This is a genomic window from Microbacterium azadirachtae, from assembly GCF_000956545.1.
Classification (GTDB): domain Bacteria; phylum Actinomycetota; class Actinomycetes; order Actinomycetales; family Microbacteriaceae; genus Microbacterium; species Microbacterium azadirachtae.
In genome coordinates, this window is the sequence record NZ_JYIT01000084.1 from 113,812 (window position 1) to 167,675 (window position 53,864).

Annotated in this window: 60 protein-coding genes, 1 tRNA gene and 1 other RNA gene (2 of these 62 only partly in view); 38 read left to right on the forward strand and 24 right to left on the reverse strand. The window is 70.9% G+C overall.

All coding sequences use genetic code 11. From position 1 onward, the window contains the following. The 3 genes from RL72_RS15545 to RL72_RS15555 form a co-directional block, all read left to right on the forward strand. On the forward strand, positions 1-286 hold the 3' end of the coding sequence (locus RL72_RS15545) for a polyribonucleotide nucleotidyltransferase (protein WP_045251780.1). It extends 1,991 nt beyond the left edge of the window; 286 of the gene's 2,277 nt are visible here — the last part of the coding sequence; its start codon lies off the left edge, out of view; its stop codon occupies positions 284-286. 203 nt (positions 287-489) lie between these two features. Beyond that, complete coding sequence (locus RL72_RS15550) at positions 490-1,536, forward strand: aldo/keto reductase (protein ID WP_045251781.1); 1,047 nt, start codon at positions 490-492, stop codon at positions 1,534-1,536. Between the two features lie 73 nt (positions 1,537-1,609). Beyond that, positions 1,610-2,212: a histidine phosphatase family protein gene (locus RL72_RS15555; protein WP_045251782.1), complete on the forward strand. Its 603-nt coding sequence runs from the start codon at positions 1,610-1,612 to the stop codon at positions 2,210-2,212. Positions 2,213-2,359: 147 nt separating this feature from the next. Here RL72_RS15555 and RL72_RS15560 read toward each other — a convergent pair whose 3' ends face one another. Then, on the reverse strand, positions 2,360-2,794 hold the full coding sequence (locus RL72_RS15560) for a pyrimidine dimer DNA glycosylase/endonuclease V (RefSeq protein ID WP_045251783.1): 435 nt from the start codon (positions 2,792-2,794) through the stop codon (positions 2,360-2,362). After that, positions 2,791-3,273, reverse strand: coding sequence for a GNAT family N-acetyltransferase (locus tag RL72_RS15565; RefSeq protein ID WP_045251784.1), 483 nt, complete (start codon positions 3,271-3,273; stop codon positions 2,791-2,793). The genes RL72_RS15560 and RL72_RS15565 overlap by 4 nt, the downstream gene beginning before the upstream one ends. An 83-nt stretch (positions 3,274-3,356) precedes the next feature. Between RL72_RS15565 and dapB the strand changes: the two genes are divergently transcribed. Then, the gene (gene dapB / locus RL72_RS15570) at positions 3,357-4,103 is read left to right on the forward strand and encodes a 4-hydroxy-tetrahydrodipicolinate reductase (protein WP_045251785.1); all 747 of its coding nucleotides are present in this window, start codon (positions 3,357-3,359) and stop codon (positions 4,101-4,103) included. Then, a complete protein-coding gene (locus RL72_RS15575) occupies positions 4,100-7,267 on the forward strand; it encodes an ATP-binding protein (RefSeq protein WP_045251786.1) in 3,168 nt (1,055 codons plus the stop codon). The genes dapB and RL72_RS15575 overlap by 4 nt, the downstream gene beginning before the upstream one ends. A gap of 42 nt (positions 7,268-7,309) precedes the next feature. On the opposite strand, the gene RL72_RS15580 is transcribed toward RL72_RS15575, so the two are convergent. Together RL72_RS15580 and RL72_RS15585 are read right to left on the reverse strand one after the other, a co-directional pair. Beyond that, complete coding sequence (locus RL72_RS15580; protein ID WP_045251787.1) at positions 7,310-8,140, reverse strand: ABC transporter permease; 831 nt, start codon at positions 8,138-8,140, stop codon at positions 7,310-7,312. Next, complete coding sequence (locus tag RL72_RS15585; protein ID WP_045251788.1) at positions 8,137-9,141, reverse strand: daunorubicin resistance protein DrrA family ABC transporter ATP-binding protein; 1,005 nt, start codon at positions 9,139-9,141, stop codon at positions 8,137-8,139. The genes RL72_RS15580 and RL72_RS15585 overlap by 4 nt, the downstream gene beginning before the upstream one ends. A gap of 138 nt (positions 9,142-9,279) precedes the next feature. Here RL72_RS15585 and RL72_RS15590 point away from each other — a divergent pair, with 138 nt between their 5' ends. Beyond that, the gene (locus RL72_RS15590) at positions 9,280-9,714 is read left to right on the forward strand and encodes a hypothetical protein (RefSeq protein ID WP_045251789.1); all 435 of its coding nucleotides are present in this window, start codon (positions 9,280-9,282) and stop codon (positions 9,712-9,714) included. 73 nt (positions 9,715-9,787) lie between these two features. On the opposite strand, the gene RL72_RS15595 is transcribed toward RL72_RS15590, so the two are convergent. From RL72_RS15595 to RL72_RS15605, 3 genes are all read right to left on the reverse strand, one after another. Further along, positions 9,788-10,213, reverse strand: coding sequence for an OsmC family peroxiredoxin (locus RL72_RS15595; RefSeq protein WP_045251790.1), 426 nt, complete (start codon positions 10,211-10,213; stop codon positions 9,788-9,790). Between the two features lie 65 nt (positions 10,214-10,278). Next, the gene (locus tag RL72_RS15600; protein WP_045251791.1) at positions 10,279-10,839 is read right to left on the reverse strand and encodes a DUF4395 domain-containing protein; all 561 of its coding nucleotides are present in this window, start codon (positions 10,837-10,839) and stop codon (positions 10,279-10,281) included. Further along, positions 10,836-11,270: a thioredoxin family protein gene (locus RL72_RS15605; RefSeq protein WP_045251792.1), complete on the reverse strand. Its 435-nt coding sequence runs from the start codon at positions 11,268-11,270 to the stop codon at positions 10,836-10,838. Before RL72_RS15605 ends, RL72_RS15600 begins: the two co-directional genes overlap by 4 nt. A 102-nt stretch (positions 11,271-11,372) precedes the next feature. Here RL72_RS15605 and RL72_RS15610 point away from each other — a divergent pair, with 102 nt between their 5' ends. From RL72_RS15610 to RL72_RS15625, 4 genes are all read left to right on the forward strand, one after another. Beyond that, entirely contained in the window at positions 11,373-12,182 is an 810-nt protein-coding gene (locus tag RL72_RS15610; RefSeq protein WP_045251793.1) for a thymidylate synthase, read from the forward strand. Beyond that, the gene (locus RL72_RS15615) at positions 12,179-12,655 is read left to right on the forward strand and encodes a dihydrofolate reductase (RefSeq protein WP_045251794.1); all 477 of its coding nucleotides are present in this window, start codon (positions 12,179-12,181) and stop codon (positions 12,653-12,655) included. The genes RL72_RS15610 and RL72_RS15615 overlap by 4 nt, the downstream gene beginning before the upstream one ends. A gap of 13 nt (positions 12,656-12,668) precedes the next feature. Continuing rightward, positions 12,669-13,430, forward strand: a complete 762-nt coding sequence (locus tag RL72_RS15620) for an SDR family NAD(P)-dependent oxidoreductase (protein WP_045251795.1) — start codon at positions 12,669-12,671, stop codon at positions 13,428-13,430. Between the two features lie 337 nt (positions 13,431-13,767). Beyond that, positions 13,768-14,679, forward strand: coding sequence for an endonuclease domain-containing protein (locus tag RL72_RS15625; RefSeq protein WP_082072459.1), 912 nt, complete (start codon positions 13,768-13,770; stop codon positions 14,677-14,679). A gap of 116 nt (positions 14,680-14,795) precedes the next feature. On the opposite strand, the gene RL72_RS15630 is transcribed toward RL72_RS15625, so the two are convergent. Next, the gene (locus tag RL72_RS15630) at positions 14,796-15,335 is read right to left on the reverse strand and encodes an NUDIX domain-containing protein (RefSeq protein WP_045251796.1); all 540 of its coding nucleotides are present in this window, start codon (positions 15,333-15,335) and stop codon (positions 14,796-14,798) included. A 38-nt stretch (positions 15,336-15,373) separates the two neighbouring features. Here RL72_RS15630 and RL72_RS15635 point away from each other — a divergent pair, with 38 nt between their 5' ends. The 13 genes from RL72_RS15635 to RL72_RS15695 all read left to right on the forward strand — a co-directional run bounded on the left by RL72_RS15635 (position 15,374) and on the right by RL72_RS15695 (position 28,476). Further along, the gene (locus RL72_RS15635) at positions 15,374-15,793 is read left to right on the forward strand and encodes an EF-Tu/IF-2/RF-3 family GTPase (protein ID WP_045251797.1); all 420 of its coding nucleotides are present in this window, start codon (positions 15,374-15,376) and stop codon (positions 15,791-15,793) included. A 28-nt stretch (positions 15,794-15,821) separates the two neighbouring features. Next, positions 15,822-16,799, forward strand: coding sequence for a 4-hydroxy-tetrahydrodipicolinate synthase (dapA, locus tag RL72_RS15640; protein ID WP_045251798.1), 978 nt, complete (start codon positions 15,822-15,824; stop codon positions 16,797-16,799). Between the two features lie 76 nt (positions 16,800-16,875). Beyond that, a complete protein-coding gene (locus RL72_RS15645) occupies positions 16,876-18,552 on the forward strand; it encodes a ribonuclease J (protein WP_045251799.1) in 1,677 nt (558 codons plus the stop codon). 94 nt (positions 18,553-18,646) lie between these two features. Next, complete coding sequence (locus RL72_RS15650) at positions 18,647-21,424, forward strand: DNA translocase FtsK (RefSeq protein WP_045251800.1); 2,778 nt, start codon at positions 18,647-18,649, stop codon at positions 21,422-21,424. Then, positions 21,424-22,011 (forward strand): CDP-diacylglycerol--glycerol-3-phosphate 3-phosphatidyltransferase, encoded by a 588-nt coding sequence (pgsA, locus tag RL72_RS15655; protein WP_045251801.1) that lies wholly within the window; start codon positions 21,424-21,426, stop codon positions 22,009-22,011. The genes RL72_RS15650 and pgsA overlap by 1 nt, the downstream gene beginning before the upstream one ends. After that, on the forward strand, positions 22,011-22,547 hold the full coding sequence (locus RL72_RS15660) for a CinA family protein (protein ID WP_045251802.1): 537 nt from the start codon (positions 22,011-22,013) through the stop codon (positions 22,545-22,547). Before pgsA ends, RL72_RS15660 begins: the two co-directional genes overlap by 1 nt. Before the next feature lie 141 nt (positions 22,548-22,688). Then, positions 22,689-22,997: a helix-turn-helix domain-containing protein gene (locus tag RL72_RS15665; RefSeq protein ID WP_045251803.1), complete on the forward strand. Its 309-nt coding sequence runs from the start codon at positions 22,689-22,691 to the stop codon at positions 22,995-22,997. A 73-nt stretch (positions 22,998-23,070) separates the two neighbouring features. After that, complete coding sequence (locus RL72_RS15670; RefSeq protein WP_045251804.1) at positions 23,071-23,295, forward strand: DUF3046 domain-containing protein; 225 nt, start codon at positions 23,071-23,073, stop codon at positions 23,293-23,295. A 270-nt stretch (positions 23,296-23,565) separates the two neighbouring features. Next, the gene (recA, locus tag RL72_RS15675) at positions 23,566-24,615 is read left to right on the forward strand and encodes a recombinase RecA (protein ID WP_045251805.1); all 1,050 of its coding nucleotides are present in this window, start codon (positions 23,566-23,568) and stop codon (positions 24,613-24,615) included. Between the two features lie 2 nt (positions 24,616-24,617). Beyond that, entirely contained in the window at positions 24,618-25,430 is an 813-nt protein-coding gene (locus RL72_RS15680; protein ID WP_045251806.1) for a regulatory protein RecX, read from the forward strand. A gap of 85 nt (positions 25,431-25,515) precedes the next feature. Further along, on the forward strand, positions 25,516-27,063 hold the full coding sequence (gene miaB, locus RL72_RS15685; RefSeq protein WP_045251807.1) for a tRNA (N6-isopentenyl adenosine(37)-C2)-methylthiotransferase MiaB: 1,548 nt from the start codon (positions 25,516-25,518) through the stop codon (positions 27,061-27,063). 47 nt (positions 27,064-27,110) lie between these two features. After that, a complete protein-coding gene (gene miaA / locus RL72_RS15690) occupies positions 27,111-28,040 on the forward strand; it encodes a tRNA (adenosine(37)-N6)-dimethylallyltransferase MiaA (protein ID WP_045251808.1) in 930 nt (309 codons plus the stop codon). Continuing rightward, positions 28,033-28,476, forward strand: a complete 444-nt coding sequence (locus tag RL72_RS15695; protein ID WP_045251809.1) for a GNAT family acetyltransferase — start codon at positions 28,033-28,035, stop codon at positions 28,474-28,476. Before miaA ends, RL72_RS15695 begins: the two co-directional genes overlap by 8 nt. Before the next feature lie 27 nt (positions 28,477-28,503). Here the strand turns inward: RL72_RS15695 and RL72_RS15700 are convergent, their stop codons facing one another. Together RL72_RS15700 and RL72_RS15705 are read right to left on the reverse strand one after the other, a co-directional pair. Then, complete coding sequence (locus RL72_RS15700; protein ID WP_045251810.1) at positions 28,504-31,071, reverse strand: ATP-binding protein; 2,568 nt, start codon at positions 31,069-31,071, stop codon at positions 28,504-28,506. Between the two features lie 16 nt (positions 31,072-31,087). Further along, positions 31,088-31,339, reverse strand: coding sequence for a DUF4242 domain-containing protein (locus RL72_RS15705; RefSeq protein WP_045251811.1), 252 nt, complete (start codon positions 31,337-31,339; stop codon positions 31,088-31,090). A 166-nt stretch (positions 31,340-31,505) separates the two neighbouring features. Between RL72_RS15705 and RL72_RS15710 the strand changes: the two genes are divergently transcribed. Continuing rightward, positions 31,506-31,877 carry a helix-turn-helix domain-containing protein gene (locus RL72_RS15710; RefSeq protein ID WP_082072447.1) on the forward strand — a complete coding sequence of 124 codons (372 nt, stop codon included), beginning with the start codon at positions 31,506-31,508 and terminating at the stop codon, positions 31,875-31,877. Here the strand turns inward: RL72_RS15710 and RL72_RS15715 are convergent. Next, positions 31,859-32,503: a ClpP family protease gene (locus RL72_RS15715; protein ID WP_045251812.1), complete on the reverse strand. Its 645-nt coding sequence runs from the start codon at positions 32,501-32,503 to the stop codon at positions 31,859-31,861. The two genes, RL72_RS15710 and RL72_RS15715, sit on opposite strands and share 19 nt — an antisense overlap. 1 nt (position 32,504) lies before the next feature. Continuing rightward, positions 32,505-33,125, reverse strand: a complete 621-nt coding sequence (locus tag RL72_RS15720) for a ClpP family protease (protein ID WP_045251813.1) — start codon at positions 33,123-33,125, stop codon at positions 32,505-32,507. Positions 33,126-33,256: 131 nt separating this feature from the next. On the opposite strand from RL72_RS15720, the gene dapF reads away from it, so the two are divergent. Then, positions 33,257-34,129 (forward strand): diaminopimelate epimerase, encoded by an 873-nt coding sequence (dapF, locus tag RL72_RS15725; RefSeq protein ID WP_045251814.1) that lies wholly within the window; start codon positions 33,257-33,259, stop codon positions 34,127-34,129. Between the two features lie 27 nt (positions 34,130-34,156). Here the strand turns inward: dapF and RL72_RS15730 are convergent, their stop codons facing one another. Next, positions 34,157-34,798, reverse strand: a complete 642-nt coding sequence (locus RL72_RS15730) for a class I SAM-dependent methyltransferase (protein ID WP_045251815.1) — start codon at positions 34,796-34,798, stop codon at positions 34,157-34,159. Positions 34,799-34,872: 74 nt separating this feature from the next. Here RL72_RS15730 and hflX point away from each other — a divergent pair, with 74 nt between their 5' ends. After that, on the forward strand, positions 34,873-36,378 hold the full coding sequence (hflX, locus tag RL72_RS15735) for a GTPase HflX (RefSeq protein ID WP_045251816.1): 1,506 nt from the start codon (positions 34,873-34,875) through the stop codon (positions 36,376-36,378). 55 nt (positions 36,379-36,433) lie between these two features. After that, positions 36,434-38,380, forward strand: coding sequence for an MSCRAMM family protein (locus RL72_RS15740; RefSeq protein ID WP_045251817.1), 1,947 nt, complete (start codon positions 36,434-36,436; stop codon positions 38,378-38,380). 28 nt (positions 38,381-38,408) lie between these two features. Here RL72_RS15740 and RL72_RS15745 read toward each other — a convergent pair whose 3' ends face one another. Further along, positions 38,409-39,065 carry an SIMPL domain-containing protein gene (locus tag RL72_RS15745; protein WP_045251818.1) on the reverse strand — a complete coding sequence of 219 codons (657 nt, stop codon included), beginning with the start codon at positions 39,063-39,065 and terminating at the stop codon, positions 38,409-38,411. Positions 39,066-39,170: 105 nt separating this feature from the next. Here RL72_RS15745 and RL72_RS15750 point away from each other — a divergent pair, with 105 nt between their 5' ends. Together RL72_RS15750 and ssrA are read left to right on the forward strand one after the other, a co-directional pair. Continuing rightward, positions 39,171-39,524, forward strand: coding sequence for a hypothetical protein (locus RL72_RS15750; RefSeq protein ID WP_248700495.1), 354 nt, complete (start codon positions 39,171-39,173; stop codon positions 39,522-39,524). 179 nt (positions 39,525-39,703) lie between these two features. After that, positions 39,704-40,073, forward strand: a transfer-messenger RNA (tmRNA) gene (gene ssrA / locus RL72_RS19605). Between the two features lie 128 nt (positions 40,074-40,201). Here the strand turns inward: ssrA and RL72_RS15755 are convergent. Further along, positions 40,202-40,660, reverse strand: a complete 459-nt coding sequence (locus tag RL72_RS15755) for a GNAT family N-acetyltransferase (protein ID WP_045251820.1) — start codon at positions 40,658-40,660, stop codon at positions 40,202-40,204. A 36-nt stretch (positions 40,661-40,696) separates the two neighbouring features. Next, the gene (locus RL72_RS15760) at positions 40,697-41,029 is read right to left on the reverse strand and encodes a DUF7882 family protein (protein WP_045251821.1); all 333 of its coding nucleotides are present in this window, start codon (positions 41,027-41,029) and stop codon (positions 40,697-40,699) included. Between the two features lie 281 nt (positions 41,030-41,310). On the opposite strand from RL72_RS15760, the gene RL72_RS15765 reads away from it, so the two are divergent. After that, on the forward strand, positions 41,311-42,684 hold the full coding sequence (locus tag RL72_RS15765; RefSeq protein ID WP_052674464.1) for an Nramp family divalent metal transporter: 1,374 nt from the start codon (positions 41,311-41,313) through the stop codon (positions 42,682-42,684). A gap of 92 nt (positions 42,685-42,776) precedes the next feature. Here the strand turns inward: RL72_RS15765 and RL72_RS15770 are convergent, their stop codons facing one another. Together RL72_RS15770 and RL72_RS15775 are read right to left on the reverse strand one after the other, a co-directional pair. Continuing rightward, complete coding sequence (locus RL72_RS15770; protein WP_045251822.1) at positions 42,777-43,355, reverse strand: hypothetical protein; 579 nt, start codon at positions 43,353-43,355, stop codon at positions 42,777-42,779. Then, the gene (locus RL72_RS15775) at positions 43,355-44,179 is read right to left on the reverse strand and encodes an inositol monophosphatase family protein (protein ID WP_045251823.1); all 825 of its coding nucleotides are present in this window, start codon (positions 44,177-44,179) and stop codon (positions 43,355-43,357) included. The genes RL72_RS15770 and RL72_RS15775 overlap by 1 nt, the downstream gene beginning before the upstream one ends. A gap of 164 nt (positions 44,180-44,343) precedes the next feature. Between RL72_RS15775 and RL72_RS15780 the strand changes: the two genes are divergently transcribed. Together RL72_RS15780 and RL72_RS15785 are read left to right on the forward strand one after the other, a co-directional pair. Continuing rightward, positions 44,344-44,419: transfer RNA gene (locus RL72_RS15780), tRNA-Lys, on the forward strand. A 74-nt stretch (positions 44,420-44,493) separates the two neighbouring features. After that, positions 44,494-44,889, forward strand: a complete 396-nt coding sequence (locus RL72_RS15785) for a DUF6855 family protein (RefSeq protein ID WP_045251824.1) — start codon at positions 44,494-44,496, stop codon at positions 44,887-44,889. A gap of 25 nt (positions 44,890-44,914) precedes the next feature. Here the strand turns inward: RL72_RS15785 and RL72_RS15790 are convergent, their stop codons facing one another. The 5 genes from RL72_RS15790 to RL72_RS15810 all read right to left on the reverse strand — a co-directional run bounded on the left by RL72_RS15790 (position 44,915) and on the right by RL72_RS15810 (position 48,716). Continuing rightward, complete coding sequence (locus RL72_RS15790; RefSeq protein ID WP_045251825.1) at positions 44,915-45,826, reverse strand: TolB family protein; 912 nt, start codon at positions 45,824-45,826, stop codon at positions 44,915-44,917. Between the two features lie 15 nt (positions 45,827-45,841). Next, positions 45,842-46,117, reverse strand: a complete 276-nt coding sequence (locus tag RL72_RS15795; protein ID WP_045251826.1) for a hypothetical protein — start codon at positions 46,115-46,117, stop codon at positions 45,842-45,844. Between the two features lie 98 nt (positions 46,118-46,215). Further along, on the reverse strand, positions 46,216-47,445 hold the full coding sequence (locus RL72_RS15800; protein WP_045251827.1) for an MFS transporter: 1,230 nt from the start codon (positions 47,443-47,445) through the stop codon (positions 46,216-46,218). Further along, positions 47,442-47,873 carry a MarR family winged helix-turn-helix transcriptional regulator gene (locus tag RL72_RS15805; protein ID WP_045251828.1) on the reverse strand — a complete coding sequence of 144 codons (432 nt, stop codon included), beginning with the start codon at positions 47,871-47,873 and terminating at the stop codon, positions 47,442-47,444. The genes RL72_RS15800 and RL72_RS15805 overlap by 4 nt, the downstream gene beginning before the upstream one ends. Positions 47,874-47,918: 45 nt before the next feature. Then, on the reverse strand, positions 47,919-48,716 hold the full coding sequence (locus tag RL72_RS15810) for an IclR family transcriptional regulator (protein ID WP_045251829.1): 798 nt from the start codon (positions 48,714-48,716) through the stop codon (positions 47,919-47,921). Positions 48,717-48,819: 103 nt separating this feature from the next. Here RL72_RS15810 and RL72_RS15815 point away from each other — a divergent pair, with 103 nt between their 5' ends. Genes RL72_RS15815 through RL72_RS15830 form a run of 4 tightly spaced genes read left to right on the forward strand, consistent with a single transcriptional unit; the run spans position 48,820 to position 51,942 of the window. Then, complete coding sequence (locus RL72_RS15815) at positions 48,820-49,608, forward strand: CoA transferase subunit A (protein WP_045251830.1); 789 nt, start codon at positions 48,820-48,822, stop codon at positions 49,606-49,608. Positions 49,609-49,610: 2 nt separating this feature from the next. After that, positions 49,611-50,255: a 3-oxoacid CoA-transferase subunit B gene (locus RL72_RS15820; protein ID WP_045251831.1), complete on the forward strand. Its 645-nt coding sequence runs from the start codon at positions 49,611-49,613 to the stop codon at positions 50,253-50,255. Positions 50,256-50,257: 2 nt separating this feature from the next. Further along, positions 50,258-51,442 (forward strand): acetyl-CoA C-acetyltransferase, encoded by a 1,185-nt coding sequence (locus RL72_RS15825; RefSeq protein ID WP_045251832.1) that lies wholly within the window; start codon positions 50,258-50,260, stop codon positions 51,440-51,442. Between the two features lie 53 nt (positions 51,443-51,495). Continuing rightward, on the forward strand, positions 51,496-51,942 hold the full coding sequence (locus tag RL72_RS15830; protein WP_045251833.1) for a GNAT family N-acetyltransferase: 447 nt from the start codon (positions 51,496-51,498) through the stop codon (positions 51,940-51,942). A gap of 44 nt (positions 51,943-51,986) precedes the next feature. Here the strand turns inward: RL72_RS15830 and RL72_RS15835 are convergent, their stop codons facing one another. Next, a complete protein-coding gene (locus RL72_RS15835) occupies positions 51,987-52,262 on the reverse strand; it encodes a hypothetical protein (protein WP_045251834.1) in 276 nt (91 codons plus the stop codon). A 120-nt stretch (positions 52,263-52,382) separates the two neighbouring features. Here RL72_RS15835 and RL72_RS15840 point away from each other — a divergent pair, with 120 nt between their 5' ends. Continuing rightward, entirely contained in the window at positions 52,383-53,627 is a 1,245-nt protein-coding gene (locus tag RL72_RS15840) for an MFS transporter (protein ID WP_045251835.1), read from the forward strand. A 72-nt stretch (positions 53,628-53,699) separates the two neighbouring features. Then, a protein-coding gene (locus RL72_RS15845; RefSeq protein WP_045251836.1) for an alpha,alpha-trehalose-phosphate synthase (UDP-forming) crosses the window boundary here: on the forward strand, positions 53,700-53,864 show its 5' portion. The gene runs 1,254 nt beyond the window's last position; the window shows 165 of its 1,419 coding nt (coding positions 1-165); its start codon is at positions 53,700-53,702; its stop codon lies off the right edge, out of view.

A 53,864-nucleotide genomic window follows, 5' to 3' on the forward strand; every position in this document is an offset into this window, starting at 1 on the left:
CCCCGAGGTCGGCGAGCAGTTCCTCGGAACGGTCGTCAAGATCGCGACCTTCGGTGCGTTCGTCTCGCTGCTCCCGGGCAAGGACGGCCTGCTGCACGTCACCGAGGTGCGCAAGCTCGCCGGGGGCAAGCGCGTCGAGAACGTCGACGACGTCCTCTCCGTGGGCCAGAAGATCCTCGTGAAGATCACGAAGATCGACGACCGCGGCAAGCTCTCGCTCGAGCCCGTCATCGACGAGGCTCCGGCGGACGCCGCCGAGCCGGTCGCCGAGACCGCCGAGGTCTGATCCCTGCAGAAAAGGCCCGTCGTGTCCGCCGAAAGGAGGACACGACGGGCCTTTTCGTGTATTCGTGACGAAACCGTTACGCATTGTTCCTCTCCTGGCCGTCTCAATGAACGGAACCGTCCGAGGCCTCCCTTACTCTCGTAGGGAGCCGCACCGGGGGGTGCGTCTCAGAAACGCAACGCAGCAGACACGGGGGTGATCGCATGCGTCTCTTCAGCGTCGGACCCGGGTCCGCGACCGATGGCGTCTCGCATGCCGTCACGACGGCACCGGCGGTCGTCCCGCCGCACCCGTCTGCGCCGATCCCGGTGGTCGGGCCCGGCATCGGATCCAGCCTGCGGGTGCCCATCGGCGAGACCGGTATCCGGTCGTTCCCGCTGATCCTGGGCGGCGCCGAGTTCGGCTGGAACACCGACGCCGACACCGCCCTGCGCATCCTCGATCGCTACGCCGAGTTCGGCGGCAATGCGGTGCACACCGCCGACAGCTTCGCCGCGGGGCGCAGTGAGCACATCATCGGGCGCTGGCTGGGCGCCCGCCGCAACCGCGACGACATCGTCCTGAGCGTGCGTGTGGGCGGCCATCCCGACAACCCGGGCATCGGTCCCGTGAACCTCGTGCGCGCCGTCGAGGCATCGCTCAACCGTCTCGGCGTGGAGTGCATCGACGTGCTGTATCTCGACGGCACGGTCGACGACGGCAGCACCCTGGAGGACACGCTGGCGACGGCGGAATGGCTCGTCGAGGCCGGCAAGGTGCGCGTGCTCGGAGCCTTCGGATTCTCCCCGGAACGGCTCGTCGAGGCCCGTATCCTGGCCTCGGCCGGCTACCCGCGCATCGAGGTGCTCGATGAGCCCTACAACCTGCTGCGCCGGGTCGGCTTCGAAGGCGACCTTCGACTGGTAGCGGCGGCGCAGGGCCTGGCGGTCACGCCGTCGCACGCGCTCGAACACGGCTTCCTCTCCGGCCGGCACCGCTCGAAGCAGTCGCTCCAGGGCGTCCGAGGCATGCAGCTGCGCGGCAACATCAACCGCCGGGGCATCAAGGTGCTCCGCGCGCTCGACATCGCCGCCGAAGAACTGCAGGTCCCTGTGGCCGCGGTCGCGATCGGCTGGCTGCTCGCTCAGCGCACCGTCACGGCGCCGATCGTCAACGCGTTCGCGACCGAGCAGGTCGACGAGCTCATGCAGGGGGCCGGCGTCGCCCTCGGCCGCGCACAGCTCGCGGAACTCACCCGGGCGGCGAGCTGACCCTGTCCGTGTCCGATCCGTGACATAGGCTGAGAGCACCCCGGCCACCGAGTCGGAGACGAGGCGAGCGGTAGTGACCCATTACATCTATCTTGTCCGGCACGGCGAACATCAGGACGCCGAGCACGGTCTCACCGACGGACCTCTTTCGCCCCGCGGGCGGCGCCAGGCCGAGCTGATCGCCGACCGCCTCTCCGGGCTTCCGCTCGACGCGATCTGGCACTCGCCGCTGCTGCGTGCCGCAGAGACGGCGCGCGCCATCTCTGAGCGGATCCCCTCCGTCGAGGCGGAGCCGTCCGCGCTGCTCTTCGACTGCGTGCCCACCGGCATGACCGAGGAGACTCCCGCCGCGTTCGAGCCGTTCTTCGGATCCGTCACCGAGGCGGAGATCGAAGCGGGGCGGGCGCAGATGGGCGACGCCGTGAATGAGTTCCTGGTGCGCAAGGCGGGCGACGTGCACGAGGTGCTCATCACCCACAACTTCGTCATCGGCTGGTTCGTGCGCGAGGTGCTGGAGGCGCCGGACTGGCGCTGGATGACGTTGAACCAGGCCAACTGCGGTCTCTCCGTGATCGCGCAGAAGCAGGGACGTCCGTGGAGCCTGCTCGCCCACAACGACCTGAGCCATCTGCCCATGGAGCTGCGCACGGGCCTCCCTGATCCGCTCGCGGTCTGATCCCGCCGGCGCTCCGCGCGGCCCGGATCCCGATCGCTGCGACGATCCGCACAGCCGGTGACGGTCAGCACACAAGATCGCCGAATCTGCGTGCTGATCGTCGCATCCTGTGCTGATCGTCACGACGGGCCGGTGACCGGAGCCGGGTCAGCCGACGCGTTCCCAGTCGGCGATCGGACCGTCCTCCACGACGAACAGGGGATGCGGGTCCGGCAGCGGCAGGCTGTGCCAGCGCTCCCACGCCGCCGGTGTCCGCACTTGGAGCTTGCGCAGCAGGTGCCCCCACTCGTATTCGAGCTGACCGCGGGCGACGGGGATCCGCTCGACAGGACCGGTGCGCAGGATCTTCTCCCGCGCGAACCGGTAGCCGCGCGCGTCGGCTTCGTCCACGACCGAGGACAGGTAGTCCCCGATCGTGGCGAGTGGATCCTGCGCCGCGCGGAACCGCTGCAGCTGCGGGTGGTTCGCGTAGCCGCGCCGGGAGGGGTCGGCGATGACCGCCTGTGCGAGCAGGCCCTCGCGCCAGCACGCCGTGAGCGCTTGGCGGTCGTAGAAACGGGGGTGCACGGACCAGAGCCTCATGCGCGTGTCGCCTCCAGATCCTTCCGGTACCACCGGGTCGCGTTGGGGTTGTCGTTGTAGCGGGGGATCTCCACGAAGCCGCTCTTGCGGTACAGGTGTCCCGCGGCCTCCAGGGTGTGGTGGGTGTCGAGCACGAGCGCCTGGGCGCCCAGCGCGCGAGCGCGTGCCTCCAGCTCGTCCAGCAGCAGGCGGCCCCAACCGCGTCCTCGCGTCTCGGGGCGCAGGAACACGTGCTTGATCTCGAACACGTCGCCCTCGCCGTCCGGCATCGCCACCCGGCGGATCCCGCCGCAGCCGACGACCGCTTCCTCTTCCTCGAGAAGGAGGAAGACCCCGTCCGGAGCGCGGAACGCCGCGGCGGACGGATACGTGGGGGTGTAGTTCCCGCCGGGGAAGTCCGCGGCGCGGAGCGTGAAGTAGTCGACGAGTACGGCGTGGGCGTCGGCGTCCTCCGGGGAGGAGATCCGGAACGTGGGCATGCTCCGACGCTATTGCCCCGGAGGCCCGCCCCGGTGCCAGCCGCGCGGGAAGCCGCGTCCGTCGTGCTGAATAGACTGAGGGCATGACGACGCGCGTGGCCCTGGTGGGCGCCTCCGGCAAGCTCGGCACCATCATCGGCGACGTGATCGCGCACCTCGACGGGTTCGAGATCGGCGCGGTGCTCGGCTCGAACAGCACGATGGACGAGCTCGACGGCGCCGATCTGGTCGTCGACGCGACCACGCCGGCCTCGAGCGTCGAGATCGTCCGTGCGGCCGCGGATCGCGGCATCAACGTGCTCGTCGGCACCTCCGGGTGGTCGGCCGACCGCATCGCCCAGATGCGCCCGGTGATCGATGCCGCCGGCACCGGCGCCCTGTTCGTCCCCAACTTCTCGCTGGGCTCGGTGCTCGGCACGGCCCTCGCCGCCCTCGCGGCGCCGTTCTTCGGATCGGTGGAGATCGTCGAGGCGCATCAGCATACGAAGATCGACTCGCCCAGCGGCACGGCCGTGCGCACGGCGGAGCTGATCGCCGCCGCCCGCGCCGAGCAGGGACCGGTCGACGCTCCGCACGTCGACCAGCGCGCTCGTGGTCAGCAGGTCGCGAGCGTGCCCGTACACTCGCTGCGCCGGCCCGGCGTGCTGGCCAAGCAGGAGGTCATCCTCTCCGGTCCCGGGGAGTCGCTCTCGATCGTGCATGACACGGTGCAGCCGGCGGCGGCCTACGCCCCGGGGATCCGCCTCGCGCTGCCCTACGCCCGCGACCTGCGCGGTGTCGTCGTCGGCCTCGAGAACGTCATCGACCTGGGGATCCGGCCGCGCGCATGACGGCGCGCATCGGCGTGCTCGGACCGGTGCGGATCGCGGATCGCGACGCCGGTGGCACTCCGATGCGCGCGATGCTGGCCGCGCTGGTGCTGGCCGGCACGGGCAACACCCGTTCCGTGTCGGCTCTCGCGGACGACGTGTGGGGCGAGGAGCAGCCGCAGAATCCGCGGGCGGCTCTGCAGACCCTGGTCTCGCGGGCCAGGGCTGCGGCCGGGGCGGACGCGATCGTCAGCGCCCCCGGAGGGTACGCGCTCGGCACCGACGACACCGACCTCCATGTCGCCCGCCGGCTGCATGCGCGCGCCGATGCCCTCTCGAAGGGAGATCCGGAGCGGATCCGGCTGCTGCAAGAAGCGGTCGCGCTGTGGCGGGGGGAGCCGGGCGCCGATCTCGGCGGTTCACCCCTCGGGGACGATCTCGCCGCCGTGGCCGCGATGCTGCACCGTGCCCTGCAGAGCGACCTCGCCGGGGAGCTCGTGGCGGCTGGACGACCGGACGAAGGCATCGCGCTCCTCCGCGACCTGGCTGCAGCGCGTCCCCTCGACGAGACCGCGCATGCCGCGCTGATGTCGGCGCTCGCCGTCGGCGGACGCGCAGGGGAAGCGCTCGCGGTCTTCGCGGAGCTGCGCACGGCCCTGCGGGATGCCCTCGGCGCCTCACCCGGTCCGGAGATCACCGAGCTGAACGCGCGCCTGCTGCGCAGCGCCGACGACGGCCCGCGGGTGCGGATCGGAGTGCAGGCGGCGCCGAACGAGCTGATCGGCCGCGTCGAGGCGCTCGTGCGAGCGCGTGGCCTGCTGGACGGCGCGCGACTGGTCACGATCCTCGGCGCCGGCGGGCTCGGCAAGACCCGTCTCGCGCAGGCTCTGGCGGCGGAATCCTCGATGGCCGCCGTGATCGTCGTCCCGCTGGCCGGCGTGCGGGACGACGCGGGCGTGCCGGTGGCGATCGCCGCGGCGCTCGGCATCAGCGAGAACGCCCCCGGTGGGAGGCTCGGAGAGCAGCGACCGCGCCCCGACCTGTCGGCCCGCATCGTGGCCGCTCTCGGCGACCGCGAGACGATGCTCGTACTGGACAACTGCGAGCAGGTGATCGACGCGGTGGCGCGGTGGGCGGCCGACCTTCTCGCGGCCGTGCCGATGCTGCGTATCCTGACGACGAGCCGCACGCCCCTGGCGATCGCGGCGGAGCGCGTGCTCGCTCTGGAGCCCCTGGAGATCGCGCCCTCCGACGCGGCGCCCGCGGTGCGCCTCTTCCTCGAACGGGCCCGCGCCGCGCGCCCGGCGGCGACGCTCGAGCTGGAGGTGGTCGCACGCCTGTGCGCCCGGCTCGACGGGCTCCCGCTTGCGATCGAACTCGCCGCGGCGCGGGTGCGAACGATGACGCCGGAGCAGATCGAGCGCCGCCTGGAGAACCGGTTCGCCCTCCTCACCACGGGAGACCGCTCCGGCCCGGAGCGGCATCGCACGCTCGAAGCCGTGATCGAGTGGAGCTGGGATCTGCTCGACGAGGAGGCTCAGCGCGCACTCGCCGCACTCTCGGTGCTGCCCGGCGGCTTCTCCGCGGAGACGGCCGAGGCGGTGCTGGCGACACCGGCGGACGACGTGCTCGAGCAGCTCGCTGCGCACTCTCTCCTGAACGTGATCGACGACGGCGGGGTCGACGCGGTGCGTTTCCGCATGCTCGAGACCGTGCGCGAGTTCGGCCGCGATCGGCTCGTCGAGGCCGGGGCGGAGGACCGCGCATGGGAGGCCGTCGTCGCCTGGGCCGTCGCGTTCGCGGAGGAGCACGGCGCGAGAGCCCGCGTGTTCCCCTCTGGCCTCACCGCGCGGTCGCATCGGGCCATCACCCGGGAGCACGACAACCTCGTGCACGTGCTGCGCCATCTGGTGGCGGCGGGGCGCGGGGCCGACGCGGTGCGGCTGTTCACGGTGCTCGGGCAGTCGTGGTTCATCCGCGGCTCGTTCACCGAGTTCATCGGCTACGCCGCCCCGATGCTCCAGGTGATGGACGCGATGCCGGACGCCGGCATCGATCCCGATCTGCGGGTCATGGCTCTCGTCATGGCGACGCTCGGCCTCATGATCGGCGGGGATCCGCTGGCGGCCCGCGGCGTCGTCTTCACTGCGCGGGCGATGACAGCGGCCGGTGCGGGGCTGGCTCCGGCGTGGGGGCTGGTCGCCGAGGCGCTGCTCGCCGTGGGGCGAGGCGGCCCGATCGGTTCGGTGCCGGAGCTTCCGGAAGGATCGGATCCGTGGGGCCTGCTGGCCACGGATGTGCTCCGCTCGCACCGCGCGGAGAACGACGGCGAAGCGGAGGTCGCGATGGACGCGGCCCGCAGCGCCTGGCATCGGGCACGCAGCCTCGACGAGCGCTGGGCCGAGGGGATGGCCGCCGACCTGGCGGCGCAGCTCGCCGCCCAGTCAGCGCGGCCGGCCGAGGCCATGACCTGGATCGACCGTGCGACGGTGGTGTTCGAGGAGTTCGACGCCCAGGATCAGATCAACCACCAGGAATGGGTGCGCGGAGGCGCGCTGCTCTGGCTGGGGCGCAGCGCCGAGGCGCGGGCGCTGTTCACACGTCTGATCGAGGAAGGCGGCCTCAGTCAGGACGGTGTGGAGCTGGCCTCGATCGGGCTGTACGGCCTCGCCGAGGCGGAGCTCATCGACGGGCGCGTGGAGAGCGCGATCGAGGCGTTCGCGCGTGCGATGGCGGCGTTCGTCGATCCGGTGCAGCGCCGCTCGCCGTGGTACCTGATGGCGCTGGCGGGGTATGTCTCCGTCGCGGTGCGATCGCTCGGCGTTCCCGACGCGGACGTCGCGGTCTGGGAGCGCCGACTCCGCGCGCGCACCATCGCCGCGTGCCGGCTGCGCCGAGAGGGGGCGGATCGGCCGGTGCTCGGCACGGCCCTGCTGGCCTGGTCGGCCTGGGCCGTCCGCCGGCCCGAGCTCGTGGCCCGTGGCGTCGACGCGATCGCGCTGGCGGAGGTCCTCGGCGGGAGGCAGAACATGCCGAGCCTCGATCTGGCCGCGCACCTGGCCGACGCCGAGCGGATCGCCGGAGCCGATGCTGTGGCCCGGGCCCGCTCCGCCGCCGCGGCCCTCGAGCCGGCGCAGCGGGTCGCGCGCGGGCTCGAGGTGCTGGGCGCACGCGTCGGCCCCTGACCCGGACGGGTTCAGGGGCCGACGACCGTCGCGACGAGCGGATCAGGCCTTGCGCATGTACGCCTTCACGGTGAGGGGGGCGAAGACCGCGACGATCACGGCCGCGCCGAGCAGCGACACCCAGGCGTCGACCCCGAAGGCGCCGGTGTTGACGAGGTCCCGCACCGCGGTCACCAGGTGCGAGACGGGGTTGATGTTCACGAACCACTGCAGCCAGCCGGGCATCGTGTTCACGGGCACGAAGGCGTTGGACAGGAAGGTGAGCGGGAACAGGATCATCATCGAGATGCCCTGAACGCTCGACGCGGTGCGGGCGATGACGCCCGCGAAGGCGAAGATCCAGCTGATGGCCCAGGAGCAGACGATCACCAGCAGGCCCGCGCCGATCACCGCACCGAGTCCGCCGGCGGGACGGAAGCCCATGAGGAAGCCCATGGCGAAGGTGAGCACGGTGGCGATGCCGTAGCGGATCGTGTCGGCGAGCAGCGCCCCGGACAGCGGGGCGATGCGCGCGATCGGCAGCGAGCGGAACCGGTCGAACACGCCCTTGTCCATGTCCTCGCGCAGCTGCACGCCGGTGACGACCGAGGTCGTGATCACGGTCTGGACGAGGATGCCGGGGATGATGACCGGCAGGTAGTTCGTGACGTTGCCGGAGATCGCGCCGCCGAAGATGTACGTGAACATCAGGGTGAACAGGATCGGCTGCAGCGTCACGTCGACGAGCTGCTCCGGCGTCCGCCGGATCTTGATGAGACCGCGCGCCGCCATGGTGACGGTGTTGCGGAGGGTCAGCGACAGGCTCGGACGGGGGCTGAGTCGACGCTCGGCGGCCGGGACGATGCGCCCGGCGAGCGGGGTGAGAGCGGTCATGCGCGGACCTCCTGGGTCTGGGCGGGGGCGGAGGGACCAGCGGCGTCCTCGTCGGCCGGATGACCGGTGATCGTGAGGAACACCTCGTCGAGGGTGGGCTTCTGCACGCTCACCTCGGCCAGCGGGATGCCGGCTTCGCGGAACATGATCAGCAGGTCCGCGATCCTGTCGGGATCCGTCATCGGGGCGGTGATCCGGGACGCCTCGGGGGAGAGCACGCCGCGCACGCCGAGCGTCTGCTCGATCGCCCGCAGTGCATCGGCGGTATCGCCGGCATCGCGCACGCGCAGCTGCAGGGACGAGGTGCCGACCGAGGCCTTGAGATCGTCGGGAGTGCCCTCCGCGACCACCTTCCCGCGGTCGATCACGGCGATCCGGTCGGCGAGCTGATCGGCCTCGTCCAGGTACTGCGTGGTGAGCAGCACGGTGGATCCGGTGTTCACGAGCTCGCGGATCGTGTCCCACATCTGCCCGCGCGTGCGGGGATCGAGGCCCGTGGTGGGCTCATCGAGGAAGATCAGCGGCGGTTGCGCGAGCAGGGAGGCGGCGAGGTCGAGGCGGCGCCGCATCCCTCCGGAGAAGTTCTGCAGCGGGCGCCGTGCAGCCTCGGAGAGGCCGAACCGCTCGAGCAGATCGACGGCCTTCGCGCGGGCCTCGCTGCGGCTGAGCCCGAGCAGGCGGGCGAAGATCATGAGGTTCTCGGTGGCGGACAGCGTCTCGTCGACGGAGGCGAACTGTCCGGTCACTCCGATGAGCTGGCGCACGATGTGCGGCTCGCGGACGACGTCGTGGCCGAACACGCGGCCGGTGCCGCCGTCCGGACGCAGCAGCGTCGCGAGCATGTTGATGGTCGTGGTCTTGCCGGCGCCGTTGGGGCCGAGGACGCCGTAGACGGCGCCGGTGCGCACCTGCAGGTCGACGCCGTCGACCGCACGGTTCGTTCCGAACACCTTCACGAGTCCGTCGGCCTCGAGGGCCCAGTCGGTGGTGGGATTCGTCATGCTCCGAGCATCCGCCGCCGCACTTTCGCGCCGCTGTCGTGGCGCTGTCACGCGCTGTCGGGCGCTGTCGCCCGGCACCGCGTGCCGCGGGCGGTGCCGGCGCGGGGCGGGGGGATCCTCCCGACCTAGGATGGAGGGATGGGATCCCGCATCGGCGTCGCCGTCATGGCCGTGCTCCTCGTGCTGTACATCGCACTGGTCGGCTGGCGCGCGGTGGTGCTGCTCGGCTCGGGGCAGGCGCTCGGCATCACGATGGGCGTCGCCCTCCTGGTGATGCCGCTGATCGGCGCCTGGGCGCTCGCGCGGGAGCTGCAGTTCGGTCTCGCGGCCGACCGGCTCGGCCGCACTCTTGACGCGGAGGGCGGGATGCCCGCTGCTCCCGAGCATCTGCGATCCAACGGACGGCTGCTGCCCGAGGACGCCGACCGTCTGGTCGCGGAGTACGGTTCCGCAGCGGCCGCGGAGCCCGAGGACTGGCGCGCGCAGTACCGGCTCGGCGTGGTGCAGGACGCGGCAGGTCACCGCAAGGACGCGCGCGCCGCGATCCGGGCCGCGATCCGCCTGGCGAGGTAGACCCGTCCTGCCGGCATGACGAAGGGTCGCATCTCCGAGGAGACGCGACCCTTCGTGCGATGCGGGACGATGCTCAGGCGAGAGTCGCCTCGAGGGTGATCTCGATGCCCGACAGCGCGGCCGAGACGGGGCAGCCGGTCTTCGCCTCCTCGGCCAGACGCTGGAAGGTCTCCGCGTCGAGCCCGGGGACGGACGCGTTCACGTTGAGGTGGCTGCCGGTGATGCCGACGCCGGGCTTGAACGTGACCGACGCGGTGGTGTTCACGCGCTCCGCCGGGGTCCCGTTGCCGGCCAGGGCGTGCGAGAGCGCCATGCTGAAGCACGACGAGTGCGCCGCGGCGATGAGCTCCTCGGGCGTGGTGGTGGTGTCGGAGCCCTCGGAGCGCGCCTTCCAGTTCAGCGGGAACGTGCCCAGGTGCGAGGAGGAGAAGGAGACGGAACCCTCACCCTCGATGAGACTTCCGGTCCACGTGGCTGCGGCTTCGCTGGTGACGGACATGGGGATCCTCCGATCGGGGTGGTGTGGCTGCCAGCCTACCGATCAGCCGGCCGCGGGTCGGGTTTTCAGGGAAGTCTCGGAGCCCGTCCCAGGATCCCGGCGCGCTGCAGCAGGAGGTACAGCTGGCAGCCCAGGCACAGTCCGAACGCGGCGTTCAGGAACGCGGCGACGAACGCCATCGCGGTGGCGATGGGCAGCGCCCACGGGACGCCGAGCAGGTGCAGCAGCAGTCCGACCGTCACCACGAACAGGCCGACGCCCTGGGCGAAGCGCGGGGGTCGCGGGTCCTCCAGCTCGGTCGGCGCTGCGAGGCGCGGGCGCACCACGGTGCGGAACAGGACCCCCCACGGCTGGGTGCGGGGCGAGAGCACGCTCCAGAGGAACAGCAGCGCGATCACCAGGGTGAGCAGGAACGCGGGCTGCGTCGCCCGGAACAGCAGCACGGAGCCGGCCCCGGGGGTGAAGCTCGCGTTCGCGAGGGGCTGGTAGGCGAACCAGCCGAACGCGGCGGTCGACGTCTGCGAGGCCTCGGTGAGGCCGAGCACCGTCGCGACGAGCAGCAGCGCGGACGTGATCCAGGCCGCGAAGCGCGGGCCGCGGGGGTCGATGCCGGGGGGAGTGGTCATGAGCGGACCTCCTGGAGGAGCGTGTGGTCGAGTGCGGTGAGCACGTCGGCGCGCGTCGGGACGCCGGTGAAGCGGGAGCGGATCCGGCCGTCCGGATCGACGACGAGCGTGGTCGGGGTCGACAGCACCTTGTACCGGGCGGCGAGGTCGGAGCGCGACGTGAGATCGACCTCGGCGTGCACGACGCCGGCGCGCTCTCCGGCCACCGAGCCGAGCATGCGGCGGACCTGCGGACAGCGCGCGCAGAACTCGGTGCTGAACTGCACGAGCGTGGCCCGGCTGCCGAGCGGTCGCATGAGGTCGGCGGGATCGACGTGCCGGTCGCCGTGCACCGCGACGGCACGACCGTCCCGGCGGCGCAGGAGCAGACCGGCCACGACGGTCGCCGCGAGCAGCGCGACGCCGATGAGGAGGGCGATCGGCAGGGACATGGTCCGAGGCTACGTCCGCGACCCGGGCCGAGGGGCGGATATGACGGATCGAGTCAGCGCGCTCCGGCCCGCTCCCGGTCGGCCGCCGGTACGCTGAAAGCCATGAGCGCCGCGATCCCCACGCCCTACGAAGACCTGCTCCGCGACGTGCTGGCCACGGGCACGCACAAGGACGATCGCACCGGCACGGGCACGACCAGCGTCTTCGGGCGTCAGATCCGGTTCGACCTCTCGCAGGGCTTCCCCCTGATCACCACCAAGCGCGTGCACTTCAAGTCGATCGCCTACGAGCTGCTCTGGTTCCTGCGCGGCGACTCCAACGTGCGGTGGCTGCAGGAGAACGGCGTCACGATCTGGGACGAGTGGGCCGACGCCGACGGCGACCTCGGTCCGGTGTACGGCGTGCAGTGGCGTTCGTGGCCCACCCCGGACGGCGGCCACATCGACCAGTTGCAGCAGGTGATCGATCAGATCCGCGATTCGCCGGACTCGCGGCGCATCATCGTGTCGGCCTGGAACCCGGCGGACATCCCCGGCATGGCTCTCGCGCCGTGCCACGCGCTGTTCCAGTTCTACGTCGCGGACGGCAAGCTGTCCTGCCAGCTGTATCAGCGCAGCGCCGACCTGTTCCTGGGCGTGCCGTTCAACATCGCCTCGTACGCCCTGCTGACCCTCATGGTGGCGCAGCAGACCGGCCTCGAGCCGGGCGACTTCGTGTGGACCGGCGGCGACTGCCACATCTACGACAACCACGTCGAGCAGGTGCGCGAGCAGCTCACCCGGGAGCCGTACCCCTACCCGACGCTGCGGATCACTCGGAAGCCGGAGTCGATCTTCGACTACGCGTACGACGACTTCGTGGTCGAGGACTACCGCCACCACCCCGCGATCCGGGCAGCGGTCGCGGTATGACCCGGATCGGGCTCATCTGGGCCGAGGCGCAGGGCGGCGTGATCGGCGCCGGCGGCACTATGCCCTGGCATGTGCCGGAGGACCTCGCGCACTTCAAGGAGGTCACGCTCGGCGCACCCGTCGTGATGGGCCGGCGCACCTGGGAGTCGCTCCCCGAGCGGTTCCGCCCGCTGCCGGGGCGGGAGAACATCGTCGTGACCCGTCAGGGCGACTGGTCCGCGGACGGCACCCGGACAGCCGGATCCGTGGACGCAGCGCTGGACGGCCTCGACGAGGCGTGGGTGATCGGCGGCGGAGAGATCTTCCGCGAGGTCGTCGACCGCGCCGACCGGCTCGAGGTCACCGAGCTCGACCTCGACGTCCCCGGCGACGCGTTCGCCCCCTCGCGCGACGGCTTCCGACGCGTATCCGAGGGGGAGTGGCAGACGAGCAGGACCGGGATCCGCTACCGCTTCCTCACCTACGAGCGCTGAACGGACGGCCCGCATGCCCACCGCACTCATCACCGGCGCCAGCGCCGGACTCGGCGCGGAGTTCGCGCACCAGCTCGCCGACCGCGGAGCCGACCTCGTGCTCGTCGCGCGATCCCGTGATGCCCTGGACGCTCTCGCCGGAGAGCTGGCGGAGCGCCGCGGCGTCGCCGTGGAGGTGCTCGTGGCCGACCTCGCGGTGGAGGCCGACGTCGCCCGGGTGGTCGCGCGGATCGCCGATGCCGCGCGCCCGATCGACGTGCTGGTGAACAACGCCGGGTTCGGGCTGCCGCTGCGGTTCGCCGACAACGACATCGCGGACGAGGTGCGTCATCTGCGCGTCCACGTCGAGGCGCCGATGCGGCTCATGCACGCCGCCCTCGGAGTGATGCGCGGGCGCGGCGGGCGGATCATCAACGTCGCCTCCGTGGCGGGATTCATCTCTCGGTCGACGTACTCGGCCTGCAAGGCGTGGCTGATCGGCTTCAGCCGGTGGGCGAACACCGAGTACGCGCCGGACGGCGTGACGGTCACGGCGCTGTGCCCCGGATTCGTGCACACCACCTTCCACTCCCGGATGGGGCTCGCCGAAGGCCAGGAGGGCGTGCCGCGCATCCTCTGGCTCGACGCCCCCTATGTCGTGCGGGCGGGCCTGCGCGCCGCCGCCCGCGGCCGCGCCGTGACCATCCCGTCGCTGCGCTACAAGGCGATCGTCGCCCTGTCGAGACTCGTGCCGCGGTCGCTCACCGCGGGCGTCGCCCGGCGCGGCCGCATGTAGGCCGCTCCGGCCTTGGTCTGCCGCCGGTTCTGCCGCCGAGTCGGGCCGTTCTGCCGCCGAGTCGGGCCGTTCTGCAGGGAGCCTCGGCGTTCTGCAGGGCCGCGAGCCCGAATCGGGCGCCGAGGTCGCGATTTTCCGGGGAGCGAGGTCGCGATTTTCCGGGGAGAGGGACGCGACGGATGGCTCCCGGGCCCTGCGCCTCGGCGCACCCTCCCTGTGCAACGGCGTGCACGCCCTCGGCACCATTCGTCCTCCCCAAGCCAGCACCCGGCGATGTTGTCCACCGATTGCGTGATCGGCGACCCGCACGATGGCGCGGGCGAGCACGATCGGGCAGATGTCGATCGAACGAGTTCTGGCCGGGTACGGCGACGTGGCGCGTCGCTCGCAGCTCGAAGCCCACGGCATCCGGCGAGCGGCGATCGCGCGGGCTGTCGCCGACGGCGGGGTCATCCTCGTGCGCAAGGGTGTCTATGCCCTCGTGCACGTCGATCCGGAGGTCCTGACCGCGGCCAGGCACGGAGGCGAAGTCGCGTGTGCCGGTGCTCTCCGGCGGCACGGAGTGTGGATCCTGGACGATGCCGAAACCCACGCCGATGCCGTTGACGGGAGAGCGGCGCCGTCGTGTCGACCCCATGTCTGGATCGGCCCATCCGGCCGACAGCACGCACACGCGGCATGCCGATGCCGGACGCATCACGAGACGGGCGAGCGCGGTGCCGGGTTCGGCGTCGTGGACGTGCTCCTCGCAATGATCCAGTTCGCGTGCTGCGCCTCGCCCGAGGCCTTCTTCGTCGCTCTCGAGTCCTCGCTGCACCTCGGTCTGATCGGCTTCGCCGGCCTGCGACGGCTGCGCGAGCGCCTTCCTCAACGACTCCACGAGCTCCTGGATCTCGCGGATGACCGTTCCGAGAGCGGACTGGAGTCTCTGCTCAAACTGCGCCTGCGACGTTGCGGGATCGCATTGGCGGCGCAAGTGCAGATCGAGGGTGTCGGTCGCGTCGACTTCGTGTTCGGCGGCCGGATCATCCTCGAAGTCGACGGGCGTCTGAACCACGATGGCGCGTCGCACCGGCACAAGGACCTGATGCGCGATGCTCGGGCTGCCGCTCTGGGGTATGAGACCTTGCGGTTCGACTACGCGATGATCGTGCATGACTGGCCGACTGTTCTCGCGGCCATCGAAGGACGGCTCGCCGTGCTCGGAGCCGTTGTGCAGGGAGCTTCCGCCGTTGCGCAGGACCGTTGAGCAGAACGGCTGGTGCCCAGTGCGAGCTTCCGGGGATGTCGGCGTATGGCGACGAGGTTTCCCTGCAGAACGCCCGGCCCGCCCTGCACATCGGCGCAGGCATCCGGAAGCCGGGATCAGCGGAAGCGGCCGAGCCGGATCCCCGCGTACGCGAGCGCGGCGACCGTCTCGCCGTCGCTGATCCGCCCGTCGGCGACCATCTCCAGCGCCTCGGAGAACGGCACCCACGCGACCTGGTCGATGCCCTCTTCGGCGCGACTGTGCGCGCTGTCCCCGGCCTGATGCAGCCCTCGTGCGAGGAACACGTGCTCCGGGGCGACCGTGACCCCGTTGAGCGCGTTCATGGTGCCGATCGGCGTCCACTCCTCGGCCTCGAGGCCGGTCTCCTCGCGGAGCTCGCGGCGGGCGGCGACGAGCGGATCCTCCCCGTCCGAGCCGCCGGCGGGGACCTCGACGGAGCGTCCGGTGGTGTAGCGGTCGATCGTGACGAGGCACACCCGGTCGTCCTGGTCGAGGGCGACGATGAAGACCGCCGGGTGCTTCAGCGTGACGACGCCGTAGATCCCGTCGCCTGCCGGGCCGGTCACCGCGTCCTCGCGGACGGAGATCCAGCGGTTGTCGTAGACGATGCGCGAATCCCGCGTGTGCCATGCCATGGCGTGAGCCTAACCGCCGCCCGCCTAGGCTCGGATGCATGGGCTGGTTCGGGAAGAAGAAGGATCCGCCGGACGCGAACGAGTTGCTGCGCCGGTACAACGAGCAGGAGGCCGCGCGTCTCGCCGCGGCGGGGATCGGACAGGCGGGCGCCGTCACCACGACGCCGGGCGTGGTCGCGAGCTCCGCCGTCGCCGAGTTCGCCGTGGAGGACGTGTTCTCGATCACGGGGCGCGGCCAGGTGGCGACCGGCACGACGACGAGCGGCGTGCTGCGCGTCGGGGACGCCGTCGTGGTGCTCCGCGGAGCCGCGCAGATCGGTGCGAGCACGATCACGGGGATCGAGATGTTCCGCAAGAAGGCGACGGAGGCGCCCGCGGGGACCGCGGCCGGACTGCTGCTGAAGCCGAGCGTCGACCTCGCCCGCGGCGACGTCATCCGGACGGCGCCGACAGCGTGAGGATGCCGCGAGCAGATACGCTGGAGGCATGACGCACACGGGCAATCCCTTCGGACAGGTGCTCGTCGCCCTCATCACCCCGATGACGGCCGACGGCGAGGTCGACTGGCCCTCCGTCGAGAAGCACATCGACCGTGTGATCTCGGACGGCGCCGACGGCATCGTCGTCACCGGGACGACGGGGGAGACCTCGACGCTCACGGATGCCGAGAAGCTGCGTCTGGTCGAGGTCGGCAAGGACGTCGCGGCGGGCCGGGCGAAGATCATCACGGGCGGCGGATCCAACGAGACCGCGCACGCGATCGAGCTCTACAAGGCCAGCGAGAAAGCCGGCGCCGACGGCATCATGATCGTCACGCCGTACTACAACAAGCCGACCCAGGCCGGCATCCTCACGCACTTCCGGCTGGTCGCGGACGCGACCGACCTACCGGTGATCCTGTACGACATCCCCGGCCGCACCGGCGTGCCGATCAAGTACGAGACCATCCTGCGTCTCGCCAAGCACCCGAACATCCTCGCCGTGAAGGACGCCAAAGGCGACTTCTCCGAGGTCAGCCGCGTGCTCAACCAGACCGACCTGATGTACTTCTCGGGCGACGACGCGAACGTCCTCCCGCATCTGGCGATCGGCGCGACGGGCCTGATCGGCGTCACGGCCAACATCACCTCCGCGCCGTACCGCACGATCGTCGATGCGGTGAACCGCGGCGACCTGGCCACCGCCACCGCCGAGCACAAGCGACTCGAGCCGCTCGTGCGTGCCGCCATGACGCACGTGCCGGGCACGGTCTCGGCGAAGTACATCCTGCACGGCCTCGGCCGCATCACGAGCCCCCGCGTCCGCCTGCCCCTCGTCGGGCCGGAGGAGTGGGAGGCCGCTCTCATCGAGGATGAGCTCGCGCTCGTCACCGGCGTTCCCGGTGCGGACTTCTCGGACTTCCGCCCCGACCGCAATGCCGCCGCCGGCGGCGCCCTCCCCAAGGTGCACGGCACGACCCGCTGACGGGCAGCGTCGGGTCCTTCGGCAGGCTCAGGAAACAGATCTTCGGGCGCGTCGCGCCCCGCCTAGGAGGCACCACATGACCCTTCCCCTCGCCGAGCCCGAAGCGCTCGCACCCGGCACGCTCCGCGTCACGCCCCTGGGCGGTCTCGGAGAGGTCGGCCGCAACATGACGATCTTCGAGTACGACGGCAAGATCCTCGTGGTCGACTGCGGCGTGCTGTTCCCCGAGGAGCATCAGCCGGGCGTCGACCTGATCCTCCCCGACTTCGAGCCCATCAAGGACCGTCTGGACGACATCGTGGGCGTCGTGCTCACGCACGGCCACGAGGACCACATCGGCGCCGTCCCGTATCTGCTGCGCCTCAAGGGCGACATCCCCCTGATCGGATCCGGGCTCACGCTGGCGCTGGTCGAGGCGAAGCTGAAGGAGCACCGCATCAAGCCCTTCACGCTCACCGTGAAGGAGGGGCAGCGCGAGCAGGTCGGGCCCTTCGACCTCGAGTTCGTCGCGGTGAACCACTCGATCCCCGACGCCCTGGCGGTCGCGATCCGCACCCCGGCCGGCATGGTGCTCGCGACCGGCGACTTCAAGATGGACCAGCTCCCGCTCGACGGGCGCATCACCGACCTGCGGGCCTTCGCGCGCCTGGGGGAGGAGGGCGTGGACCTGTTCCTCGTCGACTCCACGAACGCCGACGTCCCGGGCTTCACGCCCACCGAGCGCTCGATCGGGCCGGTGCTCGACCAGGTCATCGGCAAGGCTCCGCGCCGGGTGATCGTCGCGAGCTTCTCCAGCCACGTGCACCGCGTCCAGCAGGTCATCGACGCCGCACACGCGCACGGCCGCCGCGTGGCGTTCCTCGGACGGTCCATGGTGCGCAACATGACCATCGCGGAGCAGCTCGGCTACCTCAAGGTGCCCGACGGGGTGCTCATCGATTACAAGAAGGCGCGCGACCTGCCCGACGACCAGATCGTCTACATGTCGACCGGATCGCAGGGCGAGCCGATGGCGGTGCTCAGCCGCATGGCCAACCTGGACCATGCGATCGAGCCGGGTCCGGGCGACACCGTGATCCTCGCCTCGAGCCTCATCCCGGGCAACGAGAACGCGGTCTACCGCGTGATCGACGGCCTCACCAAGCTGGGCGCGAACGTGGTGCACAAGGCGAACGCGCGCGTGCACGTCTCCGGCCACGCCGCCGCCGGCGAGCTCATCTACTGCTACAACATCCTCAAACCGAAGAACGTGCTGCCCGTGCACGGCGAGTACCGGCACCTGATCGCGAACGCCAAGCTCGCGCAGGACACCGGCATCGACGAGGAGCGCACCATCGTCGGCTCCAACGGCACCGTGATCGATCTCAAGGACGGCGTCGCCCGTGTGTCCGGGCAGCTCGACATCGGATTCGTGTACGTCGACGGCTCCACGGTCGGCGAGATCACCGATGCGGACCTGAAGGACCGCCGGATCCTCGGCGAGGAGGGCTTCGTGTCCGTCATCGTCGTCGTCGACTCCACGACCGGGCGCATCATCTCGGGCCCGGAGATCCACGCCCGAGGCGTCGCCGAGGACGATTCGGTCTTCGACGACGTCGCGCCGAAGATCGTCGCGGCGCTCAAGGAGGCGGCGTCCAACGGCGTGCGCGACAACCACGCGCTGTCCCAGATCGTGCGCCGGACGATCGGACGCTGGGTGAACCAGAAGCTGCGCCGCCGGCCCATGATCGTCCCCCTCGTCATCGAGGCCTGACGCCCGAGCGCCCGAAGGCGGATCCCGGCCCGCAATCCCGCGGAAAGCCGCGTCATTGCGGGCCGATGTCGGTCTGCGGCCGTAGCGTGGAGGCATGCCCAGGAGTTCCTCTGCGACCAAGAGCGCGGCCGACAAGCCCGCGGCCCGCGGTCGTTCCACGTCCGGGGCGAAGCCGCGCACGCCGGCAAAGGCGGCGCCCGCCCCGAGGAAGTACGTCGACGAGCCGGACAAGCCGCCGGTGATGGTGCGCGCCTGGACGGGCCTCGCACACGGCGTCGGCGGACTGTTCCGCGCCTTCGGGCTCGAGACCCTCGAGAAGGATCAGCGCCGGGACGGGTTCCCGTTCCTGCTCGTGCTGCTCGCGATCGCGGGCGCGGTGAACGAGTGGTTCTTCATCGGCAGCACCGTCGCCGCGAACATCAGCGCCTACTCGGTGGGCGCGCTCATCGGTCGCGCCGCCTTCATCATGCCTGTGCTGCTGCTCCTGCTCGCGGGCTGGCTCTTCCGGCACCCCTCGTCGGTGCACGACAACGGACGGATCGGGATCGGCTTCGGGTTGTTCGTCGTCGCGCTGGCGGGCTTCTGCCATGTCGCGGGGGGCATGCCGCAGCCCCGCCAGGGCATGGTGGCGCTCAGCGCCGCCGGCGGTCTGTTCGGCTGGCTGCTCGGGCAGCCGCTCAGCTACCTGACCGCGATCCCCGCCTACATCGTGCTGTCGCTGCTCGCGGCGCTCAGCGTGCTCATCCTCACCAAGACGCCGCCGAACCGCATCGGTCAGCGCCTGGGCGACCTCTACGCCTGGATGTTCGACGCGGAGCGCGCGCCGAAACCCGCCGCGGCCGAGGAGGCGTCGGTCGACGACGCCGACAAGGTCGACGATCCCGATGTGCTGCCCTGGTGGCGGCGCAACAAGACGGGACGCGAGGAGGATCCGGACGACAGGGTCGGCTCGCAGGACCTCACCGAGCTGCTCACGGCGCAGGACGACGTCCCCACGCTCGCGCAGGCGACCGCGTACGACCAGGCCGTCATCAAGGACGACGATCCGTACGACGCCGCCACCGAGATCCTCACCGACGTGCGCGCCGTGGCCGACTCCCTGGCCGAGCAGCAGTCGACGGCCCTCCTGGACGACGGCGACACCGGGGAGCTCGAGCTCGCGGGCTTCGACGGCTTCGGCACCGACGGCCCCGGGAAGGACGGGCTGCAGGCACCGGTCGCGCCCTACATCCTGCCCTCCCCGGGAGCGCTGAAGGCGGGCCCGCCGTCCGTCGCGCGCTCGGAGGCGAACGACCGGGTGGTCGAGCAGATCACCAACGTGCTCACCCAGTTCAACGTCGATGCGAAGGTCACCGGCTTCTCGCGCGGCCCGACGGTCACGCAGTACGAGGTCGAGGTCGGCCACGGCGTCAAGGTCGAGAAGATCCTGCAGCTGAGCAACAACTTCGCGTACGCGGTCGCGTCGAACGACGTGCGGATCCTCTCGCCGATCCCGGGCAAGAGCGCGATCGGCATCGAGATCCCGAACGCGGACCGCGAGACCGTGGCCCTCGGCGACGTGCTGCGCTCGGCGGCCGCGCAGAAGAGCACGCACCCGCTCACGATCGGCGTCGGCAAGGACGTCGGCGGCAACTTCGTCGTCGCGAACCTGGCCAAGATGCCGCACCTCCTCGTCGCCGGATCCACCGGATCCGGTAAGTCCAGCTTCGTGAACTCGATGATCACGAGCCTGCTGATGCGCGCGCGTCCCGCGGACGTGCGCATGGTGCTCATCGACCCGAAGCGCGTGGAGCTCACGAGCTACGCCGGCGTGCCGCACCTGATCACCCCCATCATCACGAACCCGAAGAAGGCGGCCGAGGCGCTGCAGTGGGTCGTGAAGGAGATGGACATGCGGTACGACGACCTGGCGTCGTTCGGGTTCCGTCACATCGACGACTTCAACCGCGCGGTGCGCGCCGGTGAGGTCGAGGTGCCGCCGGGCAGCGAGCGCGTGCTCAAGCCGTACCCGTACCTCCTCGTCGTGGTCGACGAGCTCGCCGATCTGATGATGGTCGCCCCGCGGGACGTCGAGGATTCGATCGTGCGCATCACCCAGCTCGCCCGCGCGAGCGGCATCCACCTCGTGCTCGCCACGCAGCGGCCCAGCGTCGACGTCGTCACCGGTCTGATCAAGGCCAACGTGCCGTCGCGCCTCGCGTTCGCCGTGACGAGCGTCACCGACAGCCGCGTGATCCTGGACAGCCCGGGAGCCGACAAGCTGATCGGGCAGGGCGACGCGCTGTTCTCGCCGATGGGCTCCTCCAAGCCCTTCCGCCTGCAGGGCGCGTGGGTCGATGAGAGCGAGATCGACGCGGTCGTCAAGCACGTCACCGGCCAGGCCCGTCCGGAGTACCGGCCCGATGTCGCCGAAGCGGTCGAGGGCAAGAAGAAAGAGGTCGACGAGGACATCGGCGACGACCTGGAGCTCCTGCTCGCGGCCGCCGAGCTCATCGTCTCGTCCCAGTTCGGGTCGACGTCGATGCTGCAGCGCAAGCTGCGTGTCGGCTTCGCCAAGGCAGGGCGCCTCATGGATCTGCTCGAGTCCCGCGAGATCGTCGGTCCGTCCGAGGGCTCGAAGGCGCGCGACGTGCTCGTCACGCCGGAGCAGCTGCCCGGCGTGCTGGCGCGGCTGCGCGGCGAGGACGTCCCGTCCGCGCCCGCGGCTCCGGCCGCCGCGCTGCCTCCCCGTCCGGCCGATCCGGTACCGGCGTCGTCGGGATACGAGGCGGACCGTTACGGCGAGGACCCCCTGGAGGCGCAGTACCGCGGGCTCCCGGAGGTCGAGCCCGAGCCGGATGAGGACGCCTGGGGTCTGACGGGGCGCGACTGATGGCCATCCCGAGGCAGCTGCCGAACGCGATCACGATCGTGCGCATCCCGCTTGCGATCGTCTTCTTCGTCCTTCTGCTGCTCGGCGGCACGGACGGAGCGACCCATCCGGCATTGCGCTGGGTCGCTGCAGGCCTCTTCATCCTGGCGATCTCGACGGACTGGGTGGACGGCTATCTCGCCCGCCGGTACGACCTGGTCAGCGACTTCGGCAAGCTCTGGGACCCGATCGCCGACAAGCTGCTCACCGGAGCCGGTTTCATCGGCCTGGCCATCCTCGGCGAGGTGTGGTGGTGGCTGGTGCTGATCATCCTGGTGCGGGAGTGGGGGATCACGATCCACCGCTTCACCCTCGTCAAGGAGCACGTCGTCGCCGCCGCCTGGATGGGAAAGGTCAAGACGACCGTGCAGGCGATCGCCCTGTCCTGGGCGCTGCTGCCCCTGCATCAGTGGATCGGTCTTCCGGCCTGGACGATCACCACGACCGTACTGATGATCGCGGCGCTCGTGCTGACGATCCTCAGCGGCATCGACTACATCGTCGCCCAGGTGCGCGGATCGCGTGCGGCACGCGACGCCGGCGCGTGATGGACGGAGCGACGCCGCAGGCCGCGGCCGTGCTCGACGCGCTCCGCGAGCGGGGAATGACGCTGGCCGTGGCGGAGTCCCTCACGGGCGGAGCGCTGTCCGCGGCTCTCGTGGCGGTTCCCGGGGCGTCCGATGTGCTGAACGGCGCGGTCGTCGCCTACGCGACGCCGGTCAAGGCGTCGGTGCTCGGCGTCGACTCCGACGTGCTCGCCCGGAGAGGACCTGTCGACCCGGAAGTGGCGCGGCAGATGGCTCTCGGTGCGCGTTCGGCGCTCGCGGTCGAGGGGCGCATCGCGGACGCAGGCGTGGCCACGACCGGCGTGGCCGGCCCCACGCCGCAGGGCGGCAAGCCGGTCGGGACGGTGCACATCGGCGTGAGCATGGGGGACCGCTCGCTGAGCCGCGCGTTCCTGTTCCCGGGAGACCGCGCCGCGATCAGGGCGGCGACGGTGGAAGCCGCCCTCGTCTTTCTCCTGGAGGTGATCGCGGGCCCCGAGCCGGCGCGCGACGCGCCCGTCCACGAAGGCGGGGAATAGAGTGCCCGTGGGTGAAGTTGAGTCGAGTGTGCTCACATTCAATGCACAGGACGAAACACTAGTGTCGAACACGACAGGTCGGGTTAGACTGACCATCCGATCCGGCGGAATCGCCGGGGCGATGGGGGAGAGGAGGTCCCGATGATTCTCGTACGACAGGAGATCGGCGACGTGCTGCGGGACTTCCGTCTGCAGAAGGGTCGCACCCTCCGTCAGGTCGCCGGCAAGGCGTCCGTCGCTCTCGGATACCTCAGCGAGGTCGAGCGTGGTCAGAAGGAGGCCTCCAGCGAGATCCTCGCCTCGGTCGCCGAGGCGCTCGATGTGCCCATCTCCACGATCATGCGCGAGGTCGGCGATCGCATCGCCGTGCTCGAGGGTCTGCAGGTCATCCCGGACGTCGTTCCCGACGAGCTGGTGGCCTCGGTCGAGTCCGAGCTCTCGCTGCGCTGATGCGAAAGTCGCCCGAGCAGGGAGCAATCCGCATCATCCCTGTCCGTCATCCGGCAGAGGCCCGCTGACCGGGATGCGGCGAAGCGAGTTCCTCCGAGCGGTCGATGCGGAGTTCGGGTCGCGCGGTGCTGCCCTGGTGGCGGATCTCGTGCTGTCCGCTGTGGGCGGCCGGACGGCCGCGCAGGCCGTGGAGGCGGGTGTTCCTCCGCGCGAGGTCTGGCTGGCGCTGTGCGCCGAGACCGATGTGCCGGAGTCGCGGCGTCACGGCGTGGGACGGCTCGAGCCGAAGCCGCGCTGAGTCCTTCGCTCGGGCTCCCGGTGTTCGATCGACTTCTTCTGCGTATCGGCGTGTCGTCGAAGACATGTTCGAAATGGGCGTACTGTCCTGCACAGATGGTTTCGTGATCAGGATCTGCACGGATCGGCGAGACTCCGACGCGATGTCGGTGGCCCCTCCTACCGTGTTCGATATGGCCACCGAGCCATGCGCCTTGTCGGAGAGCTCGCCCCAGCCGGGGCGGCCGCGACAGCCTACAGGCGGCAGTTCACGAGCACGAAGGAGCACGTCATGCCCTCACCCGCAGACCGCGAGAAGGCCCTGGAATCGGCACTCGCCCAGATCGACAAGCAGTTCGGAAAGGGCTCGGTCATGCGACTGGGCAGCGACGAGCGCGCTCCCGTCGAGGTCATCCCGACCGGTTCGATCGCTCTCGACGTCGCTCTCGGCGTCGGCGGACTGCCGCGCGGCCGCATCATCGAGATCTACGGCCCGGAGTCCTCGGGTAAGACGACGCTGACGCTGCACGCGATCGCCAACGTGCAGCGCGCCGGCGGCATCGCCGCGTTCGTGGACGCGGAGCACGCGCTCGACCCCGACTACGCGAAGAAGCTCGGCGTCGACATCGACCAGCTGCTCGTGTCCCAGCCGGACACGGGGGAGCAGGCGCTCGAGATCGCCGACATGCTGATCCGCTCCGGCGCGATCGATCTCGTCGTGATCGACTCCGTCGCGGCCCTCGTGCCGCGCGCCGAGATCGAGGGCGAGATGGGCGACTCGCACGTCGGCCTTCAGGCCCGCCTCATGTCGCAGGCCCTCCGCAAGCTGACCGGTGGGCTGAACCAGACCAAGACCACGGCGATCTTCATCAACCAGCTGCGCGAGAAGATCGGCGTGTTCTTCGGCTCGCCCGAGACCACCGCCGGCGGTAAGGCGCTCAAGTTCTACGCCTCCGTCCGCCTCGACATCCGCCGCATCGAGACGCTGAAGGACGGCGCGGAGGCGGTCGGAAACCGTACCCGCGTCAAGGTCGTCAAGAACAAGATGGCGCCGCCCTTCAAGCAGGCCGAGTTCGACATCCTGTACGGCACCGGCATCTCGCGGGAGGGGAGCCTGATCGACTTCGGCGTCGACCACGGCATCGTGAAGAAGTCCGGTGCCTGGTACACCTACGACGGTGACCAGCTCGGGCAGGGCAAGGAGAACGCCCGCAACTTCCTGCTGAAGAACCCTGACATCGCCGAGACCATCGAGACGCAGATCAAGCAGAAGCTCGGCATCGGCGGCGCAGCGGCTCCGGCCGCCGCAGCCGACGAACTGGCTCAGCGTCGTCCGGCCTGATCATGACCGACGAGAACGGGGGCGGGGCGTCGTCCGACGACCAGCGGCTCGCCCCCGTGATCCCTCTCTTCGGCGGACAGGGGGCATCCGGAGCGGCTCGGCGCAGTCCCGCAGCCGACCGTTCCGGGACACCCTCCACCACGGAGGAATGGCGCTCGACGTGGGCGGAGGAGTCCGCTGCGGAGCGACAGGGCCCCGGGCCGCGGCACCCTGCGGCGGCGGCACTCGCTGCCGGTGAGCGGTCGACTGCGCCGCACGGACGGAGTGGCCTTCGGGCCGTCGCGCCGCGAGACGACCACGGCGAGGAATCCGCGGATCCGATCGCGGATGCGACCGAGGTGCTGGTGCGCCGGCTCCGAGGCAAGCAGCTCTCCAGCCGCGAGGCCGGAGATGTGCTGCGCGAGCACGGTATCCCGTCCGCACAGCGGGACGACATCGTCGCGGAGTTCGAGCGCCGAGGCTATCTCGACGACGCCTCGCTCGCCGAGCTGCTGGTCACATCGGGATCGGAGCGGAAGGGCCAGGGCCGTGTCGCGATCTCGCGCACGCTCAGCCAGCGCGGCATCCCGCGTGAGATCGCGGACGCGGCACTGTCCGTTCTGGAGGACGACGATGCGGAGCGCGCTCTCGAGTACGCCCGATCGAAGATGTCGGGCCTCCGCCGCTACGACGAGGACACGGCGATCCGCCGTCTCGTGGGGCAGCTGTCCCGGCGCGGCTATGGCGGGAGCGTGGCGCTGACCGCCGCGCGCACGGCGTGGCGCGAGACGCAGCGCGGCAGCGGCACGGGACGCGTGCGGTTCGAGGAGAGCTGACGTCGGGCGCCCACGCGAGATCAAGCGCTCGTCGCCGCATGAGACGGATCGATTCCCACCAGGCGAAAGTAGAATGGCAGGCACTATGACCATTCCCCTCTCCGAGCCCACGATCATTGCGCCCTCCGATGCGGCGATCGACGAGGGCGGGCGCCCGCGCACCTACGAGGTGCGCACCTTCGGCTGCCAGATGAACGTGCACGACTCCGAGCGTCTGTCCGGATCGCTGGAGAGCGCAGGCTACGTCCGCGCTGAGGCCGACGACGAGGCGGACATCGTCATCATCAACACGTGCGCGGTGCGCGACAACGCGGCCGGCAAGCTCTACGGCACGCTGGGTCACCTGAAGAGTCGCAAGGACAAGCACGCCGGCATGCAGATCGCCGTCGGCGGCTGCCTCGCGCAGATGGACAAGCAGGCCGTGCTCGACAAGGCGCCGTGGGTCGACGTGGTCTTCGGCACCCACAACATGGGCTCGCTCCCCGGGCTCCTGGAGCGCGCCCGCCACAACGGCGAGGCCGAGCTCGAGATCCTCGAGTCGCTCGAGGTGTTCCCGTCCACGCTGCCGACCCGTCGCGACTCGGCCCACAGCGGCTGGGTGTCGATCTCGGTCGGCTGCAACAACACGTGCACCTTCTGCATCGTGCCGAGCCTGCGCGGCAAGGAGAAGGACCGCCGTCCAGGTGACATCCTGAACGAGATCCGCCTGCTCGTCGAGGACGGGGCGATCGAGGTCACGCTGCTCGGGCAGAACGTGAACTCCTACGGCGTGGAGTTCGGCGATCGGCAGGCGTTCGGCAAGCTGCTCCGCGCGGCGGGGGAGATCGAGGGGCTGGAGCGGATCCGCTTCACCAGCCCGCACCCGGCCGCGTTCACCGACGACGTCATCGACGCGATGGCGGAGACGGCGAACGTGATGCCGCAGCTGCACATGCCGCTGCAGTCCGGCAGTGACCGGATCCTGCGCGCGATGCGTCGCTCGTACCGCAGCGACCGGTTCCTCGGCATCCTCGACCGCGTGCGTGCGAAGATCCCGCACGCCGCGATCTCCACCGACATCATCGTCGGCTTCCCGGGCGAGACCGAGGAGGACTTCGAGGACACGATGCGCGTCGTCGAGCAGGCCCGCTTCGCGAGCGCGTTCACCTTCCAGTACTCGATCCGCGAGGGCACGCCCGCCGCGACCATGGAGGACCAGGTTCCCAAGGAGATCGTGCAGGCGCGCTACGACCGGTTGATCGCGCTCCAGGAGCGCATCTCGCTCGAGGAGAACCAGAAGCAGCTCGGCCGCGAGGTCGAGGTGCTGGTCTCCGTCGGCGAGGGCAAGAAGGACGCGGAGACCCACCGTCTCACCGGGCGTGCGCAGGACAACCGCCTGGTGCATTTCGAGTTGCCGGAAGGATCGGACAGGCCCCGTCCGGGCGACGTGGTGACGGTGACGATCACGCACGCCGCGCCCTTCCACCTGCTTGCGGACACGCCGGACGGCGCACCGCTGCGGATCCGGCGCACGCGCGGCGGCGACGCGTGGGACCGTGCCCAGTCCGAGTCGTGCGCGGTGCCGGCCCCGGTCGCCGACGGGAAGCCCCGCGCGGTCTCCCTCGGCCTGCCGACGCTCCGCGTCGGCGTGTGACCGGGGAGGGGGCCGGGCCGGCCTCCGAGGTCTCCGAAGCGCCCGGCATGACCGCGCCGCGGCTCTGGGTGATCGTGGGCGCCACGGGCACCGGCAAGAGCGACCTCTCGCTCGATCTCGCAGAGGCGCTGGCCGCACGCGGTCGTCGCGCGGAGGTCGTGAACGCCGACGCGATGCAGCTGTATCGGGGCATGGACATCGGCACCGCGAAGCTCGCCGAGCACGAGCGACGCGGCATCCCGCACCAGCTGTTCGACGCGCTCGAAGTGAGCGCCGACGCCGCCGTGGCCTGGTACCAGCCGAGTGCGCGCGCGGCGATCAGCGAGATCCTGTCCCGCGGTGCGGAGGCGATCCTCGTGGGCGGTTCCGGGCTCTACGTGTCCAGCGTGCTCTACGACTTCCGGTTCCCGCCGCGGGATCCCGACCTCCGCTCGCGGCTCGAGGCGGAGCTGGAGGAGCGGGGTGCGGGCCTTCTCCTGGCCCGTCTCCAGGACCAGGACCCGGAGACCGCGGCGCGGATCGACCCCCGGAACGGGCGGCGGATCGTGCGGGCTCTCGAGGTGCTCGCCCAGGGCGAGCGCACGCACGGCGCCGCGCTTCCGGAGCGTCCCGTGCTCTGGCGTGCGGACTCGCGGGTGCTCGCGCTCGGAGTCGCGCGGGACCGGCTGGTCGAGCGTCTCGATCGCCGCGTCGAGCGGATGTGGGAGCAGGGCATGCTCGCCGAGGTCGAGCGGCTGCGTGGCGAAGGGCTCGAGAACGGGACCACCGCACGACGCGCGATCGGCTACGCGCAGGCGCTCGCGCAGCTCGAGGGAGCGCTCACCGAGCACGAGGCGATCGCCGAGACGCAGGCCCTGACCCGCCGCTATGCGCGGCGTCAGGTGTCGTGGTTCCGCAGATACGCCGAGGCGGAGTGGTTCGACGCCCTCGCGCCGATCGACATCGACGCCATCGTGGAGGGGAACGGGAATGGCTGACGGATTCGGAATCCGGGCGTTCGAGCGGCGCGACACGGATGCGGTCGTCGCGCTGTGGGAGGACGCCGGCCTCACCCGGCCGTGGAACGACCCTCGCGCCGACATCGAACGCAAGCTCGCCGTGCAGCCGGAGCTCTTCCTGGTCGCGGAGGACCTCTCACGCGGCGCGGAGCGCATCGTGGGATCCGTGATGGCGGGCTACGACGGGCACCGCGGCTGGCTGTACTACCTGGCGAGCGCCTCGGACCTCCGCGGTACCGGCATCGGCCGTGCCCTCGTCACCGAGGCCGAGCGGCTTCTCCTCGCGATGGGATGCCCCAAGGTGCAGCTCATGGTCCGGGCGGGGAACGAACGGGTGCTGGGCTTCTACGACGCGCTCGGCTACGAGCGCTTCGAGGTGGGCAATACCGGCAAGCGTCTGATCCACGACGTCTGATCCGCGCGCGGGCGGATCATCCGGCCTTCACACCGGCAGCAGTCCCTGCCGGGTCGCCGCCGCGACGGCGCGGCCTCGGGTCGGCTCGCCCAGCTTGCGGAGCACCGCCGCGATGTGATGCTCCACGGTGCGTCGTGACAGGATCAGGCGCTCGGCGATCTCGGGGGTCGAGAGGCCTTCTCCGAGCAGGCCGAGCACCTCCAGCTCCCGTGCCGTGAGCTGCGCCGGATTGCCGCGCGCCTGTGCGCGAGGGCGGCGGGGGAGGACGAGGCCGTGTTCGCGCCGGGTGCGCAGAAGAGCCTCGATCGCCGCGGCGGCACCGATCCCGTCGAGTGCGCGCACGGCCTGGTCGGCGACCGATGCGTCGGGATCGAGCATCGCGGCGTACGCGGCCCAGATCGGGCAGTCGCGTTCGGTCCACATGCCGATCGCCCGCCGATCGCCGACGAGCATGAGCGCGAACGGCTCCGCCATCCGCCGAGCGCCCGCATGCGACGCCCCGCCGAGCATGCGCCACCACGCGAGCTCGCCCGCAGCCCACTCCTCGTCATGCGCGAGAGCGAGCGCCCAGGTCGACTCCGTCAGCTCCCCGATGGCGCCGGGATCACCGGACAGCCAGGCGTGCTCGGCGGCGGCGCACACCGCCGGGGCGAGGCGCTGCAGCTCGCCCGCCTCGCGGGCAAGTCGCAGGGCGAGGTCGAGCCTCGGCGTCGCGTCGTCTCCGCGGCGCGCCAGCACCCGGGCTGCCGCGCCCGCTGCCGGCATGAGGGAGACCGGCGCCGTGCCGACGTGCTCCAGCAGCGGGTCGGCGGCGGCCAGCGCCTCGTCGAAGCGCCCCTGATCGGCGAGGGCGAGACTGAGGCAGGCCGCCATGTAGCTCGCCCAGGAGTCCAGGTCACGGTCCTCACAGAAGGCGATTCCCGCTCCGAGCGCCTCATGCGCGTCCACGAAGCGCTTCTGCAGCACCGCCGAGGATCCGAGATTCGTGTACGCGCGGGCCACGTGCTCCGGCAGGTCTGCGGCGCGGGCGATGTCGAGGCTGCGATTCAGATCCTGCCGCCCCTGCGTCACTCGGCCGGACTGGAGCTCGGCCGTGCCGAGGTTGTTGAGGGCGTGGCTCTCGATGTCCGCGCTGCCGAGCGTGCGGGCGAGCTCGAGTGCCTTGCGGCCCCACCGCTCCACCTCGTCCGGCTCCTCGGCGAGCATCCGCAGCTGCGCGTAGTTGCTGTACGCCCAGGCGAGCTCGACACTCGGCGGGAGCTGTTCCAGGGTGACCACGGCCCGGAGTCCGTATCGCTGCGCGTCGTCTCCGTGCCCGGAGAACCACGAGAGGCGGGAGAGCCATCGCTCGTCGTCGCCGCGGCGCAGAGCGTCTCCGGCGAGCTCGTGGAGTTCGAGAGCCTGCTGTCTCGCCGTGAGCGCCTCGGGCAGCTGATCGGTCAGATAGCACTCATAGGAGAGGGCCACGAACAGCGCCGCGCGTCGCGTCGCGCCGCCGCAGTGCCGCAGCGCGAGCCGGTAGTGCTCCGCCGCCTCGCGATGGGCGCTCCCGTGCGCGGCCCTCTCCGCCGCGGCGACCGCATGGGCGACGGCCGCGGCCTCATCCCCGCAGCCCGCCGCGTGATGCGCCAGGGTGCGATGGTCCTCAGGGCTCCGTTCGGTGAGGGCGCGCAGCGCACGGCCGTGCAGCTGCCGACGGCGCACGGCGGAGAGACTCTGCTCGACGGCTTCACGGGCGAGCTCATGGCGGAAGCCCAGGGTGCCGTCGACCTCGATCAGCACTCCGGCGTCCGCGCACTCGTCGACGGCGTCCAGGTCCTGTGCGCCGATGCGGGCGAGCAGCTCGGCATCGGCACCTGCGCCCAGGATCGCCGCCGCGGCAGCCACGTCCTGTGCCGCGGGCGTCAGGCGGGCGACCCGGGCGAGGATCGCGTCGCTGACCGAGGCCGGCAGTGCGACGCCGCGGACGGCCAGGCTCTCGGTCACGAAGAACGCGTTCCCTCCGGTGCGCAGGTGCAGCGCGGTCGGATCGACGGCGTCGCCCGCAGCGGCGACGAGCCGCGCGACCCCCTCGACCGTCAGAGGCGGCACGAGCAGCCGCCGCACCTCGGTCGCGGTGGCGAGATCGCCGAGCAGAGCGGTGAGCGGATGCCGGGCCGTGATCTCGTCATGCCGGAAGGTGGCGACCAGCAGCACGGGAACCGGCTCGATGCGCCGTGCGAGGAAGCGGAGCGCGTCGAGGGTCGCCTCGTCGGCCCAGTGCAGGTCCTCGATCACGAGCAGGCCCGGCGTGGCGGCGATCAGATCGCGGAGCCGCCGGAACAGCCGGATCCGGTCCCCGCCCGCGGCGACGGACTCCGCGATCTCCGGCACCGCGTCCTGGAACGCGCCGAGCGCGCCCGGTGTCGTGATGTTGTCGGCGCCGCCGATCCGCACCCGACCGCGCGGCTCGGCCATCCGGGCGAGCGCGCGGACCAGGGCGGTCTTGCCCACTCCGGCCTCGCCGCCCAGGAGGACGACGCGACCGGATCCCGCGAGCGCGTCGTCGAGATCGGTGACGAGCTCGGCGAGGAGATCATCTCGTTCGACGAGCACGCTCCCATTCAACCGCTCAGACGCCCTCGTTGACGAGATGGATCTCGTCGGCGACGAGGCCGTGCGCCTCCCGGTGCACGGTGTTCGCGGCCTCTGCATCGGGCGCGTCGACGAGGCAGAAGATCTTGCCCGCCGACTCGTCCACCCAGTAGCGCAGGTAGTGCACGCCGTGCTGGTCCTGCGTGGCCAGATCTGCGGCGTGCGCGGCGGCGACATCCGCCATCGTGACCGGGCCGTCGAGCGTGTGGACATCCATGTAGAGCGCCATGAGCGTCTCCTTCCGTGAGGGTGCGGAGTCGTTCCGCTCCTCGATTCCAGCGCCCGAGGAGCCGTGCGGCATCGGTGAACTCACCCATCTTTCCCGGGTGACCGCGGGATTCTGCTCAGAGCGGATCCGCTCGCGGCATCGCGGCGGCGGTGCCTAGCATGGCGCCATGACCGCCACCCCCGAGATCCCCCGCATCGACCGCACCTCCGAGGACCAGAAGCGCACCCCGCGCGGCACCGAGCCGGAGCGGCTCTGGCGCACGGTGGTGGGGGAGCTGCTGCGCGATGCGCGAGCGGACCGCGGCGAGACCCTCGCCGAGACGGCGCAGCGCGCGGGCGTCTCGCCGCAGTACCTGTCCGAGATGGAGCGCGGGCGCAAGGAGCCGTCGAGCGAGATGCTCGCCGCCGTGTCCGGGGCGCTCGAGCTGACCCTGCTCGACCTCACGCTCGGGGTGGCCGAGCGCATCGCCGCGGGGACGGCTGCGCCGGTCCGTGCGGCGGCGCAGCCGGCCCGCGCGTTCTACGCGCTCGCGGCCTGAGCCCGATCACCCGCCTCCCGCGGCACGTTCCGCTCGGGCGGCGCCTGCTCGACCACCTGATCGACGAGGCCGTACTCACGGGCTCCGTCGGCGGTCAGCACCAGATCCCGGTCGGTGTCGGTGCGCAGTCGCTTCGCGCTCTGGCCGGAGTGGGCGACGAGGATCTGCTCGAGGCTGTCGCGCACCCGCACGACCTCGTCGGCCTGCAGGATGAGGTCCGGGATGGTGCCGCGTCCCTGCGCGGCGGGCTGGTGCAGGATCACCCGGGCATGCGGGAGCGCCGCGCGCTTGCCCGCCGCCCCGGCGGCGAGCAGCACGGCGCCGACGGCCACGGCCTGGCCGACGCAGAACGTCGCGACGTCCGAGCGGATGAAGCGCATCGTGTCGTACACGGCGAGCATCGCGCTGGGATCCCCGCCCTCGCAGTTGATGTACAGCTGGATGTCGCGGTCGCTTCCGGTCGAGTCCAGGTGCAGCAGCTGCGCGACGAGCACGTTCGCGACGTCCGCGTCCAGCGGGGTGCCGAGGTAGATCACCCGCTCGGCGAGCAGATGCGAGTAGACGTCGAGCACGCGGTCGCCGCGCGGCGACGTCGCGATCACGTTCGGGACGAGGAACGAGGCCATGTCAGGCTCCTTCTGCGGTCAGGCCGATGCTGCGGCGGGTGAGGGGCGGCAGCACGTCGGCGAACGCGGAGACGATCTCGTCGACGAAGCCGTAGGCGAGCGCCTCTTCGGCGCTGTACCAGCGGTCGTGCAGGGAGTCCTCGAAGACGCGCTCGAGCGGCTGACCGGTGTCGTCGGCGATGAGCCCGAGCACGGTGTCGCGCGTGTGCCTCAGATCCGCTGCCTGCAGCTCGACGTCGACGGCGGTGCCGCCGATCCCCGCGGAGCCCTGGTGCAGCAGGATGCGGCTGTGCGGGAGGGCCCGCCGCTTGCCCTGGGTGCCGGCCGAGAGCAGGAACTGTCCGGCGCTGCAGGCGAGGCCGAACGCGACGGTCGCGACATCGCAGGGGACGGTGCGCATGAGATCGCGGATCGCGAGCATCGCGGGCACGGATCCGCCCGGCGAGTGGATCCAGAGGGTGATGTCGGCGTGCGGGTCCTCGGCGGCGAGGGCGAGCAGCTGGGTCATCAGCAGCACGCCGTTGTCGTCGTCGAGCACTCCGTCGAGCACGAGCACCCGTCGCGCGAGCAGCATGCGGCGCGTATCGGCGTCGAAGAGGTTGCGGGGCATGTCATCGGTCATGACGGAAGCCTCGCCCCGCCCGGCACGGCGGCGCGAGCGGATCTGCTCCCGGCGGATCCGCCGTGAGCAGTGCACAGCGGCGCCCGGGCGGCCGCGGCCGGCGCAGAGGCGCGCCACCCTAGAATCGACGCATGGTCGCATTCACCAAGGGGCACGGTACCGGCAACGACTTCGTCATCGTCGCCGATCCCGACGGATCCCTCGAGTTGGGCGTGGAGCAGGTCGCCGCGCTCTGCGACCGCCACTTCGGCATCGGCGCCGACGGACTGCTGCGCGTGGTGCGCTCCTCCGCGCTTCCTGAGGGGACGGCGGCGCTCGCCGAGCACCCCGATGCCGAGTGGTTCATGGACTACCGCAACGCCGACGGCTCCGTCGCGGAGATGTGCGGCAACGGCGTCCGCGTGTTCGTGCACTATCTGCTTCGGAGCGGTCTGGCCGACCTCGACGACGGCGCGGCGCTTCTGATCGGCACCCGCGCGGGCGTGCGTGCGGTCACCCGCAGCGCGGAGGGCTACCGCGTCGACATCGGCGCGTGGCGCCTGTCCGGACACGACCCGCTGGCGCGTGCCACCGGGCTGAGCGTGCCGCGCCCCGGCCTCGGCATCGATGTGGGCAACCCGCACGTCGTGGTGGCGATCGCCTCGGACGCCGAGCTCGAAGGCCTGGAGCTGACGCACGGGCCCGAGCTCGCACCGATGCCCGAGCACGGCGCGAACGTGGAGTTCGTCGTCCCGGCGGAGCCCCTGGTGCAGGACGGCATCGGCCGGGTGCGCATGCGCGTGTTCGAGCGCGGCGTGGGGGAGACCCTCAGCTGCGGGACGGGCATCACCGCGACGGCGCTCGCCGTGCGGCACTGGGCGGGTGCGGGCGCGCCGGACGAGTGGCTCGTGGAGGTTCCCGGCGGCACGCTGCGGGTCACCATGGCCCCGGGTGCCGATGGGGAGCACGTGTTCCTGTCCGGCCCCGCGCAGCTCGTCTACTCCGGCGAGATCGAACTCGCCTGATCCGGGGCGTCTTCGGCGAGCCGGAGGCTAGGGGAGCTCGATGCTCTCGGTGCGCGGCGTGCCGTGGCGGCGGACCTTGAGCACGCGGAACCCGCGGCCGGTCGTCGCCCGCCAGACGCTGTAGCCGCCGTCGAACGTCGCGGCCATCCAGCGCTGCAGGGAGTCCGCCCCGAGATTGCGACTCACGACGAACCAGCCGTCGGCGCGTTCGTCGAGGCGCGGGATCCACCGCTCCAACAGGTCGTGCAGCTCGCTCTTGCCGACGCGGATCGGCGGGTTGGAGCGGATGGTCCGGAAGGTCACGTCGGCGGGAACATCGTCCGGGGTCACGGCGTTGACATTGTCGAGGCCGAGTTCGGCGGCGTTGCGACGGACGAGATCGAGCGCGCGCTCGTTGACATCGACCGCCCACACGGTCGCGTGCGGCGCGGCGAGCGCCAGGGACAGCGAGATCGGCCCCCAGCCGCATCCGAGATCGAGCAGGTGCCCGCCGGGCGGCGGAGGCGGGGTGTTGGCGAGGAGCACGGAGGTTCCCACATCCACGTGGTCGGGGCTGAAGACCCCGGCGGCGGTGGTGAGTTCGACCTCTCGGCCCGCAAGGGTCACCCTGATCCTGCGGAGGTTCTCGGGGCTTGCGGGAGCCGCAGTGAAGTAGTGGTCCGACCCCATGCAGCGAGCGTAGCGGACACTCCCAGATAAAGTTAAGGCGCCCGCACGAAACGTCGGGCGCGAGAAAGGTGCGGATGACGCAGTCCACGACACAAGACGAGCACGGCGACGCGGTCGAGCGCGTCCTGCAGGCAGCGGAGCGACGGGCGGAGTCCCACGTGTTCGGGTCCGCGCAGGCGCTGCAGGACACGGCCACCGCCGGGCACACCTCGGCCGACGGCGAGCAGTGGGATCTGGAGGAGCGGCACGCCCTGCGACGCGTGGCGGGCCTGAGCACCGAGCTCGAGGACGTCACCGAGGTCGAGTACCGCCAGCTCCGGCTGGAGAACGTGGTGCTCGTCGGCGTGTACCCCCAGGGCGCACAGGAGGACGCCGAGAACTCGCTGCGCGAGCTCGCCGCACTGGCGGAGACCGCCGGCGCCGTCGTGCTCGACGGGCTGTTGCAGCGGCGTCCGCATCCCGACCCGGCGACGTATCTCGGCCGCGGCAAGGCGCAGGAGCTCAAGGACATCGTCGCCGCCGTCGGCGCCGACACCGTGATCGCCGACACCGAGCTCGCGTCCTCTCAGCGCCGAGCGCTCGAGGACGTCGTCAAGGTGAAGGTCATCGACCGCACCACGGTGATCCTCGACATCTTCAGCCAGCACGCCAAGAGCCGCGAGGGTCGTGCGCAGGTGGAGCTGGCTCAGCTCGAGTACCTGCTCCCGCGCCTGCGCGGCTGGGGCGAGTCGATGAGCCGCCAGGCCGGTGGTCAGGTCGGCGCCGGCGGCGCGGGCATGGGCTCCCGTGGTCCCGGTGAGACGAAGATCGAGCTGGATCGTCGCCGTATCCGTACGCGGATGGCGATGCTGCGCAAGCAGATCCGCGACTTCACGCCGGCCCGGGAGGCCAAGCGCGCCGAGCGCAAGCGCCACACGATCCCGTCCGTCGCGATCGCCGGTTACACGAACGCCGGCAAGTCGAGCCTGCTGAACGCGCTGACGAGTGCCGGGGTGCTCGTCGAGAACGCGCTGTTCGCGACCCTCGACGCGACCGTCCGTCGCTCGGAGACCGCAGACGGGCGCGTCTACACGCTCACCGATACCGTCGGGTTCGTGCGCAACCTGCCGCATCAGCTCGTCGAGGCGTTCCGCTCGACGCTGGAGGAGGTGGCCGACGCCGACGTCATCGTTCATGTGGTGGACGGATCCCACCCGGATCCGGCAGGGCAGATCAAGACGGTGCGCGACGTGATGGGCGACGTGGGCGCGCGCGGGATCCCCGAGATCGTCGCGTTCAACAAGGCCGATCTGCTGGACGACGACGAGCGGATGGTGCTGCGCGGGCTCGTGCCCGGCGCGCACTTCGTGTCGTCGCGCAGCGGCGAGGGGATCGACGAGCTGCGCGCCGCGATCGACGACGCTCTCCCGAAGCCGGCCGTCGAGATCCGCGCCGTCGTGCCCTACGACCGGGGCGACCTCGTCGCCGCCGTGCATGAGACCGGTCTTCTGCTCGAAGTCGCGCACGAGGAGGCGGGCACGCGCATCCACGCGCACGTCGGAGAGAGGCTCGCGGCGGAGCTGGCTCCCTTCGCCGTCTGACATCGTGCGCCAACCGGTATTTCGGTTGGCGCACGATGCGTGCCAGCATGAGGCTATGAAACGCGCCGCCTCGGGACTCCTCGTCGTTCTCCTGACCGTCGGCGCGCTCGCGCTCGGCGCCCCCGCCTCGGCGGCGACGGGCACGCCCTGGGCGGACTGGAGCGCCATGACGGGCTCGGGCGGCGCGTACACGGGCAGCGTGCAGATCGCGTCGCCGGAGCTCACGGCCGAGTACACGAGCGATTCGCGCGCCGGTTCGGTGGGCGTCGTGTCCGGCGCGAGCGTCTGGCTCTCCGCGGCGACGGATGTCGGCGCGAAGTACGGGAGCAGCCGCGATCAGCAGTACCTCAACCTGCGGCCGCGCGCCGACAGCCCGACGGCGCCGTCCGAGACGACCTACAGCTTCTCGCGTCCCACGCCGACAAGGAACTGGACCTTCGTGCTCGGCGACATCGACGCGGACCAGGTCCGGATCACGGCCATCGGCCCCGGCGGGAACACGCTGACCGCCGCCGAACTCGGATTCCGCGGCGGATTCAACTACTGCGCACCGGGACTCGCCGGAAAGCCGTCCTGCACGGGTGACGCGGCCGACGTCCCCACCTGGGACGCGGCGACGACGACGCTCACCGGCAACGCCACGGCGACGGACACGAGCGGCGCCGCGGCGTGGTTCGAGCCGAACGCACGGATCTCGTCGCTGACCTTCACGTTCACCCGGCGTGCGGGATTCCCGGTGTACCAGACCTGGTTCGCCGCCATCACGCGAACGATCTCCGGCACCGTGACCGACACGACGGCCGGAGGTCCTTCGAACGGGACGGTCGTGCGTCTGATCGGGGCCGACGGCGCAGCGCTCGGCGAGACCACGACCTCGACCGACGGCACGTATTCGTTCCCCGATGTGCTCGCCACGGACGGCTACCGCGTCGTGATCACGCCCCCGACGGGCAAGACCTCCGACGAGCCGGCGCGCGCCGTCGACGTCACCTCCGCGGACGGCACAGCGGACTTCGCCGTGCGCGACATCGTCCCGGTACCGGTTTCGGGCACGGCTCGGGACCAGCACGGCACGCCGATCGCCGGTGCGACGGTGACGCTCGACGGGCAGCGCAGCGTCGTGACAGGCCCCGATGGCGCCTACCTCATCGATGATGTGCCGGTGGGCACGCACGCCGTCACCATCACCGTTCCGGACGGGTACGCGCTGGTCTCGTCGCCGAGCCCGTTCACCGTTGCGGACAACGATGAGACGCCGATCACAGGCCGGGACTTCGTGCTGCAGCAGCTGCCGTCGCTGTCGGGGGTCGTGCGGGCGGCCGGATCCGGGGTGGGGGGAGTGGTCGTCACCGCTGACGGGCCCGACGGCGCGATGCAGACGGTGACCGCGGCCGATGGTTCGTACTCCTTCCCGCGCCTGCCCAGCGGTGACTACGTGATCACGGTTCGGGCCCCCGAGGGCTCTGTCGTATCGGGCCCGACGTCGCGGTCGGAGACGGTCATCGCGCTCGACGTCACCGGCGTCGACTTCGCCCTCGCGCGATTCGGCTCCGTCGCCGGTGTCGTCAGTGACGACGGCGGCGCACCGCATGCCGGAGCGATCGTGACCGTCAGCGGACCCGGCGCCCCTGTGACGCTGAACACGGCGGACGACGGCAGCTATGCGCTCGGCGACCTCGCCCCCGGCGACTACACGATCACGGTCACCGTGCCGGACGGCTACACGGGTGCGGCGCCGCTGCGCCGCACCTTCGTGATCACGGACGCCGGTGAGCTCATCGAAGGTCAGGACTTCGTGCTGACGCCCGCGATGGTCACGCCGACGCCGACACCGACACCGACCAGTAAGCCGACGTCTTCGCCGTCGCCGGCTCCCGTCGGCACAGACGCGGGAGCGCTGCCGGCGACGGGGGCGGAACCGCTCCCGGGGCTCGGCGTCGCACTCATGCTGCTGCTCGCGGGCGCGATCAGCGTGATCGTCGCTCGGCGCCGACGGGCGTGAGTCTTCCCAGCGTGACGGTGTCGGTCGGCTATGCGGCGATGAAACGAGCCTCGACGGTCGCGGATACGCTGATGTCGTCGCCCTGCAGCTCGAGGCCCGCAGGGCTCGCGGGAGCGGCGAAGGCCCGCATCGCCTTCGGTGCGGCGTCGGCGACCCCGCCCTCGGCGAGCAGTCCCGCGTCGGCGATCTCGATCGGCTGGACCGAGGTCAGCCCCAGGGCCGTCGCGTAGGCGCCGGCGCGCGCGACGGCGATCCGGACGGCCTCGGCGGCAACCTCCTGCTCGATGCGCGCCCGGGTCTGCGGCGTCAGGATCCACTGCGTTCCGTCGATCGACACGCCCTCCACGACCGAGACGTCGCCGACCCAGGCCGACAGGGCGGCGAAATCGACGAAGGTCGCGCTGAAGTCGACCGACGCGTGGTGCACGAGGGCGAGCCGGGTGCCGTCGCCGCTCCAGGGGCGCTCGGACCGGACCGCGAGCCGCCTGCTCGACCAGGTCTCCACCGCGCCACTGCTCTGCCGCGCGGCGAGCGCTTCGCGCACGGGATCTGCGAGCGCCAGCGTTCGTGAGACGACCAGGTCCCGGTCGGGGCCGTCGAGTGCGACGGACAGCGTGACGACTGCGCGCTCCGGTGCGACGCGCACCTCGTGCTCGCCGCGGACGGTGATGACGACCTCGCTCATGCCGTGACTCTACGGCACATGCCGGCCTCCCTTCACGGGGCGCGGACACGCGCGTAGAATTCGGCCACCGCGGCGCAGTTCCGCGCCTCGGCGAAGGTGAACTGCGTGAAGGAGGACCATCAGATGAAACGACTGGCGATCGGCTGTGCGATCGCGCTGGGGCTCGTTGCAGCGGGATCCAGCGCGGCCTTTGCAGGCGAGACGAACGGGAACGGAGACCCGACTTCCGGCCCGTCCCACGCCTCGTCCGAATGCGCCTATTCCGGGTTGGACAGAGCGGATTCGGTCGAGAACAACCCTCCCGGATTCGATGACGACGCCATCGCGGTGCGGGGGAACCAGAGTCCCGGCGGGGTCGACAGGTATCACGGCGTGCAGTCCTACGGCTCGTTCGTGAAAGCCGGCCTGAAGGAGTTCGTGCCGTCACCGGGAGTGGCGTGCAACGGAAGCGGCAAGTGATCGGGCGACGCAGAGGTCGCTGATCGGCAAGGGTGCCCTGGCGGCGACGCCGGGGCACCGTCTCGACCCGCGCGGAATGGCGCGGCCCTCGGATCCGTTGTAGTCTGTGATGCTCGGGCGCTGCGGCGCCCGCTGGTAAGTCAACAGTGCGACAACGGTTCCTTCGCAAGAAGGTCCACGGGGCTGATCGGTTTCGACAGCGCCTGTGAATCCACGAGAAGCGGGCCGAGGATGCAGGGTTATCTCGTGAACGCTCCCTGCAAAACAATAAGTGCCAATGCAAAGCGCACTGACTTCGCCCTCGCTGCGTAAGCGAGCCCGATAGTCCGTCAGGCCGTATGTGATTCCGATACGGATCCTGGCGTCATCTAGGAATCTTGCTGCGTGACGGCGTCTGGACGTCACGTGGGACTCTTCCCAGGCTGGGCTTGTCGACTTAGGTGTCTGTGACAAAGGTCGGAGCCGAGCAGAACGTCTGCACAGACTGCGCCCGGAGAAGGCGTGGAGACTCAGCGTTGGACGGGGGTTCGATTCCCCCCAGCTCCACCAGACCGTTGTCGTAATCGATGAGGCCCGCCTCCGCAGTGAACTCTGCGGAGGCGGGCCTCATCGCGTTCCGGGCTCACCCACCAGGCAGCGGCCCCGCGGTCAGATCATTCGGACGAGGTTCCGGCGTCTCACCGGCTCAGCTCGAGATGAAGGATCGGGTACGGGCGGCCGTCTCCGTCGAGCTCACTCCGTCCCGTCTGCGTGAAGCCGCGGCTCCGGTAGAAGCCGTGCGCGCCGGCGTTCTGCTCGTTGACGTCGACGCGCGTGACCGCGAATCGCTCGATGACGTCCTGGAGAAGGAGCGTGCCGACACCCGTTCCCCGAGCTTCGTCGGAGACGAACAGCATCTCGAGGTTGCCGTCGGCGGCTCCGGCGAATCCGATCAGCCGTCCGTCGCGCTCAGCGACGACCAGCGACACCGCGGGGAAGTACGACGAGGCGAGGCTGTTCTCGATACGAGCGAAGTCCTCATCGGCCAGGAAGTCGTGCGTCGCGCGGACGGCGCTGCGCCAGATCTCGACGAGCCGAGCGTATTCGGACGGGCCGGCGACCGGCCTGATCGATACGCCAGGCTGTTCGGTCCGCATCCCTCGATCGTGCCACAGCGTCGGGGAGCCGGCCGTTCAGGCGTTCACGAGCTGACGCACGCCGGGGCCGAGGATGTGCTCCTCGGGGATGAGGACACCGCCGGAGGTGTTCGCGGACGTCGCGTAGGCGTGGATCCTGGCCGGGTCCAGCGGCGGCGGGGTCGGCTCTTCGAACTCGAACCGCAGCTGGATCGACGGGTGCAGCCAGATCGTGGAGCGACCGCGCGGCTGGTCGTCGTCGTGCTGCCAGGAGAGCGTGAAGCTCTCGTTGCGCCGGAGCTTGGTCGCGATCACGACCTTGAGGTGTGCGAGGGCGACGTCGTCGATCTCGATCGGATGCTCGGCGCTGCCATAGAAAAGTACACCCATGAGGGTTCACCGTTTTCGCCTGTTGTCGCCACGGAAACCCGTTGCCAAGAGGCACGACCACGATGATCGCTGTGTGGTGAGTGTTCTCAGACTCGCACAGATCAGGCCGTGAGGGGAGGGGATTGACGCCGTGTCCTGGTCAGGCTCGGCGCATTCCCACCCCCGGTCCGTAGTGCATGCCTTCGCCGGTCCACAAGCCCATGTCGGTGCTCCCCGCCGGGGTCGTAGCGTGCCGTCTGCCGGGTGCACCTGAGCCCGAGTCTGCGCGGAAGAAGTCCCGAATGGCCGTCATCGATCCCACTGCCGGATCCGAGCCCGAGCTCACGCCGCCGCGAGAAGACGGGCCAGAGGCGGACCAGCAGTCGAAGCGCAATCCCGTGATCCGCTTCCTTCGCGTGCTGGGGCCGGGCCTCGTGACCGGCGCCGCAGACGACGATCCCTCCGGCGTCGCGACGTACTCGCAGGCCGGGGCGACGTTCGGCAACGGACTGCTGTGGACCGTTCCGCTCTCTTTGCCACTGATGATGGCGGTGCAGGAGATCTGCGATCGGATGACCCTGGCGACCGGAGACAGTCTCGGACGGCTGATCCGCCGCAGGTTCCGTCGTAGCGTGGGCATCGCCGTCGGAGTGCTGATCGTCGCACTGATCGCGGCGAACTGCCTGAATCTCGCCGCCGACCTCAACGCGATCGGTCAGGGCATGCAGCTCCTCCACGCCGGGCCGGCCTGGATCTGGAGCATCGTCGCGGGCCTGGTGATCCTCGTGACGGTGATGCTCGGTTCGTTCGAGCTGATCGGGAAGATCTTCAAGTGGCTGTGCCTGGTGCTGCTCGTCTACATCGCCGTGCTCTTCGCCACGCACGTGAACTGGGGCAGCGTCGCCACAGGCCTTGCGGGCTTCCAGTTCCAGCTCTCGCCGGCGTACCTCGGTCTGGCCGTCGGGGTGCTGGGGACGAGCATCTCCCCGTACATGTTCTTCTGGCAGTCCGCGCAGCGCGTCGAAGAGCTCGAGGAGGAGAAGCGCGGCGGGGACGACGCTCCCGCTCTCGAAGAACGCCCCGCGAAAGAAGCGCGCCGCAGGCTGCGCAACGGACGCGTCGACGTGTTCACCGGCATGGCGTTCAGTGTCCTCATCATGTTCGCGATCATCGCCTCCTCCGCCGCCACCCTCGGCGCCCACCACAAGACCGTCTCCAGCGCGGCAGAAGCCGCCAAGGCGCTCGAGCCCATCGCCGGCAATTTCGCCAGCGTCCTCTTCGCGCTCGGGTTCATCGGCTCCGGCATGCTCGCCGTCCCCGTGCTCGCAGCCGCCGGAGCAGCCGGGCTCTCCGCGCTCATGAACAAGAACTGGGGGCTGGACAAGAGCCCCCGTCGCGCGCCTCTGTTCTACGTGCTCCTCGGCATCGGGATGATCGGCGGGACGATCCTCGCGGTCGTCTCCACCGACCCGATCGGGCTCCTGGTGCTCAGCGCGATCGTCAACGGGATCGCGGCGGGGCCCTTCCTGATCATCATCATGCTGATCTCGCGCGACCGCACGATCATGGGCAAGTACCGCAACGGCAGGCTCGCGGCGACGCTGGGGTGGCTCACCACGGCGATCATGTGCGTCGCCGGTGCGTACGGCGTCTGGTACACGATCGCGGGCGGGTGACCGCCGGCGCAACCGCGTACGCTCGGGCCATGGCGCACAAGGGAGCAGACGTGGCGGCGAGACCGGTGGGGCGTTCGCTCTGGGGAAGGTGATCAGCCCTTCGGGTCGATCAGGATCAGGCCCTGCTTGGTGTCGGACACAGACACCCAGCCGCGTCCGAACAGGTAGGTCATGCCGTACCCGTCCGCGTCCTTGCTGAGGGCGGTGCGCGGATCGGCCGTGATGTAGACACCGCGGTCGCTGTCCTCGCGGATCCAGCCCTCCGAGACGAGCTCGGCCTCGCGCGCCGCCGCGTCGACCCCCGAGATCGGCGCCCAGCCGTAGAGCAGGCCGTGGTCGGAGGCGGTGGTCGGATCGGCCCACAGGCATGCGATGCCGCTCGGGACCGGATCCGGACCGAAGGCGAAATCCCGCTGCGCCGCGGACCAACCCTGCTTGTGCAGAGCCGCGACGGTGTCGGCGGGGATGAGGGTCTCGCAGTCCAGCGGGCGCGGAGACGCCGCAGGGGCGTCGGTGGCGTCGGGCGAGGGCGTGGGCGATGCCGTGACGCGGGTTCCGGGGCTGGAGGATGTGGCCGGAACGGGGGAGTGCCCGCTGCTGCAGGCCGTCGCCCCGGCGAGGGCGACGACCGTCATTCCCAGCGCTGCCAGCACCCGGGTGGCGGAGCGCATCAGCGATCGGCCGCCGGATGGTCGTCGTGGCCGTGCAGCTGGACCAGGAACGCGTCGTGCAGCACGCCGTTCGTCGCGAGAGCGGAGCGCCCGGCGAGGGTGGGCGTCCCGTCGAAGGCGGTCGCGGTGCCGCCGGCCTCCGTGACGATCGCGAATGCTGCGGCGATGTCGTACTCCTTGACGTCGAACTCCGCGACCATGTCGATGCGGCCCTCGGCGAGCATCATGTACGAGAAGACGTCGCCGTAGGCGCGATCACGCCACACCCGACGGCTCAGCGCGATGAGGGTGTCGAGGTGGCCCGCCTGATCCCACTGCGCGATGCTCTGGAAGCTCACGCTCGCGTCGTCGAGGCTCGCCACGTCGGAGACGCGGATCGCGCGCGGCTCCGTGTCGGTCGACGCCCACGCACCGAGTCCGGGCGCCGCCCACCAGCGCCGTCCGAGCGCAGGCATGCTGACCACGCCGACGCGCGCGACGCCGTCGATCGCGAGACTGATCATGGTGCCCCACATCGGGACGCCGCGCAGGAAGTTCGCGGTGCCGTCGATCGGGTCGATGACCCACTGACGATGCGCATCGCCCGACGTGCCGAACTCCTCGCCCAGGATCCCGTCCTCCGGGCGCTCCGTCTGCAGGATCGCGCGGATCGCGCGCTCCGTCGCCAGATCGGCATCGGTGACGTGAGAGCGGTCGGCCTTCAGGGAGACGCTCAGATCCGCGGCGTCGAAACGCGGCAGCGACTGTGCATCGGCGGCATCGGCAAGGCGGAGAGCGAGGTCGAGGTCGCTCTGGAAGTCGGCGGCGGCGCGGGTCTCAGGCACCCGACCAGGATACGGGGGCGCGGTGAGCGAAGCCTGGTCGGACGCGGCCCAGAGCGCACTCCGGGCTGACGACACGCCAGGGATGCACGGGGAAGCGGTGCCGATTTCGCTTCCGTCGGATCCGCTGGTAATGTGATTCCTCGGCCGGGGAACCGGCCCGCCGAGCACCTCTAGCTCAATCGGCAGAGCAACTGACTCTTAATCAGTGGGTTCAGGGTTCAAGTCCCTGGGGGTGCACCAGCACAGAAGGCCCGGTCGGAATTCACCTCCGACCGGGCCTTCTGCATGCTCCTCATCGCCACTAGACTCGCGCCATGACCGACGGGGACGGAACGGCGGAGAGCCCGTGGCTGCTTCGCACAGCGCCGGGTTCGAGCGAGTACACGATGCACCGGGAGGGGGACGAGCTCGTCTGTAAGGTGGGCTCGACCACTCTTCGCTACCAGGCCCGGGCGATCGAGGACCTGCATGCGTGGCTGGCCGCTCAGGGCGACTGGGTGCCGCTGGGTGCAGCCGATGAGCAGAAGCCGGCGGTGCCGGGAACCGTCGAGGCGTTCGGCCGCGCCGAGGACAATCCGGTCGGCGGCTGGTACGGGCTGCGCAAGGGCTATCGCGGGCGCTTCGGCATGTACCTTCCGCCGCTGCTCGAAGCCCTCGGCCTCGTCGAGCTCGAGCACAACGCCCGCAACAACCGCGTCCGCGCGATCTGACCGCCCGCCGGCCGCGTGATCGGGCTCAGGGCTCGCTCGGGTCCGCGACCGGATAGTCGACGAACGCGAACGCGGATCCGTCAGGCGCCCAGCTCGGCACGTTGATCGTGCCCTGCCCGCCGTGCAGTGCGACGATCGTCGTCGGCCGGGTCCAGTCGTCCACGGAGACGAGGCGCAGCTCGACCGCGAGGTCGGCGGGGTGCCCCACGGTGCCCGGCGGATAGCTGAGGTAGACGGCGACGTCGCCGGTCGGTGCGACGTGCGGGAACCAGTTCACGCGGTCGTCGAAGGTGAGCTGCTCGAGTTCCGCGCCGTCCGGTCGCACCCGCGCCAGCTGCGCATGCCCCGGGGCCTGGGAGAACTGCTCCGTGTTGAAGACGATCCACTCGCCGTCCGGGGTCCACGCGCAGCCGTCGGCCGGGCCCGGGTCCGTGGTGACGGCCACGTCGTCGTCACCGTCCACGCCGATCGTGTGGATCGTCGCCGACGCCCACCAGTTCTCACCCTCGGGGTCGAGGCGCACGTAGCCGAGGCGCGTGCCGTCAGGGCTGACGCCGTGCAGGAAGTGCATCCCGCCGTCGTCCCGAGTCACCCGCCGCGCCGCTCCGCCGTCGAGCGGCAGAGTCCAGATGTGCCAGTCCTGGGCCGAGGCGAACACCGTGCGGCCGTCCGGGGAGAGGACATGATCGTTGTTGGCCTCGGGAAGACCGACGGCCGGGATCGCCTCCGGTGCCCCGGAGCCGTCGGCGGGGAGGAGCCAGAGCCGCCCGTCGCCGTTCACCAGGAGCCGGTCGTCCTTCGTCCAGTTCGGCGCCTCATAGCGTCGAGAGCGGGACGCGTGCACCGTGCGGATCGCGCCCGTGGCGCGCTCCCACACGCGGATCCGTGAGGTCTGGCCGGGAAGCAGGCCGCCGTCGGTCGCTGCCGCGTCGTCCATCGTCGTCGGATCCGGTCAGACCGCGCGTACCGAGAGCAGCTGATACCCCTCGGGGACCTTGGCCTCGAGCGCCGTCAGGTCGTCGGCCTCGATCTCCTGCACGCCGTCGCGCCGGACGATCGTGCCCTCGGCGGTGAGGATCGTGTCCTTCTTCGCCATCGCGACCGGCGCGGAGGCGAGCTGCCAGCCTTCCGGAGTCTGGGCCGCGAGGAGGGCCTGGATCTCGTCCAGCTCCTCGGCCTGCACGGTGTGGGTGGCGGATTCGACGGGGCGGATGACACCGATGAGCATGTCTCCAGCGTATGCCCCGCCGCCGACGACGAAGCCCGTCCCGCGCAGCGTTGTGCGGGACGGGCGGTTCGCGGCGCCTCGGGCAGGCGCTGATCCTCTCAGGCGGCGTCGCCGATGAGGATCGCCTCCGCATCCTCCGCGACGTCGTGCGAGCCGCGGTCGATGTGGGCGAGGGCCCGGCGGCCGAGCAGCACCACGAGCGCCGCGATGAGCACCGAGACCCCGGCGAACAGGTACGGCACGGTGTCGCCCCAGAGGTGCGACAGCAGGGCGGCGAGGGGCGGGGCCACCGCGCCGCCGATGAAGCGGACCGCGGAGTACGCCGACGACGCCACCGAACGGGGCAGATCCGTCGCCTCCATCACGGCCTCCGTGAGCACGGTGTTCATGATGCCCAGCAGCAGACCGCCCACGATGATGCAGATCACCAGGGCCATCGGGATCGCGACCAGGATCCCCGCGACGACCAGGTCGACGGCGAGCAGGGGCAGGACGAACAGGATGATCCGGGTGATGGGCATGCGGCGCAGCAGGATCGGCGCGACCCAGACGCTCGTGACCGCCAGCGCGATGCCCCAGCCGAAGAAGGTCAGACCGATGCCGATGGCGCTGAATCCGAGCGGGAACGGCGAGAACGCCAGCAGCACGAAGAATCCGATGTTGTAGAACAGCGCGGCGACCGCCAGCACGCCCAGCGCGGGACGGCCGAGCGCCTTGAACGGCGCGGAGAACGGCACGGGCTCGCGCTTCTCGAACGGGCCGCGCAGCAGGGTGAGCACCGCGATGAAGCCGATCGCCATGAGCACGACCACGCCGAAGAACGGACCCTGCCAGGCGACCTCGCCCAGCAGGCCGCCGAGCAGCGGGCCGATCGCGATGCCGAGGCCCAGCGCCGCCTCGTACAGGATGATGGCCGCGCTGGAGCCGCCACTGGCGGCGCCGACGATCGTGGCGAGAGCGGTGGAGATGAAGAGCGCGTTGCCGAGTCCCCAGCCGGCGCGGAAGCCGATGATGGCGTCGACGCTGCCGCTCAGCGCGCAGAACAGCGCGAAGACCACGATGAGGGCGAGTCCCACCAGGAGGGTCGCCTTGGCGCCGATCCGGCTGGAGATCCAGCTGGTGAACAGCATCGCCACTCCGGTGACGAGCAGGTAGCTCGTGAACAGCAGCTCCGTCTGGACGGGGGTGGCCTTCAGCGATTCGGCGATCGCGGGCAGGATCGGGTCGACCAATCCGATGCCCATGAACGCCACGACGCAGGCGAACGCGACCGCCCACACCTGAGCGGGCTGTCTCCAGATGGATACCGAGGAACCGGTGGAACTCAACGTGCTGTCCTTTCCAGAAGCGAATGCGTGTGCAGGATCTCCGCGGCGCGGGCGAGGTGGTTCCAGTCCGTGTCGTCGAGGTCGCTGAATCGGGGGGCGAGGATCCGCTGGATCTCGTCGCGCCAGGCGTGCAGCAGGGTGCGCCCGGCGTCGGTGATCGTGACCACCGTCGCCCGGGAGTCCTCGGGGTCGGGGGAGCGGAGCACCAGGCCGTCCTGCTCGAGCTGCCCGAGCAGGCGGGTCATGCCGGGCTGCGTGGTCCTGCTGGCCCTTGCCAGCTCTCCCACGCGCTGTCCGTCATTGCCGTCGAGCAGGCTCAGCGCCCGCCACTGCGCCGCAGGAGCGTCGTTCCCGGCTTCCTGGGCGGCGATACGGGTGAGCGCGTGCGTCGAGAACACGATCGACTGCAGGATCTCGCCGTGATTCATACCAAAAGTATATATCTGTCGGTATGTAAATGGCAAGCGGGCGCGTCAGCGCGCGGCGCGGCCGGCGATGCGTGCGGAGAGCTGGTGCGCGTGGGCGAGCAGCGTGCGGCCGAGCGCGGGCAATCGATCCGGGCCGAACCGGAACTCCACGCCGGTGAGGCTCAGCGCCCACTCCGGCCGTCCGTCGCGGTCGAACACAGCCGCGCCCATGCCCCAGCTGCCCTCGACGATGAGGCCGGGGTTGACGGCGTACCCGCGCGCCTTGGTCTCCTCCAGCCGTCGGCGCAGCGGCTGCTCGGCGTGGGTGCGCCCCCAGCGCTCGCTCAGCTCCGGGTGCCGGGAAAGGTAGGCATCCACATCGTGGTCGGGGAGGAAGGAGAGGATCGCGAGGCCGGCACTGGCCACGCCGAGGGGGAACCGCACGCCTTCGCTCAGCACGAAGGAGCGGATCGGGAACGCCCCCTCCTCCCGCAGCAGGCATACCGTCTCGTCCGCCCTGCGCACAGAGAGGAACGCGCTCTCCTCGGTCTTCACTGCGAGCGATCGCACGATGTCGCGCGCGATCTCGGTGATGTCGTAGCGCGCCGCGGCCACTGTTCCCATGAGATAGAGCTCCGGTCCCGGCATCCACCGCGCGGTGTGCGGATCCTGGTCCACGAGCCCCTCCGCCCGCAATGCGGACAGCAGCCGGTGCACGGTGGGGCGGCTGAGGCCCGAGGTCGTCGCGAGCTGATTGAGGGCCGCGCCCTCGGGGGAGGCGGTCACCAGGCGGAGCAGCTCCGCGGCGCGCGCGATCGCCTGGGCGCCCGGCACCGAGCGCTTGACCGTCGACGGCTGTTCCATGATGTGGACGCTACCGAGCATCCCGTCCACATGGCAAGCGTGCGCTTGAGGACGCCGACGGCGCGGCGCACAGTGGAGGGGGACTCTCACGAAGGAGTGACGTGTGATCGACAAGCAATGGGCTTCCGCCGCCGACGCGGTCGCCGACATCCCCGACGGCGCATCGCTCGCCGTCGGAGGATTCGGACTCTCGGGCAATCCGAGCGCACTGATCCAAGCGCTGCTGGATCAGGGGACGTCGGGACTCAGCATCGTCAGCAACAACTGCGGGGTCGACGACTGGGGGCTCGGGCTGCTGCTCGGGGCGCAGCGCATCCGCAAGATGACCTCGTCGTATGTGGGCGAGAACAAGGAGTTCGAACGCCAGTTCCTCTCCGGCGAGCTCGAGCTCGAGCTGACCCCGCAGGGCACCCTGGCGGAGAAGCTGCGGGCGGGCGGATCCGGGATCGCCGCGTTCTACACGCAGACGGGCGTCGGCACCCAGGTCGCCGAGGGCGGACTGCCGCGGCGCTACGCGAGCGACGGGTCGATCGCGGTCGCCTCGCCGCCGAAGGACGTGCGCGCCTTCCCCGTGAACGGCGTGCCGCGAGACTTCGTGCTCGAAGAGGCGATCACCACCGACTTCGCGCTCGTGCACGCGGCTCTCGGAGACCGGCACGGGAACCTGATCTTCAACAAGGCCGCGCGCAACTTCAATCCGCTCGCCGCGATGGCCGGGCGCATCTGCATCGCCCAGGTCGAACGACTCGTCGAGCCGGGGGAGCTGGATCCTGACGGCGTGCACCTCCCCGGCGTGTTCGTGCACCGGATCGTGGAGGTCGGCCCGGACATCGAGAAGCGCATCGAGCGGCGCACCGTGCGTCCCGCGGCCGACGCGGCAGGGGAGGCCTGAACATGGCGCTGACACGCGACGAGATGGCGGCGCGCGCCGCACGGGAGCTGTCGGACGGCTCCTACGTGAACCTCGGCATCGGACTGCCGACGCTCGTGCCCAACCACGTGCCGGACGGCGTCACCGTGGTGCTGCAGTCGGAGAACGGCATCCTCGGCGTCGGTCCCTATCCCGTCGAGGAGGCGGTCGACCCCGATCTGATCAACGCCGGCAAGGAGACCGTGACGACGCTGCCCGGGGCGGCCTTCTTCGACTCCGGCCTGAGCTTCGGCATGATCCGCGGCGGAAAGATCGACGCCGCGATCCTGGGCGCGATGCAGGTGAGCGCCGCGGGCGACCTGGCGAACTGGATGATCCCGGGGAAGATGGTCAAGGGGCCGGGCGGGGCGATGGATCTGGTGCACGGCGCCGGTCGCGTGATCGTGCTGATGGAGCACGTCGCGCGCGACGGGTCGGCGAAGATCGTCGACGCGTGCTCGCTCCCGCTGACCGGTCGCGGCGTGGTGCATCGGATCATCACGGATCTCGCGGTGATCGACGTCACGCCCGAGGGCCTGCGGCTCGTCGAGCTCGCGCCCGGGGTGAGCGTGCAGGATGTGAAGGACGCGACGGAGCCGCCGCTGCTCGTCGCCGAAGGACTGGAGTGATCATGAGTGCAGACGACATCGTCATCGTCGCGGCGTCCCGCACGCCGCAGGGGCGGCTGAAGGGGCAGCTCGCCCCGTTCACGGCGCCGCAGCTCGGCGCGCTCGCGATCCGCGGGGCCCTGGACCAGAGCGGCGTGGACGCCGCCGACGTCGACGCCGTGATCGTCGGGCAGGTCCTCGCCGCGGGATCCGGGCAGAACGCGGCGCGGCAGGCCGCGATCGGCGCGGGGATCGGCTGGGACGTTCCCGCGCACTCGGTGAACAAGGTGTGCTTGTCCGGCCTGACCGCCGTCATCGACGCCGCGCGCATGATCCGCACCGGCGACGCGCTCACCGTGGTCGCGGCGGGCATGGAGTCGATGACCCGTGCGCCGCACCTCCTCATGGGGTCGCGCGACGGCTGGACTTACGGATCCGTCGAGGTGCTCGACCACATGGCGTACGACGGGCTCACCGACGCCTACGACGCGGAGAGCATGGGCGCGTCGACCGAGCGGCACAACGAGCGGTTCGGGATGACCCGCGAGGCGCAGGACGAGGTCGCGGCGCGCTCTCACCAGCGTGCCGCCGCCGCGCGCGAGGCAGGCGTGTTCGACGGCGAGATGGTGACGGTCTCCGTGCCGCAGCGCAAGGGGCCCGCGCTCGCGCTCACCGCCGACGAGGGCGTGCGCCCCGACACCACCGTCGAATCGCTCGCGGGCCTGCGGCCGGCGTTCGCCGAGGGCGGGTCGATCACGGCCGGAAACTCCTCGCAGATCTCCGACGGTGCTTCCGCGGTGATCGTCACGACCCGGGGCAACGCCGAGAGCCGCGGCTGGCCCGTTTTCGCGACGGTGGGGGCGAGCGGACAGACCGCGGGCCCCGACAACTCGCTGCACGAGCAGCCGGCCACCGCGATCCGGCGTGCGCTCGACAAGCAGGGGATCACCGTCGAGGATCTGGATCTCGTCGAGATCAACGAGGCGTTCGGCGCCGTCGTCGCCCGCTCGGCGACCGAGCTCGGACTGGATCCGGAGATCGTCAACATCCACGGCGGGGGCATCGCGATCGGCCACCCGATCGGGGCGAGCGGCAACCGGCTCGTCGTGCACATGGCGCACGAGCTCGTGCGCCGCGGCTCGGGCACGGCGGTGGTCGCGCTGTGCGGCGGCGGCGGTCAGGGCGAGGCGCTGATCCTCACCCGCTGAGCGGTCTCGCATCGGGGCGGTGCGGATGCCGTGCCGCCCCGTAGGATCGGCGCATGACGACGATCACCGCGCTCACCGAGGCCGACCGCGACGACTGGCTGTCGCTGTGGCAGGCGTATCTGACGTTCTACGAGTCGGAGGTGGCCGACGACGTCACGGCGTCGACCTTCGCGCGGATCGTGGATCCCGCCGGCGAGATCCAGGGCGCTGTCGCGCGCGACGACGACGGGCGCGCCGTCGGGATCGTGCACTGGTTCTCTCACCCGGCGACCTGGTCGAAGATGCACTACACCTATCTCGAGGATCTGTTCGTGGATCCCTCCGCCCGGGGCGGAGGCGTCGGTCGCGGGCTGATCGCGCACGTCACCGACGCGGCGCGGGCCTCGGGCAGCGACAAGGTCTACTGGCTCACCGCGGAGACCAACGCGACGGCGCGCACGCTCTACGACCGCGTCGCCGAGCGGAGCGGGTTCATCCACTACCAGATCGACCTGGTCTGACCGGAGCGCGCCGCGGATCGGTCGAGCGGAGGGCCCGCGGGGGCTCAGCTCCTCTTCTGGGCCTTCTGCTCGGCCTTGAGCGCCTTCTTGGCGCGCTTGAACTGCACCGGCGCGACCGGTGAGTCGAACGACACCGTCTCGCCGCGCTCGTCGCGGCGGAAGTCGACGATCGCACCGATGGCGAGGGCGATCGTGATGCCCCAGCTCAGCCAGGCCAGCACGGCGCGCCACGTGATGGGAGCGTCGCGGGTGCCGCGCAGCAGCGCGATCCCGCTGGTGATCGCGCCGAACAGACCGCTTGCGAAGAGGTAGTTGCGCATGTCACCACGCTACCCTGGTGACATCACCGTTGTGCATTACCGGCCGCCGGCTCTTCCGGCGGAAAGCGGCGGCACCTGATCCGCGTCGCTCTCGCGGCGGCGCCAGAGACCTCCTCCGCCATGACTTCGCCGCACACTCCTCCCGCCACCGTCGCCCCGAGCCTGTTCCGGCGGGTGGGACTGCCCTACTTCCTCATCGCCTTCATCGCCCGCCTTCCGTTCGCGATGATGGTCGTCGGCGTGCTCACCGTCGTCGTGGCCGCGCGGGATTCGGTGGGGCTCGGCGGCCTGACCTCCGCGGCCGTGGGCATCGGCACCGCCTGCTTCGGTCCGCTGCTGGGAGCCGCAGCCGACCGCCGAGGACAGCGGATCGTGCTCGGCATCGTCGCCGTGGCCAACGCCGCGGCGCTCATCGGCTTCACCCTCGTCGTCTACTCGCCGGCGCCGGAGCCCCTCGTGCTGCTGAGCGCCTTCGCGATCGGCGCCACCGCGCCCCAGGTCTCGCCGATGTCGCGGTCGCGCCTGGTCACGATCATCGCCGAGCGCATCCCGGAGGAGCGCCGCGCGCGTACGACGTCGTCGACGATGTCGTACGAGTCCGCGGCCGACGAGACCGTGTTCGTGTTCGGCCCGTTCCTCGTGGGGGTGCTCGCCACCGGCATCGCGCCGTGGATGCCGCTCGTGATCGCAGCCGCGCTGATCCTCGTGTTCGTCGGCGCCTTCGCCCTGCATCCGACCGCCGCGCAGGTGTCCGCGCAGCGCGGTGCCGACGGGCGCGCCACCTCCCGCGTGTCGGAGCTGTTCCGTCCGCGGCTGCTGATCGTGGTGGTCGGGATGCTCGGGGTGGGCGTGTTCTTCGGCGCGATGCTCACGTCCCTCACGGCCTTCATGACCGAGCACGGCCGTCCCGAGGAGGCGGGACTCCTGTACGGGGCGATGGGGGTCGGATCCGCGATCCTCGCGCTGGGGGTCGCGTTCCTGCCCGCGCGGTTCACGCTGCCCGGTCGCTGGCTGCTGTTCGCGGGCGTGCTGTTCGGCGGCAGCCTGATCCTGCCGAGCGTGCACGACGTGACGGGGATGCTGATCGCCCTGGCGGTGATGGGGTGCGGGATCGGGCCCACGCTCGTCACGCAGTTCAGCCTCGGGGCGGCGTTCGGCCCGGCCGACCGATCTGCCACGGTGATGACGATGCTCGGATCCGCGCTGGTCGTGGGTCAGGCGATCGGAGCAGTGGTCACGGGGCAGATCGCGGACGCGGCGGGGGCGCAGCCCGCCCTGCTGCTGCCGGTGATCGCGGCCGGTCTCGTGCTGGCGGCCGGCGTCGTGAACGCCGTGCTGGCGCGCCCGCGCCACGCCGCCGTCTGACGCGCGGCGTTCCCCGCGGTCGCGGGTTGGCTAGCCTGGGGGAGCAGCCCCCGCTGCCGTGAGGAGCGTTCCATGCCTACGTCCACCCCCACCTCGTCGTTCGTGATCGTCGCCAACCGCCTTCCCGTCGACCGTGTGCAGGGCCCCGACGGCTCCGAGGTCTGGCGCCGCTCCCCGGGCGGCCTGGTCGCCGCGCTCGAGCCCGTGATGCGGGCCGTCGACGGGGCCTGGGTCGGC

Excerpts from the sequence above, each read along its gene's own strand:
- RL72_RS15550 (WP_045251781.1), top strand. The coding sequence starts at position 490 with ATGCGTCTCTTCAGCGTCGGACCCGGGTCCGCGACCGATGGCGTCTCG.
- RL72_RS15560 (WP_045251783.1), bottom strand. The coding sequence starts at position 2,794 with ATGAGGCTCTGGTCCGTGCACCCCCGTTTCTACGACCGCCAAGCGCTC.
- RL72_RS15565 (WP_045251784.1), bottom strand. The coding sequence starts at position 3,273 with ATGCCCACGTTCCGGATCTCCTCCCCGGAGGACGCCGACGCCCACGCC.
- dapB (WP_045251785.1), top strand. The coding sequence starts at position 3,357 with ATGACGACGCGCGTGGCCCTGGTGGGCGCCTCCGGCAAGCTCGGCACC.
- RL72_RS15575 (WP_045251786.1), top strand. The coding sequence starts at position 4,100 with ATGACGGCGCGCATCGGCGTGCTCGGACCGGTGCGGATCGCGGATCGC.
- RL72_RS15580 (WP_045251787.1), bottom strand. The coding sequence starts at position 8,140 with ATGACCGCTCTCACCCCGCTCGCCGGGCGCATCGTCCCGGCCGCCGAG.
- RL72_RS15585 (WP_045251788.1), bottom strand. The coding sequence starts at position 9,141 with ATGACGAATCCCACCACCGACTGGGCCCTCGAGGCCGACGGACTCGTG.
- RL72_RS15590 (WP_045251789.1), top strand. The coding sequence starts at position 9,280 with ATGGGATCCCGCATCGGCGTCGCCGTCATGGCCGTGCTCCTCGTGCTG.
- RL72_RS15595 (WP_045251790.1), bottom strand. The coding sequence starts at position 10,213 with ATGTCCGTCACCAGCGAAGCCGCAGCCACGTGGACCGGAAGTCTCATC.
- RL72_RS15600 (WP_045251791.1), bottom strand. The coding sequence starts at position 10,839 with ATGACCACTCCCCCCGGCATCGACCCCCGCGGCCCGCGCTTCGCGGCC.
- RL72_RS15605 (WP_045251792.1), bottom strand. The coding sequence starts at position 11,270 with ATGTCCCTGCCGATCGCCCTCCTCATCGGCGTCGCGCTGCTCGCGGCG.
- RL72_RS15610 (WP_045251793.1), top strand. The coding sequence starts at position 11,373 with ATGAGCGCCGCGATCCCCACGCCCTACGAAGACCTGCTCCGCGACGTG.
- RL72_RS15615 (WP_045251794.1), top strand. The coding sequence starts at position 12,179 with ATGACCCGGATCGGGCTCATCTGGGCCGAGGCGCAGGGCGGCGTGATC.
- RL72_RS15620 (WP_045251795.1), top strand. The coding sequence starts at position 12,669 with ATGCCCACCGCACTCATCACCGGCGCCAGCGCCGGACTCGGCGCGGAG.
- RL72_RS15625 (WP_082072459.1), top strand. The coding sequence starts at position 13,768 with ATGTCGATCGAACGAGTTCTGGCCGGGTACGGCGACGTGGCGCGTCGC.
- RL72_RS15630 (WP_045251796.1), bottom strand. The coding sequence starts at position 15,335 with ATGGCATGGCACACGCGGGATTCGCGCATCGTCTACGACAACCGCTGG.
- RL72_RS15635 (WP_045251797.1), top strand. The coding sequence starts at position 15,374 with ATGGGCTGGTTCGGGAAGAAGAAGGATCCGCCGGACGCGAACGAGTTG.
- dapA (WP_045251798.1), top strand. The coding sequence starts at position 15,822 with ATGACGCACACGGGCAATCCCTTCGGACAGGTGCTCGTCGCCCTCATC.
- RL72_RS15645 (WP_045251799.1), top strand. The coding sequence starts at position 16,876 with ATGACCCTTCCCCTCGCCGAGCCCGAAGCGCTCGCACCCGGCACGCTC.
- RL72_RS15650 (WP_045251800.1), top strand. The coding sequence starts at position 18,647 with ATGCCCAGGAGTTCCTCTGCGACCAAGAGCGCGGCCGACAAGCCCGCG.
- pgsA (WP_045251801.1), top strand. The coding sequence starts at position 21,424 with ATGGCCATCCCGAGGCAGCTGCCGAACGCGATCACGATCGTGCGCATC.
- RL72_RS15660 (WP_045251802.1), top strand. The coding sequence starts at position 22,011 with ATGGACGGAGCGACGCCGCAGGCCGCGGCCGTGCTCGACGCGCTCCGC.
- RL72_RS15665 (WP_045251803.1), top strand. The coding sequence starts at position 22,689 with ATGATTCTCGTACGACAGGAGATCGGCGACGTGCTGCGGGACTTCCGT.
- RL72_RS15670 (WP_045251804.1), top strand. The coding sequence starts at position 23,071 with ATGCGGCGAAGCGAGTTCCTCCGAGCGGTCGATGCGGAGTTCGGGTCG.
- recA (WP_045251805.1), top strand. The coding sequence starts at position 23,566 with ATGCCCTCACCCGCAGACCGCGAGAAGGCCCTGGAATCGGCACTCGCC.
- RL72_RS15680 (WP_045251806.1), top strand. The coding sequence starts at position 24,618 with ATGACCGACGAGAACGGGGGCGGGGCGTCGTCCGACGACCAGCGGCTC.
- miaB (WP_045251807.1), top strand. The coding sequence starts at position 25,516 with ATGACCATTCCCCTCTCCGAGCCCACGATCATTGCGCCCTCCGATGCG.
- miaA (WP_045251808.1), top strand. The coding sequence starts at position 27,111 with ATGACCGCGCCGCGGCTCTGGGTGATCGTGGGCGCCACGGGCACCGGC.
- RL72_RS15695 (WP_045251809.1), top strand. The coding sequence starts at position 28,033 with ATGGCTGACGGATTCGGAATCCGGGCGTTCGAGCGGCGCGACACGGAT.
- RL72_RS15705 (WP_045251811.1), bottom strand. The coding sequence starts at position 31,339 with ATGGCGCTCTACATGGATGTCCACACGCTCGACGGCCCGGTCACGATG.
- RL72_RS15710 (WP_082072447.1), top strand. The coding sequence starts at position 31,506 with ATGACCGCCACCCCCGAGATCCCCCGCATCGACCGCACCTCCGAGGAC.
- RL72_RS15715 (WP_045251812.1), bottom strand. The coding sequence starts at position 32,503 with ATGGCCTCGTTCCTCGTCCCGAACGTGATCGCGACGTCGCCGCGCGGC.
- RL72_RS15720 (WP_045251813.1), bottom strand. The coding sequence starts at position 33,125 with ATGACCGATGACATGCCCCGCAACCTCTTCGACGCCGATACGCGCCGC.
- dapF (WP_045251814.1), top strand. The coding sequence starts at position 33,257 with ATGGTCGCATTCACCAAGGGGCACGGTACCGGCAACGACTTCGTCATC.
- RL72_RS15730 (WP_045251815.1), bottom strand. The coding sequence starts at position 34,798 with ATGGGGTCGGACCACTACTTCACTGCGGCTCCCGCAAGCCCCGAGAAC.
- hflX (WP_045251816.1), top strand. The coding sequence starts at position 34,873 with ATGACGCAGTCCACGACACAAGACGAGCACGGCGACGCGGTCGAGCGC.
- RL72_RS15740 (WP_045251817.1), top strand. The coding sequence starts at position 36,434 with ATGAAACGCGCCGCCTCGGGACTCCTCGTCGTTCTCCTGACCGTCGGC.
- RL72_RS15745 (WP_045251818.1), bottom strand. The coding sequence starts at position 39,065 with ATGAGCGAGGTCGTCATCACCGTCCGCGGCGAGCACGAGGTGCGCGTC.
- RL72_RS15755 (WP_045251820.1), bottom strand. The coding sequence starts at position 40,660 with ATGCGGACCGAACAGCCTGGCGTATCGATCAGGCCGGTCGCCGGCCCG.
- RL72_RS15760 (WP_045251821.1), bottom strand. The coding sequence starts at position 41,029 with ATGGGTGTACTTTTCTATGGCAGCGCCGAGCATCCGATCGAGATCGAC.
- RL72_RS15765 (WP_052674464.1), top strand. The coding sequence starts at position 41,311 with ATGGCCGTCATCGATCCCACTGCCGGATCCGAGCCCGAGCTCACGCCG.
- RL72_RS15770 (WP_045251822.1), bottom strand. The coding sequence starts at position 43,355 with ATGCGCTCCGCCACCCGGGTGCTGGCAGCGCTGGGAATGACGGTCGTC.
- RL72_RS15785 (WP_045251824.1), top strand. The coding sequence starts at position 44,494 with ATGACCGACGGGGACGGAACGGCGGAGAGCCCGTGGCTGCTTCGCACA.
- RL72_RS15790 (WP_045251825.1), bottom strand. The coding sequence starts at position 45,826 with ATGGACGACGCGGCAGCGACCGACGGCGGCCTGCTTCCCGGCCAGACC.
- RL72_RS15795 (WP_045251826.1), bottom strand. The coding sequence starts at position 46,117 with ATGCTCATCGGTGTCATCCGCCCCGTCGAATCCGCCACCCACACCGTG.
- RL72_RS15805 (WP_045251828.1), bottom strand. The coding sequence starts at position 47,873 with ATGAATCACGGCGAGATCCTGCAGTCGATCGTGTTCTCGACGCACGCG.
- RL72_RS15810 (WP_045251829.1), bottom strand. The coding sequence starts at position 48,716 with ATGGAACAGCCGTCGACGGTCAAGCGCTCGGTGCCGGGCGCCCAGGCG.
- RL72_RS15820 (WP_045251831.1), top strand. The coding sequence starts at position 49,611 with ATGGCGCTGACACGCGACGAGATGGCGGCGCGCGCCGCACGGGAGCTG.
- RL72_RS15825 (WP_045251832.1), top strand. The coding sequence starts at position 50,258 with ATGAGTGCAGACGACATCGTCATCGTCGCGGCGTCCCGCACGCCGCAG.
- RL72_RS15830 (WP_045251833.1), top strand. The coding sequence starts at position 51,496 with ATGACGACGATCACCGCGCTCACCGAGGCCGACCGCGACGACTGGCTG.
- RL72_RS15835 (WP_045251834.1), bottom strand. The coding sequence starts at position 52,262 with ATGCGCAACTACCTCTTCGCAAGCGGTCTGTTCGGCGCGATCACCAGC.
- RL72_RS15840 (WP_045251835.1), top strand. The coding sequence starts at position 52,383 with ATGACTTCGCCGCACACTCCTCCCGCCACCGTCGCCCCGAGCCTGTTC.